Below are 56,201 nucleotides of genomic sequence, written 5' to 3'. Positions count from 1 at the left end.
GTTCCCGATCAGCGTGCTGCTCGTGTTCCTCGTGCTCGCCGCGCTGTATGAAAGCCTGACGCTGCCGCTCGCGGTGATCCTGATCGTGCCGATGAGCATTCTGTCGGCGCTGACGGGCGTGTGGCTCACGCAGGGCGACAACAACATCTTCACGCAGATCGGCTTGATGGTGCTGGTGGGGCTGTCGGCGAAGAACGCGATCCTGATCGTCGAATTCGCGCGCGAACTGGAGCATGACGGCAGGACGCCGCTCGAGGCCGCGATCGAGGCGAGCCGCCTGCGGCTGCGCCCGATCCTGATGACGTCGATCGCGTTCATCATGGGCGTCGTGCCGCTTGTCACGTCGACCGGCGCGGGCTCGGAGATGCGCCATGCAATGGGTGTCGCGGTGTTCTTCGGGATGCTCGGCGTGACACTGTTCGGGCTGATGCTGACGCCGGTGTTCTACGTCGTGCTGCGCACGCTGGCGGGCGGCAAGATCCACGTCGCCGGCAAGGACTCGGCCGGCTACGGCGTGTCGCCTTCGGGCGTACCGGCATCGGGCGTGCCGGCTTCGGATGCTTGAGGAAAACAAGATGGACAACATGCACAACTCGAATGGCCTGATGCGCTTCGCGAAGGTGGCGGCCGCGAGCACCCTGCTCGCGACGCTGCTCGCCGCGTGCGCGGTGGGGCCCGACTACAAGCGCCCGGACGTGTCGACGCCCGCGGCATTCAAGGAAGCGCCGACGCTCGCGGCCGGCGAACAGGCCGGCACGTGGAAGACCGCCGAGCCGGCGGACGGCGAGCATCGCGGCGAATGGTGGAAGGCGTTCGGCGATCCGGTGCTCGATTCGCTCGAGTCGCAGGCGCTGGCCGCGAACCAGAACCTGAAGGCCGCTGCGGCGCGCGTCGAGGAAGCGCGCGCGGCGACCCGCACCGCGCGCTCGCAGTGGTTCCCGCAGGTCGGCGCCGGGTTCGGGCCGACCCGCGAGGGGCTGTCGTCGGCGTCGCAGTTCCAGCCGCAGGGCACGGGCCCGACCACCGCGACACTGTGGCGCGCGCAGGGCACGGTGTCGTACGAGGCCGACCTGTTCGGCCGCGTGAGCCGCAACGTCGAGGCGTCGCGCGCCGACCAGGCGCAGAGCGAAGCGCTGTTCCGTTCGGTGCAGCTCGCGCTGCAGGCGGATGTCGCGCAGAACTACTTCGAACTGCGCCAGCTCGACTCGGACCAGGACCTGTACCGCCGCACGGTCGAACTGCGCGACCAGGCGCTGAGGCTCGTGCAGCGCCGCTTCAACGAAGGCGACATCAGCGAGCTCGACGTGTCGCGCGCGAAGAACGAACTGGCGACCGCGCAGGCCGATGCGGTCGGCGTCGCGCGCCGGCGCGCGGCGTCCGAGCATGCGCTCGCGATCCTGCTCGGCAAGGCGCCCGCGGACTTCGCGTTCAAGGAAACGCCGATCGTGCCGGTCGCGGTGAAGGTCCCGCCGGGCCTGCCGTCGGCGCTGCTCGAACGCCGCCCGGACGTGTCGGCGGCCGAGCGCGCGATGGCGGCCGCGAACGCGCGGATCGGCCTCGCGAAGTCGGCGTACTTCCCGAAGCTCGATATCACGGGTGCGTTCGGCTATGAGGCATCGACCCTCGGCAACCTGTTCATGTGGTCGAGCCGCACGTTCCTGCTCGGGCCGTTCGCCGGCACTGCGCTGACGCTGCCGCTGTTCGACGGCGGGCGGCGTGCGGCCGGCGTGCAGCAGGCGCGCGCGCAGTACGACGAGCAGGTCGCGAACTACCGGCAGCAGGTGCTCGTCGCGTTCCGCGAGGTCGAGGACAATCTCGCCGATCTGCGTTTGCTCGACGACCAGATTCGCGCGCAGGATGCGGCCGTCAACGCGTCGCGCCGTGCGGCGACGCTGTCGCGTACGCAGTATCAGGAAGGCGAAGTGGCCTATCTCGACGTGATCGACAGCGAGCGGTCGGTGCTGCAGTCGCAATTGCAGGCGAACCAGTTGACCGGTGCGCAGGCGGTGTCGACTGTGAATCTGATTCGTGCGTTGGGCGGCGGGTGGGGCGCGGCGCCGGCACCGGCTGCGGTCGGCGCTGCCGCGACCGCGAAGCAGGAAGTCGCCGTGCGTTGACGCACCGTCTCGCGACGGGTCGCCGTGACAGGCGGCGAGTCGAGGAACCCCGATCCGTGACGATGCGGATCGGGGTTTTTTATTAGCCTCTTGTCGGCTGTCCGTCATGCGCGTTGGTCGGGCTGCACGTCCGTGCGTTCCGCAATCACCACCGCATAGCGCTCGACGGCATCGGCAATGCGCTTTGCCAGTGCGGGGTCGCGCACCGCACGAGCGAGCGTGACGCTGCCCGACAGCAGTGCGAGGAACGCGATGGCGCGATCGTCGTCGGGCGTGTCGCCGAGTCCTGATGACACTTCGATGATCTGGCCCGGTGCGCGACAAGCTCCGCGGTTCAAGGGGGAAGGCAGAATAGTGCGCGCCATGGGCGACTTGACAGCGTGTTTTCACTGGCTGATACGATCGAATCATGCAACGCTTTCAAGCCTTCAAGTACGAACTGATGCCAACCGGCGAACAGCAGCGCCAGATGCGCCGCTGTTCGCCGGATCGTGCCGGTTCGTCTTCAACACCTGCCCAAGCTCGGCTGGCTGGGCTATCGCAACAGCCGGGAAGTGCTGGGCACGGTGAAGAACATTGCCTTGAGCCAGTCGTGCGGCAAGTGGTATGCGTCGATTCAGACCGAGCGCGAAGTCGAGCAGCCGATCCCGCAGGGCGACGCCGTGGGTATCGACATGGGCATAGCACGTTTCGCCACGCTCTCGGACGGCACGTTCTACGTGCTGCCGCGCGACCGGACCTTCGTGCACGGGCGCGCGGAACCCGCCGCGTTCGTCGAGCTGAAGCTGCCTGCCGTGGCGCTCGCGGCGCCCGACAAGCAGCGGCAATTCGTCGAACGGGCGACCGCGATCGTGCTGCATCGCGCAGGCGGGCGGCTGACGCCGGCGCAGATCCGGGTGAACGTCGTGCATGCGGTCGACGGCGGATGGGGCATTGCCGGGCGACGTTACGACAACGCGTCGCTGGTCGACTCGATCAAAGCGGCGGCAGCGACGCAGTAACCGCAACTAACGGTCGAGCCGTCACGCGTTGACCGACGGTGCGGCGAGAATTCGCCGCACCGGTCAGCTTTGGCGGTCTTCAGCCCGCAGTGCCCGCACCAGCTCGCTGGCCGCCTTGCCGAGCCCCGTATGTTTCGGCCGGCGCAGGTACACGGGCAGCGGCAGCCCGTTGCGGATGTTCGCGAACACGAGCGGTGCGAGTTCGCCGTCGGCGACATACCGGCCGATCAGCGATTCGGGCAGGTTGGCCCAGCCGTGCCCGGCCTTCACGAGCGCGATCGCGGTCGCCATGTCGGTCACCTTCCACGTGCGATTGCCGATCACGGGGCGCACGTCGGTGAGCGGCCGCTCCGGATCGGCGATCACGATCTGCCGGAACCCCGACAGCCGCTCGATCGCCTCGGGATGCGCGGCTTCGGCGATCGACGGATGACCGGGTGCCGCGACGGCAATCAGCGTCTCGGTCCACAGCGCGTGGATCTGCTCCTGCGGATGAAGATCGAGCCCGCCGTACGCGACGCAGAGATCGACGGCGCCGCGATGCAGCGCGTCGACGATCGCGTCCTGCGGCGCGGTGACGATGCCGATCGCAAGCGCCGGATACTTCGCGGCGACGGCGGTCAGTGCGCGCGCAATTGGCGCGCCGTCGAGCTCCGCCGCGAGGCCGAGCCGCAGCGTGTCCTCGACGCCTTCCGACAGATGCTGTGCATGTGCGCGCAGCGCCTGCAGCCGTTCGGCGATCGACCGCGCATCGGGCAGCAGCGCGGCCATCGCGGCGGTCGGCGTCGGCTCGCGCGTGCCGCGGTCGAACAGCACGAGGTCCAGTTCGGCCTCGAGGTTCGCGATCGCCATGCTGACCGCCGACGGCGTACGGCCGAGCGCACGCGCGGCTGCCGAGAACGAGCCTTTGTCGATGACGGTCAGCAGCATGTCGATGTGGTCGCTGGTCAGCATCCGTGGCTTCCTGTCAGAAAAATTGAAAGGACCTGACTTTTGCGGGCGAACGGCCCGCTGTAGTCTCGCCACCTTGTTCGATACGAAGGTGGTGGGTCATGCAAGGGTGGAAGAGACGCATAGTCTACGTCGTGATGTTCGAGGTGCTCGGCATCCTCGTCGCGTCGTCGGTGCTCGGCATGCTGAGCGGCGCGAGCGCGACGGCGAGCGGCCTGCTCGGCGTGATGATCTCGACGACGGGCGTCATCGTCAATTTTCTGTACAACCTCGGGTTCGAGGCGTGGGAGCGGCGGCGGGCGGAAACGACGCGCACCGTCGGGCTGCGCGTCGTGCATGCGATCGGGTTCCAGGTCGCGCTCGTGACGTTCCTGATTCCGCTGATCGCGTGGTGGCTCGACGTGTCGCTGTTGCAGGCGTTCCTGTACGACGCAGTGCTGATCGTGTTCTTCCCGATCTTCACGTTCGCGTACAACTGGTCGTTCGACAGCGTGTTCGGGTTGCCGGATGCGGTGACGCGCAAGCCCGAACCGATCATGTAACGCGGAGGCAGGCGAAGCGAGGCGGGCAGTCCGTATCGCTTCGAAACGAGAAGGGGAATGGCGGGCGGAACGAACGCCGCCCGCGCGCGTTACGCGGCGACGAACTCGTGCACGTAACGGTTGAACACCGCGGGGCTCGCCGCGTTCATTCCGTGCGACGCACCGGCGACGGTCTGCCGTTGTGCATCGCCGATCCACTGCGACAGCGTATCGACGTTGTTGCGGAACATCTTCGGGCTGCGCTGGCCGTCGATCAGCAGCGTGCGGCACGCGATATCCGACGCGGCGTGCTGCGAATACGCGGGCAGCGGATCCTGCAGTTGCTTCGGCAGCGTGCTCGCGTTGTCGATCGCCATCGTGCGAAAGCGCGACGTGCTCTTCTTCCATGCGCCGGGCAGGCTCACCGAGTCGACGAACATCTCGAGCCCGGCTTCCACTTCGCCTTCCCCGATCAGGTTCACCGCCTTCGTGCGCAGCGCGATCGCGGCGGCCGGCAGCGCGGCTTCGCGCACGCCCGGCTGTTGCAGCGGGCCGCCCGGATCGGCGAGCGTCAGGGTGTCGACGAGTTGCGGATGCTGGCGGGCGACGTTGAACGCGACGCTGCCGCCACGCGAATGGCCGACGAGATGCACGGGGCCGAGATCGAGCGCGTCGATGAATTCGGCGAGCTCGTCGACGTGGTTCTGCCAGCTGAACTCGTCCTGGATGCCCGCTTCGACGGCCGGCCAGTAGTGGCTCAGGCTCGGCGCGATGCAGCGGTAGTGAGCCGACAGCGAGGCGAGTTGCGGATCCCAGTAACGGTAGTCGCACAACGATCCGTGCACGAACACCATCGGCGCGCCGCTGCCCCGCTCGACATACGGCAGGCTGATGCCTGACGAAAGCGTCGCAAATTGCAGGTCGGGGTTCGCGAGCACGGACGGCTCGATTCGCATGTTCATGACTGAAAGACTCAAAGGTGCGTCAACACGACGCAACTATGCATCACGGCGACCTGCAAGGAAAACGCATAATTTTCATCGCGACGATCAATTTTATTGATGGCTCGGCTGAAAACCCTTGTCGCAGCGTGGGGATGTGTCAAAGCTTTCAATCATCTGACGATTGATTGCGCGACTGAAAGCGCGCGCGAATGCCTGCGCACGCGCGCATCGGAGCCGGGGGAAAGCGGGGAAAAGCGGAAGAAAGGGCCGCCGAACGCGGCCCGCGCGTCACCGCACCGCCAGCGCGGGCGCGGTCTGAAGCTCGACGGGAAGGTCGTTGTCGGCGGCGAACTGCATTGCGAAGTCGAACGCGTCGGCGCATACGTCGCGCAATTCGTCCGACACGAACAGGCACTTGGCGCCGCCGTCGACGACCGGCATCGCGAGCCGCGACAGCGCGCACGGATAGCCGGGCCGCCGCTCGCCGACGAACAGCGTGATGACGCCCGCGAGCCGCTCGGGCCAGTCGCTCGGACGGAAGGTTTTCTGCGCGCGCGTGACGCCGCGGATCAGGTGGCCGCCGATACGGCCGCGTTCGGTGATGTCGATGCGATCCATGATGGGGTGCGTATCCTTGTTCGCGTCATTCGCCGCCGTCGGCCGCGGCGTCGCCGCGCGCGGGAATCCGCAGGTTGCGCAGCTTGTGATAAAGCGTCTTCTTCGGCATCCCGAGCGCAACGCTCGCGTCCGCCACGTTGCCGTTGTGACGCCGCAGCATGTCCTCGATCAGCATCCGTTCGAAATACGCCATCTGCTCGGCAAGCGTGCCGCCGGCCGCCGGTTCGCCGCCGGACGACAGCAGGCTGTCGCCGGTCAGGCCGAGCACGAAGCGGTCGGCCACGTTCTGCAGTTCGCGCACGTTGCCGGGCCACGCGTGCGTCATCAGTTCGGATACCTGCGCAGCGGTGACGACCGGCGCCGGCTGTCCGAAGCGCCGGGCGGCCGCGAGCACGAAATGCTCGAACAGCAGCGGCACGTCCTCGCGCCGTTCGCGCAGCGGCGGCAGCTCGATCTGCGCGACGTTGAGCCGATACAGCAAGTCCGCACGGAAGCGCCCGTCGGCCGCGAGCTCGGCGAGATCGGCCTTCGACGCGGCGACGACGCGGCAGTCGACCGGAATCAGCTCGTTCGCGCCGAGCCGCTCGACCACGCGCTCCTGCAGCACGCGCAGCATCTTGATCTGCAGCGGAATCGGCATCGTCTCGATCTCGTCGAGGAACAGCGTGCCGCCGTGCGCCCATTCGATCTTGCCGATGCGCTTCTTGATCGCGCCGGTGAACGCGCCGGCCTCATGGCCGAACAGCTCGCTCTCGAACACCTGCTCGGGCAGGCCGCCGCAATTCAGCGCGACGAAATGCGCGTCGCGCCGGCCGCCGAAGTCGTGCAGGCTGCGCGCGATCAGTTCCTTGCCGGTGCCCGTCTCGCCGGTGATCAGCACCGACACCGACGTATCGGCGAGACGCAGGATCTTCTTGCGCACGTCGGCCATCGCGGGCGACTTGCCGAGCACGAACGCCTCGATCCCCTGCCAGTTGCCGAGCGCCGCGCGCAGCCCTTGCACCTCGAGCGTGAGCCGACGCTTCTCGACCGCGCGCGCGACGCGCCCGGCGATCACGTCCGACGAAAACGGCTTCTCGATGAAGTCGTACGCGCCGTCCTGCATCGCGCCGACGGCCGTCGAAATGTCGGCGTGGCCGCTGATCAGCACGACCGGGATCTGCGCATCGACGGCCATCACGCGTTCGAGCAGCTGCAGCCCGTCGATGCCCGGCATCCGCACGTCCGACACGATCACGACGGGGGCGCCGGGCGCGACATGCGCGAGCGCGTCGGCGGCCGACGCGAATGCGTCGACCGGGAACCCGGCGAGCGCGACGGCCTGCTCGACGCCGATCCGGACGTTTTCATCGTCCTCGACGACCAGCACGCGAATCTCATCTTCCATGCTCTGTCCTTTGTTGCGGCGTCACCGCCGCGAATTCGATGGTGAACTGCGCGCCGCCAGCGTCGCGGTTCGTCGCGGCGATCTTCGCGCCGAACGCCTCGACGATGCGCGACGTGATCGCGAGGCCGAGCCCGAGGCCCTGGCCGCGCGGCTTGGTGGTGACGAACGGCTCGAACAGGTGCGGCAGCACCTCGGGCGCGATGCCGGCGCCGCTGTCGGCGACGGTGAAGCGCACGCGGCCGCCTTCGTCCGCATCGTCCGCATCGTCGACTGTGGCGGCTTCGATGACGATGCGCCGCACGGGCGCGTCGTGCACCGCGTCGAGCGCGTTGCCGAGCAGGTTCACGATCACCTGCTGCAACTGGCTCGATTCGGCGGACACCGTCGTGCCGGGCGCGATGTTCACGTCGAGCTGCACGCCTTCGTCGCGGATCCGCGCATCGTAGATGAGCCGCGCGTGCGCGACGGCCTCGTTCAGCGACACGGCGACGCGCTCGACGTCGGGCTTGCGCGCGAAAGTCTTCAGCTCGCCGGTGAGCACGGCCATGCTGTCGACCAGCTTGCCGATCCGTTCGAGATTGGCGTAGGCCGGCGCCGGCTGGCCGCGCTCGAAGAACGTGCGCGCGTTGTCGCACAGCGTGCGGATCGCGACGAGCGGCTGGTTCAGCTCGTGCGTGAGGCCGGCGGCCATCTGCCCGAGCACCGCGAGCTTGCCCGCGTGCACGACTTCCTGCTGCGAATCGCGCAGCCGCTGCTCGGTGCGCTCGCGTTCGACAATCTCGCGCTGCATCCGCTCGTTCGCGGCCGTCAGCGCGGCGGTGCGCTGCGCGACGGTCAGCTCGAGCCGGTCGTTCGCGCGGCGCAGCGCGTCCTGCGCGTTCAGCCGTGCGACGATCGCCCGGCGGCGCTGGATCGCGTAGCCGACCAGCAGCGCGGCGATCAGGAACGCGCCGGTGACGAATACGAACGCGGTCTGCTGCTGGCGCCGCGCGCCGGCGATGTCGAGCAGCACCATCAGCGAATCGCCGGCCTGCGGCGCGGGGCGCGACATCACGAGATAGCGCGTGCTGCGGCCCGCGTGACGCGGGTCGGGGAACGTGCCGAACCATGCGGCGGCGCTGCGGTCGCCGATGTGGCGGTACGGCAGCACGTCGACCGTGCGGCCCGCGTATTGCCGTGACGCCTGGATGTCGCGCTGCTGCTGCGCGGTGATCGGGCGCAGCGCGGTGAATTTCCACGCCGGCTCGGTCGAGATCACGACCACGCCGTTGCCGTCGACCACCATCGCGGCGACGCCCGGCGCGCGCCATGCGGATTCGAGCGGGTCGACGCTGATCTTCACGGCCGCCGCGCCGATCGGCACGCCGTCGTCGCGCACCGCGCTCGCGAAGTAGACGCCCGGCACGCCGGTGTTGGTGCCGATCCCGAAGAAGCGGCCGCTGCCGTGTGCGAGGGCATCCTTGAAGTACGGCCGGTACGACACGTTGGTGCCGACGAAGCTGATCGTCTCGTTCCAGTTGCTGGCGGCGATCACTTCGCCCCGCAGGTCGATCACGTCGACGGCGCCGCTGCCCGCGTCGCGGTTCACGGCTTCGAGATACGTGTTCGCCGTGTGCGTGAGCGCGGGCCGGTCTTGCGGCGCGGCTTTCAGCAGCGCGCGCACGCCGTCCTGGCGGGCGACCAGGCCGGGCAGGATCTCGAAGCGGCCGAGTTCGCTCTTCAGGCTCGACGCATACAGGTCGAGCCGGTGCGCGCCGGTTTCCTCGAGCGCGTCGATCGCGCGTTCCCATGCGAAATCGACGGCCGCGCCCGCCACGCCGACATACAGCACGGCGGCCGATACCCAGCCCCACCACGGGATTCCCTTGAAGCTCTTCTGCACGTTCGCCCTCATCGATGCCCGCAACCGGTCGTCCGCCACCGGTCGTCCGCAACCGTCCTGCCACAACGACGCGCGCCGCACGCCGGCAGGGCCGGCGGCGGCGCGTGCGAAGCAGCCTGCGCGACGGTGCGCGCGGCCGCGCATTATCCGAAGTGCGCGACCAGGATCAGCGTCACCGTGACGACGATCGCGCCGCCGATGCGCGTCGCGATCTGCGCGAACGGCATCAGCTGCATCCGGTTCGCGGCGGTCAGGATCGCGACGTCGCCGGTGCCGCCTTGCCCGCTGTGGCAGGCGTTCACGATTGCGGTGTCGATAGGGTACATCTTCAGCAGGCGGCCGACCACGAAACCGGTGCCCATCAGCGTCGCGACGGTCGACACGATCGTGACGACGTTGACGATCGTGAAGGCGGCGGTCAGCTTGTCCCACGGCGTCATCGCGACGCCGATCGCGAACAGCAGCGGATACGTGACGGCGGTCGAGAAGAACTTGTAGACGACGAACGCGCCTTCCTGCAGCGGCGGCGACACCGCGCGCGCGAGCTTCACCAGCACCGCGAGGAACAGCATCGCGACCGGCGCGGGCAGGCCGAACAGCTTGTGCGCCATCAGGCCGACGAGGTACAGCGTGATCGCCGTGATGCCGGCGCCCGCGATGTGCGTGACGTCGACGTGGCCGCGGATTTCCTCGCTTTCCGGCGTCATGTCGCCGCTTTCGCCGACTTGCAGCCGGCCATTGCCGGTCAGGTGCGGCAGGCGCTTGCCGAGCATGTCGAGCGCGCCCGACAGGATGATCGCGGTCAGGCTGCCGAGCATCACCGGCGGCAGCACCATCGCGAACATCTCGCCCTGCGGCAGGTGCATCAGTTCCGAATAGCCGATCGACAGCGGAATCGCACCTTCGCCGACGCCGCCCGCCATGATCGGCACGACGATGTACAGCAGCGTGTGGCGCGCGCCGAGGCCGAGCGCGGTGCCGACCGCCGTGCCGACGATCGCGGCCGCGACCGAACCGGCGGCGAGCGGAATGAAGATCTTCACGAAGCCCTGGATCAGCACGCGCCGGTCCATGCTCAGGATGCTGCCGACGATGATCGACGCGATGAACAGGTACAGGAAGTTGGTCGACTTCGTGAACTCGACCGTCAGGTTCAGCACCGGCTTCGGCAGCACGTGGTAGTAGGTGAGCGCCGACGGCACGAAGGTCGCGAAGATCGCGGCCGCGCCGATGTTGCGCAGGAGCGGCAGGCGCTTGCCGAGTTCGGCGCAGGTGAAGCCGAAGAACGCGAGCACGGCGATCGCCATCGAAATCTCGCCGGGCACCTTGCCCGTCACCGCGAAACCGACGATCAGCCCGAACAGGATCACGTAGACCGGCAGCGGGATGATGCCGACGCGGATTTCCATCAGCTTCCACCAGCCTTCCGGCCAGAAACGTTCGCGCGTGGCGGGACCGGCTTCGGCAATGGCCTCCGGACGGGATTGGGTATGGATAGAGGTCTGCAAGACGTGTCTCCTGATGTTGGAATGCCTGCATGGCTTCGCGGCATCGTGTGCCGTCTATTACGCAACCCCCGTGCCAGGAATCCTGGCCTGGCGGAATATTTTCAATGCATTGATTTTCAAGGGATTTGTTTCGTCTGCGGAAAGGGTTGCCGCGGCAGGCTGGCCGAGATTTCGGAATCCGCCCGGCGGCCAGGCCGAGATTTCGGCCGGATGGCCGGCCGCGCACCCGCCCGCGCATCGGATCGCGCGCCATATCGCCGCACGCGATTTTCTTCGCACAATCGCTTCGTAGACCGCCTTCCTGCCGCTCTCTATCATCGGCTGATCCTTTTCCGATGCGACGACGACTGTCCGGAGAACGCCCGCGCGTTCGCCGCGGCGTCGCTCATCCGTCGATACCGTCTTTGGACAGGAGAGTGGTTCTCATGCTGCATGCCGTTTTTTCCGCCCGCTTTTCCGCCGGCCGCGCGGCCCGCCTGCTGGCCGCCGCGCTGCTCGGCGTCGTGATGCTGAACGGCGCCCGCGCCGACACCGCGCCGCTGAAGGTCGGCCTCTCGACGAGTCCGCAGATCGATGCGCTGAAGGTTGCCGCGAAGGAGGCGAAGGCGCAGGGCCTCGACGTGCGGATCGTCGAGTTCACCGACTGGAATACGCCGAACGCGGCGCTCGCGAACAAGGACATCGACGTCAACTACTTCCAGCACATCCCGTTTCTCGAGAACGCGAAGAAGCAGGGCGGCTACAACTTCGTATCGATCGCGCCGGGCACGATCATGAAGATCGGCCTCTACTCGAAGAAGGTGAAAAGCTTTGCCGAGCTGAAGGACGGCGCGCGCGTCGCGATCGCGAACGATCCGGTGAACGGCGGGCGCGGGCTGCTGCTGCTGCAGCGCGCGGGCCTCATCACGTTGAAGCCGGGCACCGACTACCGCGCGACGACGCACGACATCGTGTCCAACCCGAAGCACCTGAAGATCATCCCGCTCGAGGCGTCGCAGCTCGCGCGCTCGCTCGACGACGTCGACCTCGCGCAGGGCTACCCGAGCTTCATCAAGCTGGCCGGCACGACCGACCCGAACAGCGCGCTGCTGTTCGATGGCACCGAGAACAAGAACTTCGCGATCCAGTGGGTCGTGCGCCCCGAAAGCGTGAACGATCCGCGCATCCGCAAGTTCATCGCGATCTACCAGCACTCGCCGGCGGTGCGCCGTGCGCTCGACAACGCGTTCGGTTCGCTGTACGCGATCGCGTGGTGACGGAGGCGACATGACGACGGCGAACCGCAAGAAGATCCTCCTCAACGCGTTCAACATGAACTGCGTCGGGCATATCAACCACGGGCTGTGGACGCATCCGCGCGACCGCTCCGCGCACTACACCGATCTCGACTACTGGGCCGATCTCGCGAGGACGCTCGAACGCGGCAAGTTCGACGGGATCTTTCTCGCGGACATCGTCGGCGTGTACGACGTGTTCGGCGGCGGCCCGGACGCCGCGCTGCGCGAATCGGTGCAGGTGCCGGTGAACGATCCGCTGCTGCTGGTGCCCGCGATGGCGCAGGTCACGCAACATCTCGGCTTCGGCGTGACCGCGAACCTGACCTACGAACCGCCTTACCTGTTCGCGCGCCGGATGTCGACGCTCGACCACCTGACGAAGGGGCGCGTCGGCTGGAACATCGTGACCGGCTATCTCGACAGCGCCGCGCGCGGGATGGGCCTCGCGCAGCAGATCGGCCACGACGACCGCTACGAACGCGCGGACGACTACATGGACGTCGTCTACAAGCTGTGGGAACAGAGCTGGGACGACGACGCGGTGATCCGCGACGCACGGGCGCGCGTGTTCGCGCAGCCCGGCAAGGTGCGGCGCGTGAAGCACGACGGGCCGTTCTATTCGGTCGACGCGATCCATCTGAGCGAGCCGTCGCTGCAGCGTACGCCGGTGCTGTACCAGGCCGGTTCGTCCGCGCGGGGTGTCGAGTTCGCGGGACGGCATGCGGAGTGCGTGTTCGTGAACGGGCAGAGCAAGGCCGCCGCGCGCGCGGCGGCGCTCGATATCCGCGCGGCCGCCGCACGGCAGGGGCGCGACCCGGCATCGATCAGGATTTTCGCGGGCGTGAGCGTCGTGACCGCCGAGACCGAACGGCTCGCACGCGAGAAGTTCGACGAATACCGCCGCTACGCGAGCCCGGAAGCCGGCCTCGCGCATTTCGCGAGCTCGACCGGCATCGACTTCGCGCAGTACGGCCTCGACGAGCCGATCTCGTACGTGAAGACCGACTCGATCCAGTCGGCCGTCGACGCGATCTCGCGCAAGAGCACGACCGGTACGTGGACCGTGCGCCGGATGCTCGAACAGATGTCGCTCGGCGGCCGCTATGCGCCGATCGTCGGTTCGCCGTCGCAGGTCGCGGACGAACTACAGGCGTGGATCGACGAGACGGGCATCGACGGTTTCAACCTGACGCGCACCGTGATGCCCGAGTCGTTCGAGGATTTCGTCGACTGGGTCGTGCCCGAGCTGCAGAACCGCGGCATCTACAAGGAAGACTACGATCCCGCGCCGACGCTGCGCGGGAAGCTGTTCGGCGCCGGTGCGCGGCTGCCGGCCTGGCACACGGGCGCGCGGCACCGGCCGGCCGCCGCGCCGGCGCCGGAACCCGCGCATCCCGCGCATGCCTGAACGCGACGGAGCGAAGCGATGACGCAATTGTTCGATACGCTGGGTTTCATCGAGACGTCCGCCGTGCGGGCTGGCGCCGGTGTTGGCGCAGAGGCGCGCGAGGTGCATGAGGCGCATGAGGCGCATGAGGCGCATGACGAAGCGGCCGTGCGCGCCGCCGGCGCCGCCGTATCGCTCGCGCACGTCGGCAAGGTGTTCGCGACGCCGCGCGGCCAGGCCGCCGCGCTGCGCGACGTGACGCTCGACGTGCGGCGCGGCGAGGTGTTCGGGATCATCGGCCGCAGTGGTGCCGGCAAGTCGACGCTGCTGCGGCTCGTCAACGGCCTCGAACGCCCGAGTTCGGGCAGCGTGCGCGTGCAGGGCGTCGACGTCGGCGCGCTCGACGAGGACGGGCTCGTCGCACTGCGGCGTCGCACCGGCATGGTGTTCCAGCATTTCAACCTGCTGTCGGCGAAGACGGTGTTCGAGAACGTCGCGCTGCCGCTGAAGATCGCCGGCGTGCCGAAGGCCGAGCGCACGCGCAAGGCCGAGGCGTTGCTCGACCTCGTCGGGCTTGCCGCGAAACGCGACGCGTATCCGGCGAGCCTGTCGGGCGGCCAGAAGCAGCGTGTCGGCATCGCGCGGGCGCTGGTGCACGATCCGGAGGTGCTGCTGTGCGACGAGGCGACGTCGGCGCTCGATCCCGAGACGACGCAATCGATCCTCGCGCTGCTCGCCGATATCAACCGCCGCCTCGGGCTGACGATCGTGCTGATCACGCACGAGATGGAAGTGATCCGCGCGGTGTGCGACACGGTCGCGGTGATCGAACAGGGCGAGGTCGTCGAAACGGGCCCGGTGTGGCGTGTGTTCGGCGATCCGCGCCACGGGGCGACGCGCGCGCTGCTCAGCACGCTCGTGCACGACCTGCCGGCCGAACTGGCCGCACGCGTGCAGCCGTTGCCCGAGCAGGCCGCGCTGCCCGACGGCGCGCAGGTCGTGCTGGACGTCCGTTATACGGGCGAAAGCGCCGGCGAGCCGGACGTCGGCGCGCTCGCGGCGGCGCTCGGCGGCTCGGTGCGCTTTCTGCACGGCGGGATCGAGCGGATCCAGGGGCATGCGCAGGGGCGTCTCGTGATCGCGGCATCGCCGCGCGCGGACGACGCCGGCCACGCGCCGGCACGCGGCGGCGCGGTCGCCGCGTTGCTCGAACGCGCGCGCCGCCATGCGAACCACGCGGAGGTGCTCGGCTATGTTTGAACTCTGGTGGCCCGAACTGCTCGACGCGATCCGCGACACGCTGTCGATGGTCGCCGCGTCGGCCGCGATCGCCGCGCTGATCGGCATTCCGCTCGCGGTGATCCTCGTGACGACCGCGCCCGGCGGCATCTACGCGCGGCGCGGCGTGAACGCGGTGCTCGGCGCGCTCGTCAACGTGTTCCGCTCGACGCCGTTCATCATCCTGCTCGTCGCGTTGCTGCCGTTCACGCGCGTGCTGATCGGCACGACCATCGGCGTGTGGGCGGCCGTCGTGCCGCTGTCGATCGCCGCGATTCCGTTCTTTGCGCGGATTGCCGAAGTGAGCCTGCGCGAAGTCGATCGCGGGCTGATCGAGGCCGCGCTCGCGATGGGGGCGAAACGCCGCCACATCGTGTGGCACGTGCTGCTGCCGGAGGCGTTGCCCGGCATGCTCGGCGGCTTCACGATCACCGTCGTCGCGCTGATCGGCTCGACCGCGATGGCGGGCGCCGTCGGCGCGGGCGGGCTCGGCGATCTCGCGATCCGCTATGGCTATCAGCGTTTCGACACCACCGTCATGGTGACCGTGATCGTGATCCTGATCGCACTCGTTTCGGCCGTGCAAATCACGGGCGACCGCCTGGTCCGACGCGTGACCCGGCGTACCTGAGCGGCGCCACGAGCGCCGGCTCCTTTCATTCAAGACCCTGAGAGAACGATACCCATGACCTTGCCCACCGGCGCGCCGCGCGAATGGAACGGACAATTCGAGGAAGCGCTGTTTCTGGAGGTCGCGCGACGCCATCGTCCCGGCTTTCCGGACAAACTGGCGACACCGCCGCGCGAGCCGCACTGCGAAGACGAGTTCGCCGCCGTCGCCGACTACTACACGAAGATGGCGTCGCACGACCTGTTCATCGTGCAGGTTGTCGCGAAGGCGATCGACACGCTGTTCCGCGACGATCCGCATTTCCAGCTGATCCTGTCGCGCCAGCTCGGCGACGACGGCGCGCACGCCGTGATCGGTCGCGAACGCGTGACCGAACTGACGGGCCGCGATCCGCTGCCGGAAGTCGAGCGGCTCGTCGCCGCGCACTGGGAACGCATCGGCGATATCGCTGTGCGCGACGTCGCGGGCTTCCTCGCGTTCGAATGGCATTACGAGCTGCACATCCTCGCGAAGCTGTGGATCCAGCGCAAGACCGGCCGCATCGCCGATGGCGCGATGCGCGAGCACGGCGAGAACCGGATCCGCCCGGATGAGGAGTGGCATCGCGTGCAGATCGTCCAGTGGTGGTTCGACACGTTGAAGGCGCTGCCGGCCGCGGAGCGCGACGCGCTGATCGACCGCGTGATCGCGGCCGACGAGGAAACGCAGGCGCGGCTCGACGGCTATCTGCATGACGAATACGCGCACACCGCGCACGTGTTCGGTGCGGATATCGCCGAATATCGCGCGATCTACGACGACTGGCGGCGCGAGATCCTGTCGCGGCTGACCGGCCGCCGGCTCGGCGCGCTGGCGCCGTTGTCCGATGAAGTCGTTGCGCACGAAACCCTTCCACAGGAAGCCGTCGCATGAACGATCCCCGCGGCCCGGCGACGTTGGCGCCGGAAACCGATGCACGCGCGATCGACGCCGATGCGCTCGCACGTGCGATCGACGCGCTGCGTGCGACGGCTGCCGCGCGCGATCGCGCGGGCGGTCATGCGGCCGACGAGAAGCAGCGGCTCGCCGACGCGGGCCTGCTGACGCTCGCGGTGCCGCGCGAATTCGGCGGGCAGGAAGCCGCGTGGCCGGCGATCTACGACACGATCCGGCGGATCGCGCGCGTCGACAGCGCGCTCGCGCATCTGGTCGGATTCCAGATCCTGCAGGTGGTGAGCGTCGACGTGTGGGGCAACGCGGCACAGCGCGAACGCTATCTGCGCGGCACCGTCGAGCATCGCTGGTGGTGGGGCAATGCGGTCAACCCGCTCGATACGCGGCTGGTGGCGACCGCGACGCCGGACGGCGGCTACCGGCTCGACGGGGTGAAGGGCTTCTGCTCGGGCACGCGCGGCTCGCAGCGGATGACCGTGTCCGCGCACGATCCGGAAACGGGCCGTGCCGTGTTCGGCGTGGTGCCGACCGATCGTGACGGGATCACGGTCGATGAGGATTGGGATCCGATCGGGCAGCGCCAGACCGACAGCGGCAGCGTGCGCTTCGACGGCGTGACGCTCGCGCCGGACGACGTGCTGCACCGGTCCGAGACGCCGCCGACGCCGCGCGCGACGCTGCGCACGCTGGTGTCGCAGTTGGTGCTGACGAACCTGTTCGTCGGGCTCGCGGAAGGCGCGCTGGCCGAGGCGCGCGACTACGTGCTGAAGCACGGCCGGCCGTGGATTGCCTCCGGCGTCGCGCAGGCGAGCGACGATCCCTATACGCTGCAGCGCTTCGGCGACATGCGCGTGCAGGCGGTGGCGGCGGCATCGCTGGCCGACCGCGCGGCCGTCGCGTTGCAGCGCGCATGGACACGGCGCGACGCGCTGACGGCCGACGAACGGGCCGACGTGGCGCTCGTCGTGTCGGACGCGAAGATCGTCGCGCAGCGCGCGGCGCTCGAGAACGGCGAGGCGCTGTTCGATGCGTGCGGCGCCCGCGCGACGGCCGCGTCGCTCGGCCTCGACCGCTTCTGGCGCAACGCGCGCACGCATACGCTGCACGATCCGCTCGACTATCGGCTGCGCGATGTCGGCCGGTACGCGCTGACGGGGGAGTTGCCGCAGGCGTCGCTTTATACGTGACGACATGACGACCGGGCCGCCGTGCGGCGGCCCGGTCGCCCGAGCGACGATGCTGGACGCCCGGAATGATATGTTATATCGTATCGATACAATATATCATCACATCACCAACGTCCCGCATCCGGAATCGCCTGATGAACACCGCACCCCCGCCGTCCACGCGGCTTCCCGTGACCGTCCTGTCCGGCTTCCTCGGCGCGGGCAAGACGACGCTGCTCAACCACATCCTCAACAATCGCGAAGGCCGGCGTGTCGCGGTGATCGTCAACGACATGTCCGAGGTCAACATCGACGCCGCGCTCGTCCGCGATGGCGGCGCGGGGCTGTCGCGCACCGACGAGAAGCTGGTCGAGATGAGCAACGGCTGCATCTGCTGCACGCTGCGCGAGGACCTGCTGATCGAGGTCGACCGGCTCGCGCGCGAAGGGCGCTTCGACCAGCTCGTGATCGAATCGACCGGCATCTCGGAGCCGCTGCCGGTGGCCGAGACCTTCACGTTCGAGGCCGAGGACGGCCGCAGCCTCGGCGAAGTCGCGCGGCTCGACACGATGGTGACGGTGGTCGATGCGTTCAATTTCCTGCGCGACTACGCGTCGCGCGACAGCCTGCAGGCGCGCGGCGAATCGATGGGCGACGAGGATGTGCGCACGGTCGTCGATCTGCTGATCGACCAGATCGAGTTCTGCGACGTGATCGTGATCAACAAGATCGACCTGATCGACGCGCCCGCGCGCGAGCGGCTGATCGCGCTGCTGCGCGGCCTGAATCCGCGTGCGCGGATCGAGATCGCCGAGTTCGGCAAGGTGCCGCTCGAGCGCGTGCTCGACACCGGTCTGTTCGATTTCGACGCCGCGTCGCGCGCACCGGGCTGGCTGCAGGAGATGCGCGGCACGCATACGCCGGAGACCGACGAATACGGGATCCGCAGCTTCGTCTACCGCGCGCGGCGGCCGTTCCATCCGCGGCGCTTCTTCGCGCTCGTCGACAGCGAGTGGCCGGGCGTGGTTCGCTCGAAGGGCTTCTTCTGGCTGGCGACCCACCCGACCATCGCCGGCTCGTGGTCGCAGGCCGGCGCGGTCGCGCGGCACGGGCCGGCCGGTCACTGGTGGGCGGCCGTGCCGCCCGAGCGCTGGCCGCAGGACCCGGAGGCCGTCGCGCAAATTCGTTCGCGGTGGGACGAGCACGTCGGCGATGCGCGGCAGGAGCTGGTCCTGATCGGCATGGACATGGACGAGGCCGCGCTGCGTGCGCGTTTCGATGCGTGTTTGCTGACCGACGCCGAGATGGCCGCCGGCCCCGACCACTGGAGCACGTGGGACAACCCGTTTCACGACTGGACCTGACCCGCACGCGCTTCCTGCATCGAACCGGATGGAGAAGGCGCCCCACCGGATTCCGAGCATGAATGCACCGCTACCCGATATCTCCGTGACCGACGCCGCAGCGCGCCACCGCCCGCTCGAATGGGTCGGGATGCAGGGCATCGATCTGCCCGTCGTGGTGGACGAGCCCGGCTGCCGGCGCGACGTGCATGCGCGCGCCGACGCGCAGGTCGACCTGCCCGCGCCGGATGTGAAAGGCATTCACATGTCGCGGCTCTACCGGCTGCTCGACGGGCTCGGCGACGGCGAAGCGCTGTCGGCGGCCGGCTTGCGGCGCTTGCTGCACGCGATGGTCGACAGCCATCGCGACTGCGACACGCGCAGCGCGCGGCTGCGGCTGCGCTTCGACCTGCTGGCGCGCCGCCGGGCGCTGGTGACGGAAGGGCTGGCCGGCTGGAAGTCCTATCCGGTGCGTGTCGATGCGACGCTGACGGGCGACGTGTTCGCGCTGCACGCGCAGGTCACGATCGTCTATGCGTCGACGTGCCCGTGCTCGGCCGCGCTGTCGCGGCACTGGGTCGAACAGGCGTTTCTGGCCACGTTCGGTCGTGAGGCACGCGTGGCGCCGGCCGCGGTGGCCGCCTGGCTGCAGCGCCATGCGACGGCGGCGACGCCGCACAGCCAGCGCAGCGAAGCCGTGGTCGGCGTCGCGTTGCCCGCCGGCGATGCGCCGCTTGGGTTGCTCGATCTGATCGATCGCGTCGAGCACGCACTCGGCACGCCGGTGCAGACCGCCGTCAAGCGCACGGACGAGCAGGCGTTCGCGGTGCTGAACGGCGAGAACCTGATGTTCGTCGAGGATGCCGCGCGGCGCGTGCAGGCCGTGCTGGACGGTGCCTATGCGAATCCGCGCGTGCACGTGCGCCATCTGGAAAGCCTGCATCCGCACGATGCGGTCGCGTGGGCCGCATGATGCGCCGGTCTCTCCGATCCGCCGCGGGGAGTCGCGCATGCTGATCCGCAAACTCTTCCGGTTCGAGAACGCCCACATCGTGCGCGGCTGCAGCACACGGCGCTGTTCGCATTCGATCCACGGCCATTCCTACCGGGTCGAACTGCTGCTCGAAGCGCATGCGCTCGACAACGGGCAGATGGTGTACGACTTCGGGTTGCTCAAGGGCGACGTGCGCGACCTGGTCGACGCGTTCGATCATGCGGTGACGCTGTGGTCCGGCGACGATCCCGGTTACGTCGACGATATGCGTCGGCATTCGGAGCGCTGGGTGCTGCTGCCTGTGTCGCCGAGCGCCGAGCAGTTCTCGCGCGTGCTGTTTCGTCTCGTCGATGCGGTGCTGGCCGGCACCGCGATGTCGAACGGCGAGGCCGGCGTGCGCCTGCATTCGGTCATCGTGCACGAGACCGAGACCGGCTATGCGCAATGCTTTCGCGACGACGCGTTCAATCCGCGCATGGGCCGTATCGACCTCGACGCGATCGTGTTTTCGCCGGCCGTTGCCGCGCAGTGGCGCGATCCCGGATTGTTCGATCGGCTCGTACGCGACGGCGTCGATTCAACCAAGGAATCCTGATGATCAGAAAGAACCCGCGCGGCGACCTCCCGCACATCCACCCGAGCGCGTTCGTCGATCCGACCGCCATTCTGTGCGGACGCGTGATCGTCGAGGAGAACGTGTTCATCGGCCCGTATGCGGTGATCCGCGCGGACGAAACCGATGCCGACGGCCGGATCGAACCGATCGTGATCGGCGCGCATTCGAACATCCAGGACGGCGTGGTGATCCATTCGAAGTCGGGCGCGAGCGTGACGATCGGCCGGCACACGTCGATCGCGCATCGCGCGATCGTGCACGGGCCGTGCAAGGTCGGCAACGGCGTGTTCGTCGGCTTCAACAGCGTGCTGTTCAACTGCACGATCGACGACGGTTGTGTCGTGCGCTACAACGCGGTGGTCGACGGCTGTCACCTGCCGGCGGGCTTCCACGTGCGCTCGACCGAACGCATCGGGCCGGAAACCGATCTCACCGCGTTGCCGCAGGTGACGGCCGATGCGAGCGATTTCTCCGAGGACGTCGTGCGCACGAACAATGCGCTGGTGCTCGGCTACAAGAATATCCAGAACGCGTTCTGAACGATGACGGACCGCATGCGACCGCGAGCCGATCACGGTGACGATGACGAACCCGGCGCGGTGGCACGGCGTCACGCAGGCCTGCTCGTACACGGCGGCACGGTGATGACACCCAACGGTGCCGAACGCATCGACGTGGCATGCGCGGGCGGCCGTGTGGTGGCGCTCGGCACGTTGCACGGCAGCTGGAGCGCCGACGTGCTGCTGGATGCCGGCGGACTGCACGTGCTGCCGGGTGTCGTCGACAGCCAGGTGCATTTCCGCGAACCGGGCCTGACGCACAAGGAGACTTTCGAGGCCGGTACGCGCGGCGCGGTGCTCGGCGGTGTCACGACGATCTTCGAGATGCCCAATACGCAACCGCTGACGCTGGACGAACAGGACCTGCGCGCGAAGCTGGCGCTCGCGCGCGGCCGCGCGTGGTGCGATTACGCGTTCTATATCGGCGGCTCGGCCGTGAATGCGGAACGGTTGCCGTCGCTCGAGAACCTGCCCGGCTGCGCGGGCGTCAAGGTGTTCATGGGCAGTTCGTTCGGCGACCTGCTGGCCGACGACGACACCGTGCTGCGCCGCATCCTGCGACACGGCCGCCGCCGCATGGCCGTGCACGCCGAGGACGAAGCGCGGCTGCGCGCACGCAAGGCGATTGCGGAGGCGAGCGGCGACGTGCGCGACCATCCGCGCTGGCGCGACGCGCAGAGCGCGCTGCTCGCGACTCGGCGCATCGTCGGGCTGGCCGCCGAGACCGGCCGCCGGCTGCATGTGCTGCACGTGTCCACTGCGCAGGAAATGGCATTTCTCGCGCGCCACCGGCGGCGCGTGACGGTCGAGGTCACGCCGCATCACCTGAGCCTGCATGCGCCCGATTGCTACGAGCGATTGCGCACGTTCGCGCAGATGAATCCGCCGGTGCGCGAACGGCATCACCAGCACGCGCTGTGGCAGGCGATCCGTGACGGCCTGGTCGACGTGATCGGCAGCGATCACGCGCCGCATACGCGCGAAGAAAAGGCGCGGCCCTATCCGCAGTCGCCGAGCGGGATGACCGGCGTGCAGACGCTGCTGCCGCTGATGCTCGACCACGTGCATGCCGGCCGCCTGAGCCTCGCGCGGCTCGTCGACCTGACGAGCGCCGGGCCGGCGCGGATCTTCGGCATCGCGGGCAAGGGGCGGATCGCGCTCGGCTACGACGCCGATTTCAGCATCGTCGACCTGCGCGCGCGCAGGATCATCCGCGACGACTGGATCGCGAGCGTCAGCGGCTGGACGCCCTACGACGGTTGCGCGGTCACCGGCTGGCCCGTGCACACGGTCGTGCGCGGGCGGGTCGCCGTGCGCGACGGTGCAATCGACGGACAGCCTGCGGGGCGAGCCGTCACGTTCGTGGATGCGGCACCGCCGGACGCGGCAGCGGCGGGGTAAGCGTCGTACCGACGACGCCGAAGCGCCATCGGCGCGGTTGCGCCGATGGCTTGCGTACCCGCGTCAGCCAAAGGTCCGCCGACGCTACGCGGCAGGACGCCGATTACCAGCGATAGCCGACGCCCGCGCCCGCACCGAACGACCCATGGCCCGACACCGCCGTCGTGATCGAGCCCTTGACGAGCCACTTCGTCGTTGCGACGGACAGGCCGACCGCCATGGCGCTTTGACCGCCGTACGTGCCGCCGCCGAGCGCGACGACCTTCTCGCCGGGCAGCACGGCTTGCGGCAGGTTCGCCATTGCGATCGCGCTCGCCGTGCCCGCATCCGCGTCCTTGCGGTACTTCGACATTTCCGCGCGAACCGAGTTGATCGCGCCGTTCAACTGGCGGACGTTGACGCCGTCCGTCGGCGCCGTGCCGTCGGCCACGTTGGTCAATTGACGCTCGGCGCCCGGCGCGCCGATCGAGACCGTGTTGTCGCGATCCGCGACCGAGTTCGCGCCGAGCGCCACCGAGTTGCTGGCGCTCGCGCGGCTGTTCGTGCCGATCGCGGTGGAGTCCGTGCCGGACACGTTCGAGCCGGTGCCGATCGCCGTTCCGTTTGCCGCGGTGACTTTCGAATTCGTGCCGATCGCCGTCCCGTTCGCGGCGGTGACGGTCGAATTGACGCCGACTGCCGTACCGTTGTCGCCCGAGACATTGGCGCCGTTGCCGACCGCGGTCCCGTTGGGGACGCTGACCGACGTGTTCGTGCCGATCGCGGTATCCGTCCCGTCCGTCACCGTGCCGCTCGGGACGCTCGACGAGATCTTGCCGACGGTCGTCGTCAGCGATGCGAGGTCCGTCGTCAATGTGGAGACCTGGCTTGCGATCGAGAACAGCTGCGAGCCGTTGACGGCGTCCGTGCTGGTCGCGCTGATCGCCCCGGCCGCGACGTTCACGATCTGCCGCTCGGCGCCGGCGCTGCCTACGCTGACCACGCCGACCGGCGTGCCCGCGAAGCCGCTGTAGCTGACGCCGTTGAGCGTCACGCCGCTCACGGTCGTGAACGCACGCGTGGTCGCGTTCGAACCCAATGCGACGGAGTTCGCGTCGGCGGCGTTCGCGCCTTCGCCGATGGCGACCGCGTTCACGGCGGAGGCCGTCGCACGGGCGATGGCGACGCTGCCGGTTGCGGATGCCGAGCTGTCGATGCCGAGCGCGACCGCATCGCCGGCGCCGGCGTTGGCCTGGAAGCCGAGTGCCGTACCGCCGGCTGCCACGCTGCCCTTGCCGACGGCCGTCGAGAAGGTCGCGGTGGCGCTCGCGCCTTGCCCGACCGCCGTCGACTGGTCGACCGCCGATGCGCCCTGACCGAAGGCCGACGCGGTCGTTCCGTTCGCGATTGCGCCGTCGCCGACTGCCGTCGCCAGGGTACCGGTTGCGCGGGTCAGCGCGCCGAGCGCCGTCGCGTGATCTCCGGTGGCGGCGGAATCGCCGCCGACCGCGGTCGCCTGCGTGCCGGTCGCGCCGGCCAGGCGGCCGATCGCGACGGTTTCGCTATACGCGCCGGTCGACGAACCGGAGTTCGCCACCGCCGCGGTACCGATCGCGACGTTGTCGCAACCCGTTGCGCTCGCGGGATACGTGCTGCTCCCCGAGATCGCGATGTTGCCGACACAGCTCCCCGACGTTTCGGTCGACGTGCCGTTCTGCACATAATCGGCCCGCGCGGGCGCGGAGGCCGCGAATGCGACCATGGCTGCGCTGACCGCGACCGCGAGTGCGGCTTTCGACTTCCTCGGTGCGCGTTGTGCCGAAATGCCCAACCCTCGTTGATTCTCGTTCATCTTGTTTTCCCAGGCTCAATAAAAAAGTCGTGTTGCGGCTTGCGTGGCTCCGCGCGCAATTTCCCGATCGCATCGATGCTTTCGTGTCTCTTTCATGACGGACGTCGATCTCCCGATTGACGAAATGAAAGGTGTACTAATGAAACTGAGCATTCGCCGGTCTTGAGTCGACGGGAAGCGAGCGCGGATCGCAGCTACGGGTTGCTGTCACGACCCCATGCGAACTCCGGGGATCCGAAGCTCGAGTCGTGACGACGCATTTTGATTGGCCTCGGCCGCGCACATGTTTGCCGCGGCGTCTGAACGCTATGATTCGGAGGAAATGGGTTGGGTGATGTGCGGGAGGACATGGCGGGCGATCGCGAGCACCGTTGCAGGGGTGTCGCCCGATAACGGGACGCGCGACCGGGGAGCGTGACCGTCGAGTTGCACCCGGCTTCGTGCGGAAAGGAGAGGCGGCAGCGCCGCCCCTGACCTTTTTGCGTGCCTAGATCGGCAGGCGCACCGTCTGCTTGATGCGCTTCAGCGGAATCTCGGTTTCGACGTTGCGTACGCCTTCGATCTGCGTGAGCGTTTCCATCTGAAAGCGCTGATAGTCGTCGAGATCCTTCGCGATGACGCGCAGCAGATAGTCGTAGCTGCCGGCCATCAGATGGCATTCGAGCACTTCGGGCGCCTGCTCCATCTCGCGCGCGAAGCGTTCGACGGTGGTCTTGTCCTGACGCTCCAGCGTGACGCGCACGAAGGCCGTGAACCGCAGTTCGACGGCCGCCGGGTTCAGCAGGGCGACGTAGGCGTCGATGACGCCCTGTTCCTCCAGCAAATGAACGCGGCGCAGGCAGGGTGTGGGCGAGAGGCCGGCCTGCTGCGCGAGTTCGGCATTCGTCTGGTTCGAGTTCCGTTGCAGCGCGCGCAAAATGCGTCGATCGATCGCGTCCAGTTTGATTGGCATGTTTGACTACCGATGAGGTCGATGTTGGAGAATAACGCCAAATCTGCCCTCGAAACTAGCCGACTTCGCAGCCATTCTCCACGCCAGGTTGCCGATAATCGGATGACTGCCTGGCCCCGGGGGCGCGTGCGATTCCCGCCCGTCCTTCCCGGCGCCGCCTTCCGGAGAGTCCCGATGCCGCACGTCGCCTGGTTGCCGTTCATGGCCACCTCCCTTCTGATCATTCTGACCCCGGGCCAGGACATGGTGCTCGTGATGTCGCGCACGCTATCCGGCGGCACACGGGCGGGCCTCGTGACCGCGGCGGGCGTCAGCGTCGGGCTGCTCGTGCATACGATGCTCGCGACGCTCGGGCTGGGTGCGCTTCTGCAGGCATCCGAATGGTTGTTCACTGCATTGAAGCTGATCGGCGCGCTGTACCTGCTGTACCTCGGCATCACGCTGCTGCGTTCGTCGGGCGAGCTGACGCTCGCGAGCAACCGCGACGTGCCGGCATCGCGGCTGCGCACGTTCGCGCAAGGCGCGCTGTCCAACGTGTCGAATCCGAAGGTCGCGCTGTTCTATCTCGCGTTTCTGCCGCAGTTCGTCCCCGCGGGCGCCGCGCATCCGATGCTGTCGCTGTTCGTGCTCGGCACGACGTTTGCCGGCCTGACGTTTCTCGTCAAGGGGCCGGTCGCGCTGTTCGCCGGCCTGCTGTCGACGTCGATCCGGCGCAATCCGCGCATCCTGACCCGCATGCATCGGGTGAGTGGCGCGGTCCTGCTCGCGCTGGGCGTGAAGCTGGCGCTCGAGCGCCGGTGACGATGCTCACTGCGCTGGCAGCGCGTCCGCCAACGCGCGCATCGCGTCCACCGTCTCCGGATTCGCGGGGAAAAACGCCTCGATCGCGAGCTCCGACAGCGTGACGTCGACCGGCGTGCCGAACACCGTCGTCGTGCTGAAGAACGTCAGCTCGCCCGCTGCCGTGCGCAGCCGCAGCGGCACGGCGATATCGGCGTAGTCGGCGCGGGCATGCGTGTCGTCGGGCTGCCCGGCCGGCGCCGGATACGCGGCGAGTTCGTCACGCAATGCATGCAGCGTACGGTCGCCGCTCGCGTCGATCTGCCGTTGCAGCCGGTGCAGGATATGCGCGCGCCATTCGTGCCAGTTGACGATCTGCGCCGCGAGGCCGTCGGGATGCAGGCTCAGGCGCAACACGTTGACGGGCGCTTGCAAGAGCGCCGGATCGGCCTGCGTGACCAGCGCGCCGAGCATCCGGTTCGCGGCGAGCAGCGTCCAGTGGCGATCCACCGCCAGTGCCGGGTAGGGCTCGTGGCCGCGCAGCACGGCTTCGACCGCGTGGCGCGCCGCGTCGAGTTGCGGATCGGAGAACGGCCGCTCGCGAAACAACGGCGCATAGCCGGCCGCGACGAGCAGCGCATTGCGCTCGCGCAGCGGCACGTCGAGGCGCTCCGCGAGATGCAGCACCATGTCGCGGCTCGGCTGCGCGCGTCCCGATTCGACGAAGCTCAGGTGCCGGGCGGACACCTCCGCCTCGAGCGCGAGCGCCATCTGGCTCAGGCGCCGGCGTTGACGCCAGGTACGCAGCAGCGGGCCGATGCCGGACGCGCGGCCGGCGGACGGTGGGAGCGAATGGCGGGCGGCGGTCGAGTTCATGGTCACGATGATAGGCAATCCCGCGTGCGCCGGGCATTACCTGCGAGGTAAGCATTCCGGATCGGCGCGCGTTGCCGATTCCGCCGGTTGCCACCCGAGGCCCCCCGCGGCCCTTTTCACCCCCCCGCATTCCATTCCCTGACGCGCTCCGACGCTGCGTTACCATAGCCTCCGTGCCAACTGAGAGGCGGCGCCGGACCCACGACCACAACGCCCGGGCCGGTCGCCGCGTATGTTTACGACAAGGCATTCCAGGGGAATCCAACAATGAAAAGACTCGCCGTCCGCGTCGCCTGCGTGGCGATGCTCGCGCTCGCCGCGACCAGCGGCCACGCGCAAACCGAAGCCGCGCAGGTCGAAATGAGGGCTGCCGCCGCGGCCGCCAACAAGGCCGTCGTGAACGGGCCCGCCGATATCGACGTCAAGCACGAAGCCGTGCTGAAGCTGAAGGAAGGCGAATCGTTCGTGCCGGCCGCCGAAGCCGGCCGCTACCTGCGCTCGATGGGCAACTCGATCGACGAATCGAAACTGGTCGGCCTCGTGCTGCCCGAGGATCCGGGCGCCGACTGGATCTCGGTCGTGTCGTTCGAGCCGAGCGGCTACATCCGCGACGACGACGCGAAGGACTGGAAACCCGACGAATTGCTGAAGAGCCTGCAGGCCGGTACCGAGGAAAGCAACCCGGCGCGCAAGGAGCGCGGCCTGCCCGAAACCGAGGTGGTCGGCTGGGCGCAGGCGCCCGCGTACGACGCCGCCACGCACCGGCTCGTGTGGTCCGCGATCATCCGCGACAAGGGCGCGGCGGCCAACGCCGCGAACGACGGCGTGAACTACCGGACGCTCGTGCTCGGCCGCGACGGCTACCTGTCGCTGACGATGGCATCGACGCTCGCCGATCTGCCGAAGTACAAGGCCTCGGCCGACGACCTGCTCGCGAACATCCGCTTCAACGACGGCAAGCGCTACGCCGATTTCAACCAGTCGACCGACCACGTCGCCGAATACGGTCTCGCGGCGCTGATCGTCGGCGTCGGCGCGAAGAAGCTCGGGCTGCTCGCGCTGATCGGCGCGTTCGCCGTGAAGTTCTTCAAGATCGGCGCGATCGCGCTGCTGGCGGGCGGGGCGGCGCTGAAGCGCTTCTTCGGACGCAAGCCGAAGCCGGCGGCCGTGCCGGTCGTCGCCGAGGCAACCGACGCAGCCGACGCAGCCGACGCAGCCGCCGTGCCCGGCGCGGAGCGCAAGGAATGACGAAGCTGCTGCTGTTGATCTTCGGCGGCCTGAAGCTCGGCAAGGTGCTCATGTCGGCGGGCACCATGCTGGCGTCGATCGCGGTCTACGCGCTGTTCTACGGGTGGCGCTTCGCGGCCGGTTTCGTCGTGCTGCTGCTGGTCCACGAAGCCGGCCACTACGTGGCCGCGCAGCGGCGCGGGCTCGACGTCGGGCTGCCGACGTTCATCCCGTTCGTCGGCGCGTGGATCCAGCTGAAGGAGATGCCGCACGACGCCGAGACCGAGGCATACGTCGGGCTGGCCGGGCCGTTCGTCGGCACGCTCGGCGCGCTGGCCTGCTACGCGGCCGCGCGGCACTACGACAGCAACCTGTTGCTCGCGCTGTCCTATACGGGCTTCTTCCTGAACCTGTTCAACATGATCCCGCTGTCGCCGTTCGACGGCGGGCGCATCACGGCGGTGCTGTCGCCGCGGATCTGGTTCGCGGGCGTGCCCGTGCTGATCGCGCTGTTCGCGTACCGGCCGAGCCCGCTCCTGATCGTGATGGCGATCCTTGCGCTGCCGCAGCTGAAGCGCGCATGGCGCTACGATCCCGACGCGCCGGAAAACCGCGCGTACTACGCGACGTCGGTCGAGACGAAGACCACCTACGCGCTCTGCTACGTCGGCCTGCTCGCGTTTCTCGCGCTGATGACGTCCGGCGTGCACGACATGCTGCGCGTCGCGCATTCGGCCGCCTGATCGATGTGAAAAACGGCGGCCGCTCATGCGCGGCCGCCGTCGTTTTTTCCTTCCCGCCGCAGCTCAGGCGTCGCGATGACGCAGCTCGACGCGCTTGATGTCCTTCACGATCACCAGATAGCTGAGGACCGTGACGAGCGCGTTCAGCCCGACGAACACGAGCGCGCCGTTGAACGAGCCGCTCGCGCCGACCAGGTAGCCGATCGCGATCGGCGCGACGATGCCGGCCGTGTTGCCGAACATGTTGAACAGGCTGCCCGACAGGCCGATCGCCTCCTTCGGCGCGGTGTCCGCGACGACGGCCCAGCCGAGCGAGCCGATCCCCTTGCCGAAGAACGACACGGCCATCAGCACGATCACCAGCGCTTCGCTGTCGACGTAATTGCAGCCGATGATGACCATCGACAGCAGCATCCCGCCGACGATCGGGATCTTGCGCGCGCGCGTCAGCGACACGCCGCGACGGATCAGCATGTCCGACAGCATCCCGCCGAGCACGCCGCCGAGGAACCCGCAGATCGCCGGCAGCGACGTCATGAAGCCGGCCTTCAGCAGCGACATTCCGCGCGCCTGCACGAGGTAGATCGGGAACCAGGTGAGGAAGAAATACGTGAGCACGTTCACGCAGTACTGGCCGAGATAGACGCCGAGCAGCATCCGGTTCGACAGCAGCTGGCGCACGTAGTACCAGCCCGCGACGCGGCTGCTTTCAGCCCCGGCGCCGTTGCCGCGCGTCCCGGTCGGCCGGCCCGTCGTGCGTACGAGGCCGCCGCCTTGCTCGATATGCTCGAGTTCCGCGCGGTTCACCGCCGGATGGTCGACCGGATCCTTCATCACGCGCAGCCACAGGAACGCGAGCGCGATGCCGGCGAGCCCGAGCCACAGGTACACGTGGTGCCAGCCGTACGCATGCGTGAGCCACGCCATCAGCGGCGAGAACACCACCGCCGCGAAATACTGCGCGGCGTTGAAGATCGCCGACGCCGTGCCGCGCTCGGCGGTCGGGAACCAGCTCGCGACGACCTTCGCGTTCGCGGGAAACGCGGGCGCCTCGGCGATGCCGACCGCGAAGCGCATCGCGAACAGCGCGGCCACCGCGAACGCGGCGCTGCCGCCGAGGCCGATCGTGCTTTGCAGCAGCGTGAACGCCGACCACAGGAAGATGCTCGCCGCATACACGCGGCGCGCGCCGAAGCGGTCGAGCAGCCAGCCGCTCGGCAACTGCGCGAGCACGTATGCCCAGCTGAACGCCGAGAAGATGTAGCCCATCGTCACCGGATCGATGCCGAACGCCTTGCGGATCGGCGTGCCGGTGATCGACAGCGTCGCTCGGTCCGCATAGTTGAGCGTCGTGACGACGAACAGCATCGCCAGGATCCAGTAGCGCACGGCGGTGCGGCGCGCGCAGCCGGCGAGTTCGATCGGAAGATCGCGAGGGGTGGTCTGATTGGGCACTTTAATGTACGTCGTCGTATAACATGGGCGAAAGTTTATGAGTAATGGTGGCGTGCAGAAACCTCGGGTTTTCCCTCTGGATGCCGACGCGAAAGGGTAAGAATGTCGTGCTTTGGCCGAATGGATAAGGGTTTGCGGCCTGCGGTCACGCAACGGGACGGCGACGGGAATATTGCCATGTTGTCGGCAGACATCGTATCTGTTGAGCTACAATGAGCGAACCATTCCCGAACCACGGAGCACACCTCATGCAACTGACTGGAGAGATGCTGATCGGCGCCGAAGCGGTGGCCGGCTCGGCCGGTACCTTGCACGCGTTCGACCCGACGAAGGGCGCACCGATCGACGCGCCGGCCTTCGGCGTCGCGACGCAGGCCGACGTCGAGCGCGCGTGCGAACTCGCGCGCGACGCCTTCGACGCGTACCGCGCGCAGCCGCTCGCGGCCCGTGCGGCGTTTCTCGAAGCGATCGCCGACGAAATCGTCGCGCTCGGCGACGCGCTGATCGAACGCGCACACGCCGAAACGGGCTTACCCGTCGCGCGGCTGCAGGGCGAGCGTGGCCGCACGGTCGGCCAGCTCCGGCTGTTCGCACGCGTCGTGCGCGACGGGCGCTTCCTCGCCGCGTCGATCGATCCCGCGCAGCCCGCGCGCACGCCGTTGCCGCGCTCGGACCTGCGGCTGCAGAAGGTCGGGCTCGGGCCCGTCGTCGTGTTCGGCGCGAGCAACTTCCCGCTCGCGTTCTCGGTGGCCGGCGGCGATACCGCGTCGGCACTCGCGGCCGGCTGCCCGGTGATCGTGAAGGCCCATGAGGCGCACCTCGGCACGTCCGAGCTGGTCGGCCGCGCGATCCGCGCGGCGGTGGCGAAATGCGGGATGCCGGCCGGCGTGTTCTCGCTGCTGATCGGCCCCGGCCGCGTGATCGGTGCGGCGCTCGTCAGCCATCCGGCGATCCAGGCCGTCGGCTTCACCGGGTCGCGGCAGGGCGGCATGGCGCTCGTGCAGCGCGCGAACGCGCGTCCGCAGCCGATTCCCGTCTATGCGGAAATGAGCAGCATCAACCCGGTCGTGCTGTTCCCGGCGGCACTGGCCGCGCGCGGCGACGCGATCGCGACCGGCTTCGTCGATTCGCTGACGCTCGGCACCGGCCAGTTCTGCACGAACCCGGGCCTCGTGCTGGCGGTCGGCGGTCCCGATCTCGACCGCTTCGAGTCCGTCGCCGCGCAGGCGCTCGCGAGGAAGCCGGCCGGCGTGATGCTGACGCGCGGCATCGCCGACGCGTATCGCCACGGCCGCGGCCAGCTGGCCGAACTGCCGGGCGTGCGTGAAATCGGTGCGGGCGAGGCTGCGCAGACCGAATGCCAGGCCGGCGGCGCGCTGTACGAAGTCGCCGCGCAGGCGTTCCTGGCCGAGCCGGCGTTCAGCCACGAAGTGTTCGGGCCGGCATCGCTGATCGTGCGCTGCCGCGATCTCGACGAAGTCGCGCGTGTGCTCGACGCGCTCGAGGGCCAGCTGACGGCCACGCTGCAGATGGACGCCGACGACAAGCCGCTCGCGCGCCGCCTGCTGCCGATCCTCGAACGCAAGGCCGGGCGCCTGCTCGTCAACGGCTACCCGACCGGCGTCGAGGTGTGCGATGCGATGGTGCACGGCGGGCCGTTCCCGGCTACGTCGAACCCGGCCGTCACGTCGGTCGGCGCGACGGCGATCGAGCGTTTCCTGCGGCCCGTGTGCTACCAGGACTTCCCGGACGACCTGCTGCCCGAAGGGCTGCAGGCGCGCAATCCGCTCGACATTCCGCGGCTGCGGGACGGAACGGCGGAGTGAGGGTGCGGCGGCTCGGGGTGCAAGCCCGGGCCGCTTGCCGAAGGAATGAAGGCGGAGGCGGCCGGCTGGCTGTCTCCGCTTTTTTCATGGTGGCTTCCGCGTCGCCGGAATTTCTCCTACAGTAGCGAGGCCTCGGGCCGCCCGGCCCGCAGGCGAGCCTGAGAGACTCGCAAAAGACCAAGAGGGAACCATCCGATGAACATCAGCAAGCGCGGCGACCACCTGTTCGCCGCCGGATTGTGGAAGGCGATCGGCGACGTCGCGCATTCCGTGCGCAGCCGGATCGGCCAGTACAGCGAAGGGCGCGTGCTCGCGAACGCGCTGCTGGAATTCCAGCGCGACCTGGGCGGCAGCGAATTCGACGTGACCATCAACCAGGGGCGGACCGTGACCGGCTCCGACGCGCATTCGCTCGTGTTCGGCCTCGCCGTGCGCCGTTTCAGGCAGGACATGGAAGCGCTCGTGTTCGCGCTCGAGCATCGCCGCGGCATCGACGAACGCGACCAGGACCAGCGCACCGAAGCGCTGATGCAGGCCAACAGCGCGCTCCTGACCGCGAAGCAGTCGGCAACCATCACGGTCGGCCGGTTCTTCGATGCGGTCGTCGACCGCGACGTGCTGGGACAGATTCTCGGCGGCGAATCGAACGCACGCGTGCGTACGGGCGCGCAGGGGCAGATCGAGGCGACCCGGATCAAGCTCGGCAACGTGCGTCACCGGATCATCGGCGTCATCGCGCAGATGTAGATGCGACTGCGCGCATCGCGGCGGGATGCGTGGCATGGCTGGCGCTGCACATGCCGCTGCAAACGACCGCGGCCGGCAAGCGCCGGCCGCGATGCAACACACTCGACACAAGCCGGCCGCGGTGCCGCTGAAGGCGCCGCGCCGGCGATACCCGCTTACTGCGGGCCCATCTTCTTGATCAGCACGTCCAGTTCGGCCATTTCGGCGTCGGTGAGATCGACGAGCGGCGCGCGCACCGGGCCCGCGTCGTGGCCGACGAGCTTCGCGCCCGCCTTCACGATGCTGACCGCGTAGCCCGCGCGGCGGTTGCGGATCTTCAGGTACGGCAGGAAGAACTCGTCGATCAGGCGGCCGACCGTTGCGTGGTCGTCCTTGGCGATCGCTTCGTAGAATGCCATCGCCGTCTTCGGGATGAAGTTGAACACGGCCGACGAGTACACCGGCACGCCGAGCGCCTTGTACGCGGCTGCGTAGACTTCGGCCGTCGGCAGGCCGCCGAGGTATGCGAAGCGGTCCCCGAGGCGGCGGCGGATCGTGACCATGCTCTCGATTTCACCGACGCCGTCCTTGAAGCCGATCAGGTTCGGGCAACGATCGGCGAGGCGCTCGAGCATGTCGGCGTTCAGCTTCGAATTCGCGCGGTTGTACACCACGACGCCGATCTTCAGTGCGCGGCACACCTGCTCGACGTGCTCGGCGATGCCTTCCTGGCTGGCTTCGGTCAGATAGTGCGGCATCAGCAGCACGCCGCTCGCGCCGAGGCGCTCGGCTTCCTGGGCATATTCGATCGCGACGCGCGTCGCGCCGCCGGCGCCGGCCAGGATCGGCACCTTGCCCTTGCAGGTTTCCGTCGCGACGCGGATCACGTCCGAATATTCGCGTTGCGTGAGCGAGAAGAATTCACCGGTGCCGCCGGCCGCGAACAGCGCCGTCGCGCCATACGGCGCCAGCCACTCCAGACGCTCGGCATAGGTGGTCGGGCGGAAGCTGCCGTCCGCGTCGAAATCCGTCAGCGGAAACGACAGCAGGCCGTGGGAGATGATCTGTTTGAGTTCTTGCGGTGAAGTCATGATTGGGTCGTCCGTCTAGCGCGAGTGCTGGGTTCGTCGGGTACGGCATCCGGGCCATATTGGCGATGTCGTTGTATGTCATCGTACAACGCGAGCATGAGCGGCGCAAGCGGTTTGCTGGCCGGTGAAGGTTAGGGTCTTTCCGGATAAGGGTTTACGCAGCATCGCAGGTTTGCGGTGAATGTCGTATGATGACTAACGATTTGACCGGTAGCCTCCCAGGAATTCCGATGACTGCTTCCCCGCTCTACATCCGCGTGCATCCGGACGACAACGTCGCGATCGTCGTCAACGACGGCGGCCTGCCCGAGGGCGCGACGTTCGCCGACGGCCTGACGCTGCGCGAAGGCGTGCCGCAAGGGCACAAGGTCGCGCTGGTCGACCTCGCGGCCGGCGACCCGATCGTCCGCTACAACGTCGTGATCGGCTACGCGCTCACGGAACTGCGCCGCGGCAGCTGGGTCAACGAGCGCACGATGCGCATGCCCGAGCCGCCGGGGCTCGACGACCTGCCGCTCGCCACGCGCGCCGCGCCGCCGCTGGCGCCGCTCGAAGGCTATACGTTCGAGGGTTTCCGCAATCCCGACGGCTCGGTCGGCACGCGCAACATCCTCGCGATCACGACGACCGTGCAGTGCGTGTCGGGCGTCGTCGAGCATGCGGTGAAGCGGATCAAGGACGAACTGCTGCCGCGCTACCCGAACGTCGACGACGTGGTCGGGCTCGAGCACACGTACGGCTGCGGCGTCGCGATCGACGCGCCCGATGCCGACATCCCGATCCGCACGCTGCGCAACATCAGCCTGAACCCGAACTTCGGCGGCGAGGTGATGACGGTGAGCCTCGGCTGCGAGAAGCTGCAGCCCGAGCGCCTGCTGCCGCCCGGCACGATTCCGGTGGCGGCCGACGGCGCGACGGACAACGGCGGCGTCGTGTGCCTGCAGGACGCCGCGCACGTCGGCTTCAACTCGATGATCGACTCGATCATGAAGATGGCCGAATCGCATCTCGAGCGGCTCAACCGCCGTCGTCGCGAAACCTGTCCGGCGTCGGATCTCGTCGTCGGCGTGCAGTGCGGCGGCAGCGACGCGTTCTCGGGGCTCACCGCGAACCCGGCGGTCGGCTTCGCGGCCGACCTGCTCGTGCGTGCGGGCGCGACGATCATGTTCTCGGAAGTGACCGAAGTGCGCGACGGCGTCGCGCAGCTCACGTCGCGCGCGGCGAACGAGGACGTCGCCCGCGAGATCATCCGCGAGATGGACTGGTACGACCGCTACCTGCAGCGCGGCCGCGTCGATCGCAGCGCGAACACGACGCCCGGCAACAAGAAGGGCGGCCTGTCGAACATCGTCGAGAAGGCGATGGGTTCGATCGTGAAGTCGGGCAGCGCGCCGATCGCCGGCGTCGTGCGTCCCGGCGACCGGGCGCGGCAGAAGGGGCTGCTGTACGCGGCGACGCCCGCGAGCGACTTCATCTGCGGCACGCTGCAGCTCGCGGCGGGGATGAACCTGCACATTTTCACGACGGGGCGCGGCACGCCTTACGGCCTCGCGCAGGTGCCGGTGATCAAGGTCGCGACGCGCAGCGATCTCGCGCGCCGCTGGCACGACCTGATGGATCTCGACGCGGGGCAGATCGCGACCGGCGCGGCCTCGATCGAGGACGTGGGCTGGGCGCTGTTCCGGCTGATGCTCGACGTCGCGAGCGGCAAGCGCCGCACGTGGGCCGAGCAATGGAAGCTCGCGAATGCGCTGACGCTGTTCAACCCGGCGCCGGTGACCTGAAGCGCGGTTGCGACGGCGGACGCAGCGGGCGCCTTCCGGCGCCCGTTTTTCATCGCGGCGGCGCGATTTCCTTACCTCGAACGTAATCGACCGCCCGTGCGAGGCCGGCGACGATAGCGGCACGCGAACCCGAAACGTTCGCGGCGCTGTCCTCCCATCATCCACCGGAGCCTCGCATGAACACCGCCCAAACCGCCCAGTCCGCTCACGCCGACCTGATCGACCGCTATTTCGATGCCTGGAACGAGTCCGACGTCGCTCGCCGGCGCGCGCTGATCGATGCGACCTACGCGAGCGACGCGGCCTATCGCGATCCGCTGATGGCCGGCGACGGCCACGCGGGCATCGACACGATGATCGCCGCGGTGCAGGAACGCTTCCCCGCGTATCGCTTTCGCCGCACGACCGAGGTCGACGGGTTCGGCCAGCACCTGCGCTTTTCGTGGGCGCTCGTGTCGCCCGACGGCGCGGCGATCGTGAAGGGTTCGGATTTCGGCACCGTCGATGCGTCGGGCCGGCTGAAGTCGGTCACGGGTTTCATCGACGAAATGCCGGCCGCGGCGGCGTGACGCGAGCCGCGCATGCCCGGCGGCGTCCGGGATCGGGTAACGTTATGCGATTCGTTCCTGATCCCGGAGACTTTCCCCCATGCTGAAGAATCTCGATCCGCTGCTGCACGCCGACATCCTGCACGCGCTGCGCGCGATGGGCCACGGAGATGAAGTGGCGATCTGCGACGCGAATTTCCCGGCGGAATCCGTCGCCGAGCACACGGTGGTCGGCCGCGCGCTGCGCATCGACGGTGCCGACTCGGCGCGCGTCGCGCGCGCGGTGCTGTCCGTGCTGCCGCTCGACACCTTCGTCGACACGCCCGCGTGGCGGATGGAAGTGGTCGGCGAGCCGGCCGCGGTGCCGCCCGTGCAGCGCGAAGTGCAGGCCGAGATCGATCGCGCGGAAGGGCGCGCGGTGCCGCTCGCGGGCATCGACCGTTTCGCGTTCTACGAGCGCGCGCAGCAGGCGTATGCGGTGATCGTCACCGGCGAGCTGCGCGGCTACGGCTGTTTCCTGTTCAAGAAAGGCGTGCTGTTGAGCGACGCCGGTTAGGGCCTGTTCCCGTTATTCGCGGCAACGGCCGAGCGCCGTTTTTCATGGCGCCGTCACGCCGGCGCCGCCGCCGCAGTGTAAAGATTTGCTACAACCTTTTTCTTGGACACCGCGGAAAGACCCTCTATGCTGGCCCATTTGCCGCGGGCCCAGCAGGGCCGCGCGGTCCCGAACCGCACGGGCACGCCCCGTGCGGACGGCCGAATTGCATACGAGGAGAGAGGCATGACGCGTTCCGTCGATTCCGGCGTCATTTTTTTCGCACGCCTGGCGCTGGCGGCGTTGTTCTTGTGGGGCGGCGTGATGAAGCTGCTCGGCTACAGCGATTTCATCGGCTATCTGCATGGGCTGAACGTGCCCTATCCGCAGGTGATGGGGCCGGTCGTCGTCACGATCGAGGCGCTCGGCGGCCTGCTGCTGATCGTCGGCTACAAGGTGCGGCCGCTCGCGTTGCTGATGGCGTTCTATACGATCGCCACCGCGATGGTCGGGCACAATTTCTGGGACGCGACGGACGCCGCGGTCCAGCACGACATGGTGATCCACTTCTGGAAGAACGTCGCGATCGCCGGCGGTTTCCTGCTGCTGTTCGTGACCGGCGCCGGCGGCGCGAGCATCGACGCGCTGCGCCGGCCGAGTTCGTCGTACGGCGCGCTGCGCTGAACTGAATCGAACCGAGCGACGCAACGCACGCCGTCGCACTCGAGCTGGCCAGACAAAAGGGCCGAATCCCGCACGTCGCGGGATTCGGCCCTTTGTTCATCCGGCCGGCGCGTGCGCGCCGACGTTCAGCGTGCGTCCTTCAGGTCCTTCGCATCCTTCGAGAACTGCACGGCGATCGCGCCGAGCACGCAGATCGCCGCGACGTATACGACCGGCGCGAGCGGATTCGACTTCATCATCAGCGACACGATCACCGGCGTGAGGCCGCCGAAGATCGCATACGCGACGTTGTACGAGAACGAGATGCCCGAGAAGCGCACGACCGCCGGGAAGCTCCTGACCATCACGAACGGCACCGCGCCGATCGTGCCGACCATGAAGCCGGCGATCCCGTAGTACAGCGGCAGCGTCGACGCGTCGGCCGCGACCTGGGCGAACAGCAGGTAGTAGCACGCGGCCAGCACGATCCCGCCGATGCCGAGCACGCGTTTCGCGCCGATCCAGCCCGCGAGCGAACCGGCGGTGATGCAGCCGGCCGTCAGGCACAGCGTCGCGACGCTGTTCGCGAACAGCGTCGTCGCGGGCGTCAGGTGAAACTGCTTCTGCAGCAGCGCGGGCGTCATCAGGATCACGACGACGATGGCCGCCGACAGCATCCACGTGAGCAGCATCGACACGATCACCGCGCGGCCGTGGTCGCGCAGCACGGCCTTCAGCGGAATCTCGGCCGCGAGCGCCTTCTTCGCCTTCATCTCGGCGAACACCGGCGTCTCGTGCAGCCAGCGGCGCAGGTACACGGAGAACAGGCCGAACACGCCGCCGAGCAGGAACGGAATGCGCCATGCGAACGCGGTGACTTCGGCGCCCGAGTAACGGCTGTTGATGCCGGCGGCGACCAGCGAGCCGAGCAGGATGCCGGCCGTCAGGCCCGCGGTCAGCGTGCCGCACGCATAGCCGATGTGGCGCGACGGCACGTGCTCCGACACGAACACCCATGCGCCCGGCACTTCGCCGCCGACCGCCGCGCCCTGCAGCACGCGGAACAGCAGCAGCAACACCGGCGCGAGGATGCCGATCGAGTCGTAGGTCGGCAGCAGGCCCATCAGCAGCGTCGGCACCGACATCATCAGCACGCTCAGCGTGAACATCCGCTTGCGGCCGAACAGGTCACCGAAGTGCGCCATGATCACGCCGCCGAGCGGGCGCGCGAGATAGCCGGCCGCGAAGATGCCGAAGGTCTGCAGTTGACGCAGCCAGTCGGGAATGTCGTGCGGGAAGAACAGCTGCCCGATCGCGGGCGCGAAGAACACGAAGATGATGAAGTCGTAGAACTCGAGGGCGCCGCCGAGTGCGGCAAGGCCAAGGGTCTTGTAGTCGCTGCGCGTGAGCGCGCGTTCGGCGGCGCGAGGCGCGCCGCTCAATTCGGAAGCTTGCATGGTCAGGACGATCGGTTTTCGAATGTTGTTGTCGGTGCTGCGTCTCCAGAGCCCGCTATCGGCATGGACTGGCAAGGCGCGGCTTGCGTCGTCGAGCGTGTGCCGGGCGCCGGATAGGGCACGTGACACGCACCGTCGCACCGGGATGGGGCGCGACGCGGACGAAGCGTCAAAGCGGGTGGGAGGATTCTACAGGAGCGCGAAATGCGCGCGCGCGGGGCCGCGCCGAGGAAGGCTTCGGACTTCACGGCGCCGAAACGCACGCGGCGCGGCAGGCGGGTGAACCGCTTGCCGCGCCGCGCGGGACAGGGTCGGTGCGATCAGTTGCCGGCGATCGTGTCGACCGGCTTGAACGCGCCGTGCTCGACCTTGTAGATCGTCACCGGCGCATCCTTCAGGTCGCCCTTCGGGTCGTACGCGATGCTCGGGGCCGACACGCCCTTGATCGACACCTTGCCGAGATACGGCGTGTAGACCTTCGGGTCGGTCGAGTTCGCGTCCTTCATCGCGGTGAGCAGCGCGATCGTGCCGTCGTACGAGTAGGGCGAGTAGGTGATCACGTCTTCATTGAAGCGTGCCTTGTAGCGCGATGCGTAGCCGGCGAAGCCCGGCATCTTTTCCTTCGGCAGCCCGCCCATGTAGACGATCGCCCCTTCGGCCGCGTCGCCGCCGACCTTCAGGAACGTCGGCGAGCGCGACATCTCGCCGGTCACGAAGGCCGACTTCATCCCGAGCTGGCGCATCTTGCGGATCATCGGCGACGACTGCGCATCGCCGCCGCCGTAGAAGATCGCGTCGGGGTTGATGCCCTTCAGGTTGGTCAGGATCGCGGAGAAGTCGAGCGCCTTGTCGTTCGTGAAGTCGCGCTTGACGATCGTGCCGCCCGCGGCCTGCACGGACTTCGCGAATTCGTCGGCGATGCCCTGGCCGTAGGCCGTGCGGTCGTCGATGATCGCGATGCGCTTGAAGTGCAGCGTCTTCACCGCATACGTGCCGACGATGCGGCCGGCCTGCGCGTCGCTCGTCAGCAGCCGGTAGGTCGTCTTGTAGCCGCGCGCCGTGTACTGCGGTGACGTCGCCATCGAAATCTGCGGCAGCCCCGCGCGATCGTACAGGTCGGACGCCGGAATGCTCGTGCCCGAGTTGAAGTGGCCGATGACCCCGCGGACGTTGTCGTCGATCAGACGCTGTGCGACCGTCGTGCCGGTGCGCGGGTCGGCCTGGTCGTCCTGCGAGTCGAGCTGGAACGTGACCGGCTTGCCGCCGATCGTCGGATGCGTCGCGTTGAAATCGGCGATCGCGAGCTGCACGCCCTTCTGCATGTCCGAGCCGTAGTTCGACTGCGGCCCCGTCAGCGGTGCGGCGAAACCGATCTTGACGACGTCGGCGGCGATGGCGTGTGCGCCCGACAGTGCGCAGGCAGCAGCCAGCGCGACGTGCGATACCTTCAGCTTCACTTTCACTTCCCCTTGATGGCATGGTTGGGTCGCCGCCGGCCAGCGGGCCGGTGCGGTAAGCCGGGCGAGACGTATCGGTTTGCCGGTCTTTCCGAAAGCCGTGCGGGCGTGCCGTGCGCTGCGAGGGTTGTGCCGGAATCGGCGTGCGCGGCGGCGGCGGGATGTCGTCTCGTAACCGTTGATCGAAGTCTAGGTAGCGAAAATGCGCGCGTCTTGCGCGTTCGGTGCGTGGCCGGCGACGATTTCGGCATATCGTCGATAACCCTGATATATGCCGAAATCGTCATTTGGAATGCGCAAACGCGCCAAGACGCGGCACGCCGGCATTTTTAGGATGGCGGGTTCGGGCGCGCGTTGTCTCGGCGCCGGCGGGGTGAGCCGATCAGGTCGGCACCGCCGACCGAGGCGCGGCGCCAGGCAACGGGCCGATGCGAAATCGTGTTTGCCGGACATTCGTGCGGTGCAGTGGTTGCGCGCACAACTGCACAGCGCATGACGTGCTTGCCGACGTATGCGATCGCACGATCAGCGCCGACCGGCGGCGCGTTGCGCGGGCCACCGTTCGGCGAGCCGCCCGAGCGCCGGCCCGCGATTGCCGCGACGCGTTCGAGACGGCACTCCTATAATCGACGCCATCAGCCACCCCCTTCGCAGATGCCGGGATGACGACCTTCCTTGCCGCACCGCCCATGAGCCTGTCCGATACGTTGCGCTACCAGCCCGACAACGCCGATCTCGGCGCGATGCTCGCGCACTTCCGCCTGCTCGAGCCGGTGTTCGATGCGCTGCCGGACGTCGCGTTCTTCGTGAAGGACGCGAACGGCCGCTACGCGCTCGTCAACCGCACGCTGGCGATGCGCTGCGGCTACAAGGACAAGCGCGACCTGCTCGGCAAGACGACCGACGAAGTGTTTCCGCGCCGCTTCGGCCGGACCTATTTCGAGCAGGACATGGCGACGATCACCGCCGGCCAGCAACTGATGGACCAGCTCGAGCTGCATCTGTATCCGGGTCGCCAGCCGGGCTGGTGCCTGACCTGCAAGGAGCCGCTGCGCGACGCGGCCGGCAAGGTGGTAGGTCTCGCGGGCATCTCGCGCGACCTGAAGGCGCACGAGGGTTCGCATCCGGCCTACAGCAAGCTCGCCGACGTGGTGCAGCACATCCAGGATCACTACGTGCAGCCGCTGAACCTGAAGCAGCTCGCTCAGATGGCCGGGATGTCGGTCGCGCAACTCGAACGCTACTTCCACAAGGTGTTTCACCTGACGCCGCGCCAGGTGCTGCTGAAGACGCGGCTCGACGCGGCCACGGCGCTGCTCGTCACGCATGACAAGGTGACGGACGTCGCGGCGCTATGCGGTTATACGGATCACAGCGCGTTCACGCGCCAGTTCAAGGCGACGGTCGGCGTGACGCCGACGGAATACCGGCTGATGCTGCAGGATCGGGCAGGGTGACGTGACGCGCCGGCCGGGCCGGCGGATCGGAAGGATCGGGCGGGAACGGGAAAGCGGCGGCTCAGCGGTAGCCGAGCCCTTTCAGGACGGCCGTGCCGTCTTCGGTCAGCCGGAAGCTCGGTGCCGTGTCGGCGTCGAGCTTGACCATCTCGACGAGGCCGGCTTCCTGCAGTGCGGGCAATTCGGGTTTGGCATTCGCGCCGATCGGTGCGTGCAGCAGCACGAGCAGCGTTGCGATTTCATGATGGCTGAGCAAGCGGCGCAGCATCGTCTTCTTTACAGGGGGGGCGGCCGGGCGGCCCGCGGGTGCATCTACGGCGCTCATCGCTGTCCTCCTTTTCGGGATATCCATGGGGTACTGGTTGCGGATGGTGCCGTCGAAGACTTAAGCGATTCTTAAAACCGCGGGGGCCGCGCGGATGCTGCAGTGCGGTGTGCGTTACCGGATGTAACCCCCGCCGGGCGGCCGTTTCCGGCCACCGGCGGTCAGCCTTGCCGGGCGGGGCGCCGCGGCGATATTCACCACGCTGGTGCGTTCGTGCGGCACCCGTCGCGAGGGCGGCACGGCTTTCTCATCCGATTCGACCCCGAAACGGAATTCCGTTGCTTCCTTATTTTCTGCGCTGGGCCTGCGCGGCGAGCCGCACGGCCGCGTTGGCCGCACCGTAGCCGTCGTAGCCGCCGCGCCGCTCGACGATTTCGAGCGAGAAGCGGTTGTCGACCAGCTCTGTATACGCATGCAGGAATTCGCCGCCGTGTTCGTCGCGGTCGTACAGCAGGTGGTGGGCGCTCAGCGTGTCGATCAGTTCGTCAGGCAGAGCGTAGCGCGCGGCGAGGTCGTCGTAGTAGTTCGGCGGGATCCGCAGGAACGGCACGCCGTCGGCCGCGAATGCGGCGACCGTCTTCACGATGTCGTCGGTCCGGAACGCGACGTGGTTCAGCCCCGTGCCGTGATAGCGGTCGAGCGATTCGGCGACGGCCGTATGGCGGTCGACCGACGCATTCAACGCGATCCGCACCGAGCCGTCCGCGCTGCGCACCGCGCGGCTGCGCATCAGGCCGTACGGATCGGGCACGAGCCAGCTGCGCTCGGCCTCGAAGCCGAAGGCGGTCTTGAAGAACAGGATCCATGTATCGAGCGCGTCGGCCGGCAGCGCGAGGCAGACGTGATCGATACCCGTCAGCGGGCCGACCTCGCTCGGGCCGTCGATGTCGGTCAGCACGAAATCCGATTCATACAGCGTCGGCGCGTTCGGCGTCTCGTCGACGAAGTATTCGAGGCTGCCGTCCGGCGCCTGCACGCTCGGCAGCACGCGCTCGTTCGGGCCGACGCGCCCGGAGAACGGCGCGTAGCCGAAGCCGGCCGCGCGATCGAATGCCACTTGCGCGTCGTCGACGCGGAACGCCGACGCACACAGCGACAACCCGTGCCGCTGGAAGAACGCGTCGGCGAACGAATCGCGCTCGGCGTTCAGCACGATCGACGCGGCGCCGTGCTGGAACAGCGTCACGTCCTTCGACCGATGGCGGCCCGCGAGCCGGAACCGCATCCGGCCGAGCCATTCGCCGACGGTGGCTGCCGCCTGCGCGTCGACCGCGAATTCGATGAACTGGAACCCGACGTGCGCGGGCGGCGCCGGCGGCGCGAACAGCGGCTGGCCGGCGGCCGGCGCACGGCCGTCCTGCGCGAGCCGCGCGCGCGTCAGTTCTTCCAGATAGAGCAGCGAGCGGTGGCCGTCGGCGGCCGTGATCGCGGTCGGCGCGGCGCGGAAGCCGTCGTTGAAGATCTCGAGCGACAGCGGCCCCGTATAACCGGACTCGATCACGCGGGCCGTGAAGCGCGCGAGGTCGAAGTCGCCCTGGCCGGGGAACGAGCGGTAGTGGCGGCTCCATTCGAGTACGTCCATCGCGAGCTTCGGCGCATCGGCGATCTGCACGAATGCGATCCGGTCGCCCGGGATGTTCGCGATCGCGTCCGGCGAATCGTCGAGCGACAGCGTATGGAAGCTGTCGAGCGCGAGGCCGAGGTGCGGGCTGTTCACCGCGTTCACGAGCTGCCACGCATGGCTGTACCGGTTCACGACGCGGCCCCACGCGAGCGCCTCGTACGCGGCGACCACGCCGGCCTGACGCGCGGCTTCGGCGAGCGCGCCAAGCTGGTCGACCAGCAGCGCGTCGTCCGCGATCGTGTCGGGCGACACGTTGCTGCACACCAGGATGCGGTCGGTCCCGAGCGCGTGCATCACGTCGAACTTGCGGCGGATGCGGTCGAGATTGCGGGCGAGCTGGGCCGGGCTCACGCCCTCGAAGTCGCGAAACGGCTGGAACAGCACGATGTCGAGGCCGAGATCGGCGGCCATGCGCCGCACGTCGGCGGGCGATCCGTCGAAGTAGACGAGGTCGTTCTCGAAGATTTCGACACCGTCGAAGCCGGCGGCCTGGATGGCGGCGAGCTTCTCGGCGAGCGTGCCGGACAGTGACACGGTGGCGATCGAGCGCTGCATGGGCGAATCCTGCGGATGAGCGGGGTGTGGCGTCGGCCGAATCGGGCCGGAATGAACCAGTCGTTGAATCCTCGGCGAACGCCATATCCCGAATTTACTAGGGGAGTGAGTGGAATTATACAAACTAACTAGGTGGTACAAATTAGCGAAAACCCGAAAAGACATTGCGCTTGCGCAAGCGCACACTAGCGCCAAATCTTGACGTCAGGGGGCGAAGTCGGTTAGCGATTCGCCCCTGTTTTAGGAGCAGAAATCATCATGAGCAAGCACAAGGTGCTGGTGCTGAACGGCCCGAACCTGAATCTGCTGGGGACCCGCGAGCCCCATATCTACGGCGCGGAAACCCTCGCCGACGTCGAGCAGCGTTGCCGCACGGCGGCCGACGGGCTCGGGCTGGAGATCGACTTCCGCCAGTCGAACGCCGAGCACGAGCTGATCGACTGGCTGCATGCCGCGCGTCACGACACGCACGGCATCGTGATCAACCCGGCCGCCTATACCCACACGTCGGTCGCGCTGGCCGACGCGCTGTCCGCGATCGCTAAACCCGTGATCGAAGTGCATATCTCCAACGTGCATCGCCGCGAGGCATTCCGTCACCACTCGTACGTGTCGGCGGTGGCCGAAGCCGTGATCTGCGGCTGCGGCACCGAAGGCTACGTCTTCGCGCTGCAGCGCCTGTCGACCCTTTTCGCGCAAGGAGCCGCACGATGAGCCGCCCGTCTTTTCTGATCGGCCTGATCGGCCAGGGCATCGGCGGTTCGCTGTCGCCCGCGATGCATGAGGAAGAAGGTTTCCGCCAGGGATTCGGCTACGTGTACCGGCGCATCGATCTCGACGTGCTCGGCGTGACCGCCGACGCGCTGCCGGAACTGCTCGATGCCGCGCAGCGGATGGGCTACAACGGGCTCAACATCACGCATCCGTGCAAGCAGCGCGTGATCGAGCACCTCGACGCGCTGTCGGACGACGCGCGCGCGCTCGGCGCGGTGAACACCGTGCTGTTCAAGGACGGCAAGCGGATCGGCCACAACACCGACTGGTCGGGTTTCGCGAAGTCGTTCCGCCGCGGGCTGCCCGACGCGTCGCTCGAGCGTGTCGTGCAGCTCGGCGCGGGCGGCGCGGGCGCGGCCGTCGCGCATGCGGCGCTGCAGATGGGCGCCGCCGAACTGACGATTTTCGACGTCGACGGCACGCGGGCCGCCGCGCTCGCGGGCGAACTGCAGCAGCGCTTCCCGGCCGCGCGGGTCACGCCGGGCGGCGATCTCGCCGCCGCGATGCATGCCGCGACGGGCCTGATCCACGCCACGCCGACCGGCATGGCCAAGCACCCGGGCCTGCCGCTGCCGGCCGAGCTGCTCCATGCGGGGATGTGGGTCGCCGACATCGTGTATTTCCCGCTTGAAACCGAACTGATCCGCGCGGCGCGCGCGGCCGGCTGCGCGACGCTGCCGGGCGGCGGGATGGCCGTGTACCAGGCCGTCGATGCGTTCGAGATCTTCACCGGACGTACGCCGGACGACGAGCGGATGTTCGAACACTTTCAGTCGCTCGTCGCGCGCTGACCCTTCTACCGACTAGCTGAAAAGAGAGACCAGGAGACGACCATGCAGCACACCACCCACACGAACGCCGCGCCCGCGCAGGCGGCCGGCACGGTCCGGCGGACCTCGGCGCGCTACAAGATCCTTGCGCTGCTCGCGATCGGCACGATGATCAACTATCTCGACCGTACCGTGCTGGGGGTGGCTGCGCCGCAGCTCACCAAGGAGCTCGGCATCAACGCGGCGGTGATGGGCATCATGTTCTCCGCGTTCTCGTGGACGTACGTCGCGATGCAGGTGCCCGGCGGCCTGTTCCTCGACCGCTTCGGCAGCAAGATCACCTATTACTGGTCGATGACGCTGTGGTCGCTGTGCACGTTGCTGCAGGGTTTCGTGCCGGGCGTCGCGACGCTGTTCGCCTGCCGGCTCGGTCTGGGTGTGACGGAAGCGCCATGCTTCCCGACCAACAGCCGCGTCGTCGCGACGTGGTTCCCGCAGAACGAACGGGCGATGGCGACCGGCACGTACACCGTCGGCGAGTACATCGGCCTCGCGTTCTTCAGCCCCGTGCTGTTCGCGCTGATGGGCGCGTTCGGCTGGCGTTCGCTGTTCTGGGTGGTCGGCGCGGTCGGCATCGTGTTCGGTTTCGTGTGGTGGAAGTTCTATCACGAGCCGCGCAACCATCCGGCCGCCAACTCCGAAGAGCTTGCCTATATCGAGGCGGGCGGCGGTCTCGTGCACGGCGCGCGCAAGGACGGCGACAAAGCCGGCAAGGGCGAGCAGAAGAAGTTCAGCTGGTCGATGGCCGGCCAACTGCTGAAGAAGCGCCAGCTCGCGGGTATCTGCCTCGGCCAGTTCGCCGGCAACTCGACGCTCGTGTTCTTCCTGACCTGGTTCCCGACCTATCTCGCGACCGAGCGCCACATGGGCTGGCTGAAGATCGGCTTCTTCGCGATCATGCCGTTCATCGCCGCGTCGGTCGGCGTGATGTTCGGCGGGATCTTCTCCGACTGGCTGCTGCGCCGCGGCAAGTCCGCGAACCTCGCACGCAAGCTGCCGATCATCGCGGGCCTGCTGCTCGCGTCGACGATCATTCTCGCGAACTACGTGCAGAGCAACGAAGCCGTGATCGCGATCATGTCGGTGGCGTTCTTCGCGCAGGGGATGGCGGCGCTCGGCTGGACGCTCGTGTCCGACATCGCGCCGGACGGCCTGCTCGGCGTGACGGGCGGCATCTTCAACTTCGCGGCGAACCTCGCGGGGATCGTCACGCCGCTGGTCGTCGGCTTCATCGTCGCATCGACCGGGTCGTTCGTCGGGGCGCTCGTGTTCATCGGCGTGATCGCGCTGATCGGTGCGCTGTCGTACATCTTCGTCGTCGGCGACATCAAGCGGATCGAACTGTAAGTACCGGCTCCACGCACACTCGGTGCGTTCGCCCGGCGGCCTGTGGGTCGCCGGGCGTTTTTGTTTCTGCCCCCGATTGCGGGGCAGGTCATGTGCCGGCGCTCACGCGCGCTGCACGGCGATCCCGAGCGATTCGACCGCCTGTGCGATCGCCGCGACCGCGCGCCGGATGTCGCCGGCGTCGATCGCGCCGATGCAGCCGACGCGAAACGTCTCGAGTTGCGTCAGCTTGCCGGGATACAGGATGAAGCCCGCGTCGCGCACCGCGTCGTAGAAGCGGCGGAAATCGTAGGCCGGGTGGTCGGGGGCATGGAACGTGACGATCACGGGCGCCTGCACGCTGGCGTCGAGGAACGGCGCGAAGCCGAGCGCGCGCATCGATTCGACCAGCGTCCGGCAGTTCTCCGCATAGCGCGCACCGCGCGCGGGCTGTCCGCCTTCGGCCAGGTACTGGTCGAGCGCGGCGCGCAGCGCGGCGATCACGTGGGTCGGCGGCGTGAAGCGCCACTGGCCCGTCTTGCGCAGGTACGCGTACTGATCGTGGAGATCGAGCGCGAGCGACGGCGAGTTGCCTTCGCACGCATCGAGCGCAGCGCGCCGCACGATCGCGAACCCCATCCCCGGCACGCCTTCCAGGCATTTGCCGCTCGCCGAGATCAGCGCGTCGATCCCGCTGTCCGCCAGCGTAATCGGCAGCGCGCCGAACGAACTCATCGCGTCGACGATCAGCCGCTTGCCGTGTCGCCGGCACACGGCCGAGATCGCGTCGAGCGGATTCAGGATCCCGGCGCTCGTTTCCAGGTGCACCAGCGCGACATGCGTGATGCGCGGCTCGCGCGCGAACGCGGCTTCGACCGCCGCCGGGTCGACCGCTGCGTCCTCGCCGAACGGCAGCGCGATCGCGTCGATGCCCAGCCGGCCCAGGATCTTGAGGATGCGTGCGCAATACGCGCCGTTGTCCGGCACCAGCACGACGCCGTCGCGCGGCACCAGCGTGCCGAGCGCGGCCTCGACCGAAAACGTGCCGCTGCCTTGCATCGGCACGCACACGTATTCGTCGCCGCCGCGCGCGATCGCGACGAGATCCGCGCAGACACTGGCCGTCAATTGATTGAAAGCGGCGTCCCACGAGCCCCAGTCGTGTTGCATTGCGTGGCGTGTTGTGGCGGACGTGGTGAGCGGGCCGGGCGTGAGAAGAATCGGGTCGGACATGTTTTTTCTCCAGCAAAGATCGGACGAAACGCCGGGGCGGCATTTCTGAATGACTTGCATGATATTGGCAAAATGTGTCATTTTTTGGAAATTGTGGCACTCGTCACGGCGTTGTCATCGAACGCTGTGATCCTTCGATTGCCGCGCGAAACCACCTGCAGCGCGGCAGCGAGGCAGGCCGGTTGTCGGTCTGTCCGACTGAAAGGAGCCGGATCGTGCCCCGGCCGTTTGGTGTTCCGCCTACGGAGAAGTGAGATGACACTGCAGAATTCCTCGCGCGCCGCTGCCGGCGTGTTCCGCAAGCTCGCGCTGGCCGCCTGCGCCGCCGGTTTGCTGCAAGGCGTGGCGATGCCCGCGCATGCGGCGAACGCGGTCGTGCTGTATACGGCGGACGGTCTCGAGAACCTCTATCGCGATGTGCTGCCGGCGTTCGAGAAGAAGGAAGGCGTGAAGGTCAACATCGTGACGGCGGGCAGCGGCGAGGTCGTCAACCGCGCGAACATCGAGAAGAATTCGCCGAAGGCGGACGTGATCGTCACGCTGCCGCCGTTCATCCAGCAAGCGGGCCAGATGGGCCTGCTGCAGCCGTACCAGAGCGTGAACTACAAGAACGTGCCGGCGATCGCGAAGGCGGAAGACGGCACGTGGGCGACGTTCGTGAACAACTACTTCTCGTTCGCGATCAACCCGGACGTCGTGAAGAACCAGCCGAAGACGTTCGCCGACCTGCTGTCGCCGGCCTACGCGGGCAAGGTCGCGTACTCGAACCCGGCCACGGCCGGCGACGGGATGGCCGTGCTGATCCTGACGACGTCGCTGATGGGCGAGGACAAGGCGTTCGACTACCTCGCGAAGCTGTCGCAAAGCGTGAAGTTCCACACGAAGGGCACGGGCTATCTGAACGTGTTGCTGTCGCGTAACGAGATCAGCGTCGCGAACGGTGATCTGCAGATGGACCTCGACGACGCCGAGCACGGCGCGCTGTCCGTCAAGCCGATCTTCCTGGCCGCGAAGGACGGCGACCAGCCGACCACGTTCCAGCTGCCGTACGGCATTGGCCTGATCAAGAGCGGCCCGAACCAGGACGCCGGCAAGAAGCTGATCGACTACCTGATGTCGACGGACGTGCAGTCGAAGGTGCCGGACATGTACGGCATCCCGGGCCGCACGGACGTGCCGCTGGCCGGCAAGAACGGCGAAGCGGTCAAGAAGGCGATCGCGGGCGTGAAGCTGATCCCGGTCGACTGGGCCCAGGTGATGGCGAAGAAGCCGGTGTGGATCGAGCGCTGGAAGAAGGACGTGATCGGCAGCTCGGGCAAGCAGCTCGACGTCGTCAAGCCGAAGTGATCGGCGCACGCCGCCTGTATTAGTGAGCAAGAGGATGAACCCGGTGGAAACCACCCTGACCCATCCCGGCGCATTCGGCGCCGCCGAACCGCACGCCACGCTGCGGTCCGGCGCGCCGGGCGGCGTGCAGATCGAGCACCTGAGCGTGCGCTACGGCGCACGCACGGTGCTGGAGGATCTGTCGCTGTCGATCGGCGCCGGTGAATTTCTGACCGTGCTCGGCAAGAGCGGCTGCGGCAAGACCACGCTGCTGCGCTTCATCGCCGGGTTCGTGAAGGCCGACGGCCTGACCGGCACGCTGACCGTGGCCGGACGCGACCTGACCTATGCGCCGCCGCACAAGCGCAATCTCGGTCTGCTGTTCCAGAATTACGCGCTGTTCCCGCACCTGTCGGTGTTCGAGAACGTCGCATTCGGGCTGCGCGCACGCGGCATGGCGTCGTCGGAAGTGACGCGCCGCGTCGCCGACGCGCTGAAGCTCGTGCAGCTCGGCGATGCCGGCCATCACCTGCCGGCGCAGCTGTCGGGCGGGATGCAGCAGCGCGTCGCGCTGGCCCGCGCGCTCGTGATCGAGCCGGACGTGCTGCTGCTCGACGAGCCGCTGTCGGCGCTCGACGCCAACCTGCGCGCATCGGTGCGCAGCGAACTGAAGGCGCTGCACGAGCGCCTGCCGAACCTGACCGTCGTCTGCGTGACGCACGACCGCGACGACGCGCTCGTGCTGTCCGACCGCGCGCTGCTGATGCGCGACGGCCACATCGCGCAGCTCGGCACGCCGCAACAGCTGTACGACGCGCCGCAGGACGGCTACGTCGCGCGCTATCTCGGCCCGGCCAACCTGCTGCCGCCGCACGTGATCTTTCCGCTCGGCGACCCGCGTCACGACGTGCGCGGCAAGGTCGCGTGCGTGCGCCCCGAGCGCCTGACCGTGATGCCGCTCGCGGCCGGCGGCCTGCACGGCACGGTGTCGTCGGTCGAATGGCAGGGCGCGGACCTGTCGATCGCGGTCGTGATCGACGCGGCGCCCGACGAACCCGTTCGCGTCACGATGCAACGCGGCCGCGGCGCGGCTCCCGAGCGCGGTGCGCGCGTTTCCCTGCATTGCGAGGCAGACGATGTCGTCCTTATCGAGCCCTGAAGCCGGCCTGCCGCCGCATGTGCTCGCGTCGGCCGCCGCGCATGCCGCCGCCGCGCGGCGCCGCAAGCGCAGGGGCGACCTGCACCTCGCCGCGCTTGCGATCGTCGTGCTGGGCCCGCTCGTCGTCTATCCGCTGGTGCGGCTCGTGCTGCTGAGCGTGTCCGGCGATCACGGGCTGAGCTTCGCCGCGTACCGGACCTTCTTCGGCAACCCCGATACGCGCAACGTGCTGCTGACGACGCTCGGCGTGCTGTTCGCGAGCGCCGGCACCGCATCGGTGCTCGGCGTGCTGCTGGCCGCGCTGCTGTTCTTCAAGCCGTTCCCGGGCGCGTCGCTCGTCACGCGCTTCCTGGAGCTGTACGTCGCGTTCCCGTCGTTCCTCGTCGCGTTCACGCTGATCTTCCTGTACGGCTCGCAAGGCTCGATCAGCATCGCGCTGCAGCACCTGTTCCATCTCGAGAACCCGCCGCTCGACTTTCTGTTCGGCATCGGCGGCGTGATCCTCGCGCAGACCGTGTTCTATACGCCGTTCGTCGTGCGGCCGACGCTCGCGTCGTTCGCGACGCTCGACCTGCGCCTGATCGAAGCGGCGCGCAGCCTCGGCGCGTCCGGCTGGATGCTCGCGCGCCGCGTCGTGCTGCCGATCGCGTGGCCGGGCATCGCCGCCGGCACCGTGCTGTGCTTCCTGCTGACGCTGAACGAGTTCGGCATCCTGCTCGTGCTCGGCAGCGCGCGGCTCGTGACGCTGCCGGTCGCGATCTACAGCAGCGCGACCGTCGACCTCGACCTGCCGACCGCATCGGCCGGCGCGGTCGTGATGCTCGCGCTGTCGCTGGCGCTTTATGCGGTTTATCGCCGGGTGAACCGGCGTGCGACGGGAGGGAACGATGTCCGCTGAATTCCGTATCGGGCAAGCCGTGCCGCGTCACCGGATCGGCTGGAGCGACACGCTGCTCAAGCATGCGTCGCGCGCGGCGCTCGCGCTGGCCGCGTTCGCCTGCTTCTGGCTGTTCGTGCTGCCGGTGATCGTCGTCGCGCTGTCGAGCGTGTCGACGCAGTGGTCGGGCACGATCCTGCCGGCCGGTTACAGCCTGCGCTGGTTCGAACGGCTCGGGTCGCCGGAATACGACGCGCTGCTGACGAGCCTCGAAATCGGCTTCGGTGTATCGGCGATCGGCACGATCCTCGGGCTGTGGCTTGCCCTCGCGCTCGAAGGGCGCGACCGGCGCGGTCTCGGCGCGGTGGTCGACGCGCTCGTGATGGTGCCGAACGGCGTGCCGAGCGTCGTGCTCGGGCTCGCGGTGCTGATCGCGTATCACCAGAAGCCGCTCGACCTGTCGAGCTCCGCCGCGATCGTCGTGCTCGTGCAGCTCGCGCTGATTCTGCCGTTCTGCTATCGCTGCGCGGCCGCGGCGCTGCGCCCGGAGCTGACCGTGCTGCGCGAAGCCGCGGCGAGCCTCGGCGCGCCGCCCGCGATGGTGCTGCGCCGCGTGCTGTTGCCGCAGCTCGTGCCGGCGCTGCGCGCGAGCCTCGCGCTCGGCTTCGCGTTGTCGCTCGGCGAACTCGGCGCGACGCTGACCGTCTACCCGCCGGGTTTCGCGACCGTGCCGATCGTCGTGATCGGCCAGGTGGAGCGCGGTTACTACCTGCCCGCATCGGCGCTGTCGCTGCTGATGCTCGGCGCGTCGCTCGCGGCGCTGCTGCTGATCGCCGCGCGGGTGCCGCGCGGCAAGCGGGCCGCATCATGAACGCCGCGTTCGCGTTGCGGCAGCCCGGCGAGCAAACGGCCGCGGGCAAGGGGTCGACGAATCTCGCGGGACGTTCGGTCGACGTGAACGGCCGACTCTACCGGCTGCCGGTAGAACCGACCGTCGTCATCTGCGTCGACGGCTGCGAGTACGACTATCTCGAGCGTGCGGTGGAAGCGGGCGTCGCGCCGTTCATCGGCCGGATGATCGCGGAAGGCACCGCGTGGCGCGCCGACTGCGTCGTGCCGACCTTCACCAACCCGAACAACCTGTCGATCGTCTGCGGGGTGCCGCCGTCGGTCCACGGGATCTGCGGCAACTACTTCTGGGATCCGGCCGCCGACGGCGGTCGCGGCGCCGAAGTGATGATGAACGATCCGGCCTACCTGCGGGCCGGCACGCTGCTCGCGGCGGCGTCCGACGCCGGCGCGCGGGTCGCCGTCGTCACGGCGAAGGACAAGCTGCGCCGGTTGCTCGGCTGGCAGATGAACGGCGTCTGTTTTTCCGCCGAGAAGGCCGCGCAGGCGAATCTCGCGGAAAACGGGATCGTCGACGTGCTCGACTGGGTCGGCCTGCCGTCGCCCGACGTGTACAGCGCGGCGCTGTCCGAATTCGTGTTCGCGGCCGGCGTGCGGCTCGCGCAGACGCGCCAGGTTGACCTGATGTACCTGTCGACCACCGACTACGTGCAGCACAAGTGCGAGCCGGGCAGTGCCGGCGCGAACGCGTTCTACGCAATGATGGACGGCTATCTCGCGCAGCTCGACGCGCTCGGCTGGGCGATCGGGCTCACGGCCGACCACGGGATGAACGCGAAGCACGATCCGGCAACGGGCCGCCCGAACGTGATCTATCTGCAGGATGCGTTCGACGGCTGGTTCGGTGCGCATGCCGCGCGCGTGATCCTGCCGATCACCGATCCGTACGTCGTGCACCACGGCGCGCTCGGCTCGTTCGCGACCGTCTACCTGGCGCCCGGCGTCGACCGGACCGAAGCGATGTGGCGCGTCGGCGGGCTCGACGGCGTCGAGCTCGTGCTCGACAACGCGGAAGCGGCCGCCCGCTTCGAGCTGCCGGCCGACCGGATCGGCGATCTCGTCGTGATCGGCCGGCGCGACATGACGCTCGGCACGCGCGAGCGCGAACACGACCTGTCCGGCCTGACCGTGCCGCTGCGTTCGCACGGCGGCGTGTCCGAGCAGGAAGTGCCGTTGCTGTTCAACCGTCGGATCGAGCGGGACGATCCTGCGCGTCGTCCGCGCAACTTCGACGTTTTCGATTTCGTGCTGAACCGGGTCGCGACATGATGGCTCATCCCCGACAGGATCATCCCGCGTTTCGCGCCGAGGCGCTGCGCTGGTGCGGCACGCGCGCGACGCGCGATCGTGTTTTCGACGTCACCGATCCGTACACCGGCACGCGTGTCGGTACGGCGCCGCTGGCGAGCGTCGACGACGTGCGCGCCGCGTTCGACTACGCGATGGCGTACCGGCCCGCGCTCACGCGTTACGAGCGTTCGCAGATCCTCGAGCGCGCGGCCGCGCTGCTGCGCGAGCGTGCCGAGGAGGCGTCCGACCTGATCACGCTCGAATCGGGATTGTCGAAGCAGGATTCCCGCTATGAGATCGGCCGCGTCGCCGACGTGCTGAAGTTCGCGTCGGTCGAGGCGCTGCGCGACGACGCGCAGAGCTTCTCGTGCGACCTGACGCCCCACGGCAAGGCGCGCCGCGTGTTCTCGCAGCGCCAGCCGCTCGACGGCGTGATCGTCGCGATCACGCCGTTCAATCATCCGATGAACCAGGTCGCGCACAAGATCGCGCCGGCGATCGCGACCAACAACCGCGTGATCGTGAAGCCGTCGGAGAAGGTGCCGCTGTCGGCGTTCTATCTGGCGGATCTGCTCTACGAGGCCGGTTTGCCCGAGCCGATGCTGCAGGTGCTGACCGGCGACCCGCGCGAAATCGCGGACGAACTCGTCACGCATCCGCATGCGTCGCTGATTACCTTTACCGGCGGTGTGTCGATCGGCAAGGCGATCGCCGCGCGGGCCGGCTACCGGCGCATCGTGCTGGAGCTGGGCGGCAACGATCCGCTGATCGTCCTCGACGATGCCGATCTGGAGCGAGCGGCATCGCTGGCCGTGCTCGGCTCGTACCGGAATTCGGGGCAGCGCTGCACGGCCGTCAAGCGGATCCTGGTGCAGCGCTCGATCGCGCCGGCGTTCACCGAGTTGCTCGTCGAGAAGACGCGCGCATGGAAGTACGGCGATCCGTTCGATCCCGCGAACGAGATGGGGACGGTGATCGACGACGCGGCGGCGCGGCTGTTCGAGGCGCGGGTCGGCGAAGCGGTCGCGCAGGGCGCGCGCCTGCTGACCGGCAACGTGCGGCGCGGTGCGCTCTATTCGCCGACCGTGCTCGACAACGTCGATCCGTCGATGACGATCGTGCGCGAGGAGACCTTCGGCCCCATCTCGCCCGTCATCGCGTTCGACACGATCGACGACGCGATCCGGATCAGCAACGGCACGGCATTCGGGCTGTCGTCGGGCATCTGTACGGACAGTACGGCCGCCGTCGTGCGGTTCGTGAACGAGCTGAACGTCGGGACGGTGAATGTCTGGGAGGTACCCGGATACCGGATCGAGCTGTCGCCGTTCGGCGGAATCAAGGATTCGGGGCTCGGCTATAAGGAAGGCGTTCAGGAAGCGATGAAGAGCTTCACGAACCTGAAGACGTTTTCGCTGCCTTGGGAGTGAGCGGATGGCACTGACGGTAGACGAGATTCACGGGCTGTATCGCGAGCACGGCCATGTCGCGTATAGCGGCGAACCGGTCACGCAGCTGGAGCATGCGTTGCAGAGCGGCTTGCTGGCGGAGGAGGCGGGCGCCGCCGACGCGCTGGTCGCGGCGGCGTTCCTGCACGACCTCGGGCATTTGCTGAATCGGCAGGGCGAGACGCCGAGCGCGCGCGGGATCGACGATCTGCATCAGTATTACGTGCTGCCGTTCCTGCGGCCGCTGTTCGACGACGCGGTGCTGGAGCCGATCCGGCTGCACGTCGACGCGAAGCGTTGCCTGTGCCGGACTGACGCCGGTTACTTCGAGAGCCTGTCGCCGGATTCGGTGCGCAGCCTCGCGCTGCAGGGCGGCATCTTCAGTGAAGACGAGACGGCGGCGTTCCTGCGGCGCCCGTTCGCGGAGGACGCGCTGCGTCTGCGCCGCTGGGACGATACGGCCAAGGAAGAAGGCAAGGTGACGCCGGACCTCGATCACTATATGGAGATCGTCGCGCGCCAGGTGCGCGCGGCCTGACGGTTCCGCCGCATCCATATAAGGCCCCGCACGCGGCAGCGTGCGGGGCCTTATATTTTTCACG

Annotated in this window: 52 protein-coding genes and 2 pseudogenes (1 of these 54 running past the window's edge); 36 read left to right on the top strand and 18 right to left on the bottom strand. The window is 68.2% G+C overall.

The features are described 5' to 3' along the window. Positions 1-565, top strand: partial view of a multidrug efflux RND transporter permease subunit CeoB gene (ceoB, locus tag U5771_RS25990; RefSeq protein ID WP_322026624.1) — the 3' portion only. 2,651 nt of this gene lie to the left of the window's left edge; only the last 565 of its 3,216 coding nucleotides appear in the window; the start codon falls outside the window, past its left edge; its stop codon occupies positions 563-565. A gap of 10 nt (positions 566-575) precedes the next feature. Then, entirely contained in the window at positions 576-2,117 is a 1,542-nt protein-coding gene (gene opcM / locus U5771_RS25985) for a multidrug efflux transporter outer membrane subunit OpcM (protein WP_322026623.1), read from the top strand. Between the two features lie 104 nt (positions 2,118-2,221). On the opposite strand, the gene U5771_RS25980 is transcribed toward opcM, so the two are convergent. Next, complete coding sequence (locus tag U5771_RS25980) at positions 2,222-2,482, bottom strand: hypothetical protein (protein ID WP_322026622.1); 261 nt, start codon at positions 2,480-2,482, stop codon at positions 2,222-2,224. 44 nt (positions 2,483-2,526) lie between these two features. Here U5771_RS25980 and U5771_RS35630 point away from each other — a divergent pair. Both U5771_RS35630 and U5771_RS25975 read left to right on the top strand, forming a co-directional pair. Continuing rightward, positions 2,527-2,571, top strand: a pseudogene (locus U5771_RS35630) (hypothetical protein); the annotation flags it as partial. Positions 2,572-2,629: 58 nt separating this feature from the next. Next, positions 2,630-2,833 (top strand): annotated as a pseudogene (locus tag U5771_RS25975) (cytosine methyltransferase); the annotation flags it as partial. A 348-nt stretch (positions 2,834-3,181) separates the two neighbouring features. On the opposite strand, the gene U5771_RS25970 reads toward U5771_RS25975, so the two are convergent. Further along, entirely contained in the window at positions 3,182-4,072 is an 891-nt protein-coding gene (locus U5771_RS25970; protein WP_322026621.1) for a LysR family transcriptional regulator, read from the bottom strand. A gap of 98 nt (positions 4,073-4,170) precedes the next feature. Here U5771_RS25970 and U5771_RS25965 point away from each other — a divergent pair, with 98 nt between their 5' ends. After that, positions 4,171-4,611 (top strand): PACE efflux transporter, encoded by a 441-nt coding sequence (locus tag U5771_RS25965; RefSeq protein WP_322026620.1) that lies wholly within the window; start codon positions 4,171-4,173, stop codon positions 4,609-4,611. A gap of 89 nt (positions 4,612-4,700) precedes the next feature. On the opposite strand, the gene U5771_RS25960 is transcribed toward U5771_RS25965, so the two are convergent. The 6 genes from U5771_RS25960 to U5771_RS25935 all read right to left on the bottom strand — a co-directional run bounded on the left by U5771_RS25960 (position 4,701) and on the right by U5771_RS25935 (position 11,247). After that, positions 4,701-5,552 carry an alpha/beta hydrolase gene (locus U5771_RS25960; protein WP_322026619.1) on the bottom strand — a complete coding sequence of 284 codons (852 nt, stop codon included), beginning with the start codon at positions 5,550-5,552 and terminating at the stop codon, positions 4,701-4,703. Between the two features lie 270 nt (positions 5,553-5,822). Beyond that, a complete protein-coding gene (locus U5771_RS25955; protein ID WP_322026618.1) occupies positions 5,823-6,152 on the bottom strand; it encodes a DUF3579 domain-containing protein in 330 nt (109 codons plus the stop codon). Between the two features lie 25 nt (positions 6,153-6,177). Then, positions 6,178-7,539, bottom strand: coding sequence for a sigma-54 dependent transcriptional regulator (locus tag U5771_RS25950; RefSeq protein WP_322026617.1), 1,362 nt, complete (start codon positions 7,537-7,539; stop codon positions 6,178-6,180). Continuing rightward, positions 7,529-9,433 carry a sensor histidine kinase gene (locus tag U5771_RS25945; RefSeq protein ID WP_322026616.1) on the bottom strand — a complete coding sequence of 635 codons (1,905 nt, stop codon included), beginning with the start codon at positions 9,431-9,433 and terminating at the stop codon, positions 7,529-7,531. The genes U5771_RS25950 and U5771_RS25945 overlap by 11 nt, the downstream gene beginning before the upstream one ends. 131 nt (positions 9,434-9,564) lie before the next feature. Then, the gene (locus U5771_RS25940; RefSeq protein WP_322026615.1) at positions 9,565-10,929 is read right to left on the bottom strand and encodes a 2-hydroxycarboxylate transporter family protein; all 1,365 of its coding nucleotides are present in this window, start codon (positions 10,927-10,929) and stop codon (positions 9,565-9,567) included. Positions 10,930-10,986: 57 nt separating this feature from the next. Continuing rightward, positions 10,987-11,247, bottom strand: coding sequence for a hypothetical protein (locus U5771_RS25935; protein WP_322026614.1), 261 nt, complete (start codon positions 11,245-11,247; stop codon positions 10,987-10,989). 107 nt (positions 11,248-11,354) lie between these two features. Between U5771_RS25935 and U5771_RS25930 the strand changes: the two genes are divergently transcribed. The 11 genes from U5771_RS25930 (at position 11,355) to U5771_RS25880 (ending at position 22,515) form a co-directional block, all read left to right on the top strand. Beyond that, on the top strand, positions 11,355-12,185 hold the full coding sequence (locus U5771_RS25930) for a MetQ/NlpA family ABC transporter substrate-binding protein (RefSeq protein WP_322026613.1): 831 nt from the start codon (positions 11,355-11,357) through the stop codon (positions 12,183-12,185). 10 nt (positions 12,186-12,195) lie between these two features. After that, positions 12,196-13,614: an LLM class flavin-dependent oxidoreductase gene (locus U5771_RS25925; protein ID WP_322026612.1), complete on the top strand. Its 1,419-nt coding sequence runs from the start codon at positions 12,196-12,198 to the stop codon at positions 13,612-13,614. 18 nt (positions 13,615-13,632) lie between these two features. Continuing rightward, the gene (locus U5771_RS25920) at positions 13,633-14,853 is read left to right on the top strand and encodes a methionine ABC transporter ATP-binding protein (protein ID WP_322026611.1); all 1,221 of its coding nucleotides are present in this window, start codon (positions 13,633-13,635) and stop codon (positions 14,851-14,853) included. After that, positions 14,846-15,502: a methionine ABC transporter permease gene (locus U5771_RS25915; protein ID WP_047902352.1), complete on the top strand. Its 657-nt coding sequence runs from the start codon at positions 14,846-14,848 to the stop codon at positions 15,500-15,502. The genes U5771_RS25920 and U5771_RS25915 overlap by 8 nt, the downstream gene beginning before the upstream one ends. A 54-nt stretch (positions 15,503-15,556) precedes the next feature. Continuing rightward, the gene (locus U5771_RS25910; RefSeq protein ID WP_322026610.1) at positions 15,557-16,414 is read left to right on the top strand and encodes a hypothetical protein; all 858 of its coding nucleotides are present in this window, start codon (positions 15,557-15,559) and stop codon (positions 16,412-16,414) included. Beyond that, positions 16,411-17,622, top strand: a complete 1,212-nt coding sequence (locus tag U5771_RS25905; RefSeq protein ID WP_322026609.1) for an acyl-CoA dehydrogenase family protein — start codon at positions 16,411-16,413, stop codon at positions 17,620-17,622. The genes U5771_RS25910 and U5771_RS25905 overlap by 4 nt, the downstream gene beginning before the upstream one ends. 134 nt (positions 17,623-17,756) lie before the next feature. Further along, on the top strand, positions 17,757-18,965 hold the full coding sequence (gene zigA, locus U5771_RS25900) for a zinc metallochaperone GTPase ZigA (RefSeq protein ID WP_322026608.1): 1,209 nt from the start codon (positions 17,757-17,759) through the stop codon (positions 18,963-18,965). A gap of 58 nt (positions 18,966-19,023) precedes the next feature. Next, positions 19,024-19,917 (top strand): GTP cyclohydrolase FolE2, encoded by an 894-nt coding sequence (folE2, locus tag U5771_RS25895; RefSeq protein ID WP_322026607.1) that lies wholly within the window; start codon positions 19,024-19,026, stop codon positions 19,915-19,917. Between the two features lie 37 nt (positions 19,918-19,954). Next, a complete protein-coding gene (locus U5771_RS25890) occupies positions 19,955-20,533 on the top strand; it encodes a 6-carboxytetrahydropterin synthase (protein ID WP_322026606.1) in 579 nt (192 codons plus the stop codon). Beyond that, the gene (locus U5771_RS25885; protein ID WP_322026605.1) at positions 20,533-21,093 is read left to right on the top strand and encodes a carbonate dehydratase; all 561 of its coding nucleotides are present in this window, start codon (positions 20,533-20,535) and stop codon (positions 21,091-21,093) included. Before U5771_RS25890 ends, U5771_RS25885 begins: the two co-directional genes overlap by 1 nt. A 15-nt stretch (positions 21,094-21,108) precedes the next feature. Next, on the top strand, positions 21,109-22,515 hold the full coding sequence (locus U5771_RS25880) for a dihydroorotase (RefSeq protein WP_322026604.1): 1,407 nt from the start codon (positions 21,109-21,111) through the stop codon (positions 22,513-22,515). 103 nt (positions 22,516-22,618) lie between these two features. Here the strand turns inward: U5771_RS25880 and U5771_RS25875 are convergent, their stop codons facing one another. Together U5771_RS25875 and U5771_RS25870 are read right to left on the bottom strand one after the other, a co-directional pair. Then, entirely contained in the window at positions 22,619-24,346 is a 1,728-nt protein-coding gene (locus tag U5771_RS25875; protein ID WP_322026603.1) for a YadA family autotransporter adhesin, read from the bottom strand. A gap of 487 nt (positions 24,347-24,833) precedes the next feature. Beyond that, positions 24,834-25,298: an Lrp/AsnC family transcriptional regulator gene (locus U5771_RS25870; protein WP_044845745.1), complete on the bottom strand. Its 465-nt coding sequence runs from the start codon at positions 25,296-25,298 to the stop codon at positions 24,834-24,836. A 174-nt stretch (positions 25,299-25,472) separates the two neighbouring features. Here U5771_RS25870 and U5771_RS25865 point away from each other — a divergent pair, with 174 nt between their 5' ends. Continuing rightward, complete coding sequence (locus tag U5771_RS25865; RefSeq protein WP_322026602.1) at positions 25,473-26,099, top strand: LysE family translocator; 627 nt, start codon at positions 25,473-25,475, stop codon at positions 26,097-26,099. Between the two features lie 6 nt (positions 26,100-26,105). On the opposite strand, the gene U5771_RS25860 is transcribed toward U5771_RS25865, so the two are convergent. Next, positions 26,106-26,954, bottom strand: coding sequence for a helix-turn-helix transcriptional regulator (locus U5771_RS25860; RefSeq protein WP_322026601.1), 849 nt, complete (start codon positions 26,952-26,954; stop codon positions 26,106-26,108). Between the two features lie 267 nt (positions 26,955-27,221). On the opposite strand from U5771_RS25860, the gene U5771_RS25855 reads away from it, so the two are divergent. After that, complete coding sequence (locus U5771_RS25855; RefSeq protein ID WP_322026600.1) at positions 27,222-28,202, top strand: DUF2167 domain-containing protein; 981 nt, start codon at positions 27,222-27,224, stop codon at positions 28,200-28,202. Further along, positions 28,199-28,924, top strand: a complete 726-nt coding sequence (locus U5771_RS25850) for a site-2 protease family protein (RefSeq protein WP_322026599.1) — start codon at positions 28,199-28,201, stop codon at positions 28,922-28,924. The genes U5771_RS25855 and U5771_RS25850 overlap by 4 nt, the downstream gene beginning before the upstream one ends. Before the next feature lie 63 nt (positions 28,925-28,987). On the opposite strand, the gene U5771_RS25845 is transcribed toward U5771_RS25850, so the two are convergent. Beyond that, entirely contained in the window at positions 28,988-30,379 is a 1,392-nt protein-coding gene (locus U5771_RS25845) for an MFS transporter (protein ID WP_322026598.1), read from the bottom strand. A gap of 248 nt (positions 30,380-30,627) precedes the next feature. Here U5771_RS25845 and U5771_RS25840 point away from each other — a divergent pair, with 248 nt between their 5' ends. Both U5771_RS25840 and U5771_RS25835 read left to right on the top strand, forming a co-directional pair. Then, complete coding sequence (locus U5771_RS25840) at positions 30,628-32,205, top strand: aldehyde dehydrogenase (NADP(+)) (protein WP_322026597.1); 1,578 nt, start codon at positions 30,628-30,630, stop codon at positions 32,203-32,205. 195 nt (positions 32,206-32,400) lie between these two features. Then, positions 32,401-32,952 (top strand): hypothetical protein, encoded by a 552-nt coding sequence (locus U5771_RS25835; RefSeq protein WP_322026596.1) that lies wholly within the window; start codon positions 32,401-32,403, stop codon positions 32,950-32,952. 155 nt (positions 32,953-33,107) lie between these two features. Here the strand turns inward: U5771_RS25835 and kdgD are convergent, their stop codons facing one another. After that, positions 33,108-34,022, bottom strand: a complete 915-nt coding sequence (gene kdgD, locus U5771_RS25830; protein ID WP_322026595.1) for a 5-dehydro-4-deoxyglucarate dehydratase — start codon at positions 34,020-34,022, stop codon at positions 33,108-33,110. 230 nt (positions 34,023-34,252) lie between these two features. Here kdgD and garD point away from each other — a divergent pair, with 230 nt between their 5' ends. The 4 genes from garD (at position 34,253) to U5771_RS25810 (ending at position 37,573) form a co-directional block, all read left to right on the top strand. After that, positions 34,253-35,806, top strand: a complete 1,554-nt coding sequence (garD, locus tag U5771_RS25825; RefSeq protein ID WP_322026594.1) for a galactarate dehydratase — start codon at positions 34,253-34,255, stop codon at positions 35,804-35,806. Between the two features lie 176 nt (positions 35,807-35,982). Beyond that, positions 35,983-36,375 (top strand): nuclear transport factor 2 family protein, encoded by a 393-nt coding sequence (locus tag U5771_RS25820; protein WP_322026593.1) that lies wholly within the window; start codon positions 35,983-35,985, stop codon positions 36,373-36,375. Positions 36,376-36,454: 79 nt separating this feature from the next. After that, positions 36,455-36,910, top strand: coding sequence for an RbsD/FucU family protein (locus tag U5771_RS25815; protein ID WP_322026592.1), 456 nt, complete (start codon positions 36,455-36,457; stop codon positions 36,908-36,910). A 225-nt stretch (positions 36,911-37,135) separates the two neighbouring features. Further along, positions 37,136-37,573 (top strand): DoxX family protein, encoded by a 438-nt coding sequence (locus U5771_RS25810; protein ID WP_322026591.1) that lies wholly within the window; start codon positions 37,136-37,138, stop codon positions 37,571-37,573. Positions 37,574-37,698: 125 nt separating this feature from the next. Here the strand turns inward: U5771_RS25810 and U5771_RS25805 are convergent, their stop codons facing one another. Both U5771_RS25805 and U5771_RS25800 read right to left on the bottom strand, forming a co-directional pair. After that, the gene (locus U5771_RS25805; RefSeq protein ID WP_322026590.1) at positions 37,699-39,009 is read right to left on the bottom strand and encodes an MFS transporter; all 1,311 of its coding nucleotides are present in this window, start codon (positions 39,007-39,009) and stop codon (positions 37,699-37,701) included. 320 nt (positions 39,010-39,329) lie between these two features. Then, a complete protein-coding gene (locus tag U5771_RS25800) occupies positions 39,330-40,466 on the bottom strand; it encodes a branched-chain amino acid ABC transporter substrate-binding protein (RefSeq protein WP_322026589.1) in 1,137 nt (378 codons plus the stop codon). A gap of 662 nt (positions 40,467-41,128) precedes the next feature. On the opposite strand from U5771_RS25800, the gene U5771_RS25795 reads away from it, so the two are divergent. After that, positions 41,129-41,923: an AraC family transcriptional regulator gene (locus U5771_RS25795; protein ID WP_124611535.1), complete on the top strand. Its 795-nt coding sequence runs from the start codon at positions 41,129-41,131 to the stop codon at positions 41,921-41,923. A gap of 61 nt (positions 41,924-41,984) precedes the next feature. On the opposite strand, the gene U5771_RS25790 is transcribed toward U5771_RS25795, so the two are convergent. Next, the gene (locus tag U5771_RS25790; RefSeq protein ID WP_059467159.1) at positions 41,985-42,248 is read right to left on the bottom strand and encodes a hypothetical protein; all 264 of its coding nucleotides are present in this window, start codon (positions 42,246-42,248) and stop codon (positions 41,985-41,987) included. 286 nt (positions 42,249-42,534) lie between these two features. Further along, complete coding sequence (locus U5771_RS25785; RefSeq protein WP_322026588.1) at positions 42,535-44,427, bottom strand: bifunctional sugar phosphate isomerase/epimerase/4-hydroxyphenylpyruvate dioxygenase family protein; 1,893 nt, start codon at positions 44,425-44,427, stop codon at positions 42,535-42,537. A gap of 258 nt (positions 44,428-44,685) precedes the next feature. Here U5771_RS25785 and aroQ point away from each other — a divergent pair, with 258 nt between their 5' ends. From aroQ to U5771_RS25770, 3 genes are read left to right on the top strand one after another with little or no spacing between them, the layout of a single operon-like run. Next, a complete protein-coding gene (gene aroQ, locus U5771_RS25780) occupies positions 44,686-45,141 on the top strand; it encodes a type II 3-dehydroquinate dehydratase (protein ID WP_322026587.1) in 456 nt (151 codons plus the stop codon). Then, the gene (locus U5771_RS25775) at positions 45,138-45,992 is read left to right on the top strand and encodes a shikimate dehydrogenase (RefSeq protein ID WP_322026586.1); all 855 of its coding nucleotides are present in this window, start codon (positions 45,138-45,140) and stop codon (positions 45,990-45,992) included. The genes aroQ and U5771_RS25775 overlap by 4 nt, the downstream gene beginning before the upstream one ends. Positions 45,993-46,034: 42 nt before the next feature. Next, entirely contained in the window at positions 46,035-47,378 is a 1,344-nt protein-coding gene (locus U5771_RS25770) for an MFS transporter (RefSeq protein WP_322026585.1), read from the top strand. Between the two features lie 102 nt (positions 47,379-47,480). Here the strand turns inward: U5771_RS25770 and U5771_RS25765 are convergent, their stop codons facing one another. Then, entirely contained in the window at positions 47,481-48,590 is a 1,110-nt protein-coding gene (locus tag U5771_RS25765; RefSeq protein WP_322026584.1) for a 2-aminoethylphosphonate--pyruvate transaminase, read from the bottom strand. 255 nt (positions 48,591-48,845) lie between these two features. On the opposite strand from U5771_RS25765, the gene phnS reads away from it, so the two are divergent. The 7 genes from phnS to U5771_RS25730 are packed head-to-tail and all read left to right on the top strand — an operon-like array spanning position 48,846 to position 56,137. After that, on the top strand, positions 48,846-49,937 hold the full coding sequence (gene phnS / locus U5771_RS25760; RefSeq protein ID WP_322026583.1) for a 2-aminoethylphosphonate ABC transporter substrate-binding protein: 1,092 nt from the start codon (positions 48,846-48,848) through the stop codon (positions 49,935-49,937). A gap of 34 nt (positions 49,938-49,971) precedes the next feature. Beyond that, positions 49,972-51,075 (top strand): 2-aminoethylphosphonate ABC transport system ATP-binding subunit PhnT, encoded by a 1,104-nt coding sequence (phnT, locus tag U5771_RS25755; RefSeq protein ID WP_322026582.1) that lies wholly within the window; start codon positions 49,972-49,974, stop codon positions 51,073-51,075. Beyond that, a complete protein-coding gene (gene phnU / locus U5771_RS25750) occupies positions 51,053-51,973 on the top strand; it encodes a 2-aminoethylphosphonate ABC transporter permease subunit (RefSeq protein ID WP_322026581.1) in 921 nt (306 codons plus the stop codon). The genes phnT and phnU overlap by 23 nt, the downstream gene beginning before the upstream one ends. Next, positions 51,963-52,823 (top strand): 2-aminoethylphosphonate ABC transport system, membrane component PhnV, encoded by an 861-nt coding sequence (phnV, locus tag U5771_RS25745; protein WP_322026580.1) that lies wholly within the window; start codon positions 51,963-51,965, stop codon positions 52,821-52,823. Before phnU ends, phnV begins: the two co-directional genes overlap by 11 nt. Beyond that, a complete protein-coding gene (phnA, locus tag U5771_RS25740; RefSeq protein WP_322026579.1) occupies positions 52,820-54,130 on the top strand; it encodes a phosphonoacetate hydrolase in 1,311 nt (436 codons plus the stop codon). The genes phnV and phnA overlap by 4 nt, the downstream gene beginning before the upstream one ends. Continuing rightward, positions 54,127-55,581 (top strand): phosphonoacetaldehyde dehydrogenase, encoded by a 1,455-nt coding sequence (phnY, locus tag U5771_RS25735; protein WP_322026578.1) that lies wholly within the window; start codon positions 54,127-54,129, stop codon positions 55,579-55,581. The genes phnA and phnY overlap by 4 nt, the downstream gene beginning before the upstream one ends. Positions 55,582-55,585: 4 nt before the next feature. Next, entirely contained in the window at positions 55,586-56,137 is a 552-nt protein-coding gene (locus U5771_RS25730; protein ID WP_322026577.1) for a phosphonate degradation HD-domain oxygenase, read from the top strand. Positions 56,138-56,201 lie beyond the last annotated feature (64 nt).

The sequence above is a fragment of the Burkholderia sp. BCC1977 genome (genome assembly GCF_905339595.1).
In the GTDB taxonomy this organism is placed as follows: Bacteria; Pseudomonadota; Gammaproteobacteria; order Burkholderiales; family Burkholderiaceae; genus Burkholderia.
This window is presented reverse-complemented; position numbering and strand designations above follow the sequence as displayed.

Bases quoted from the DNA above. Each gene is read 5' to 3' on its own strand.
- opcM (WP_322026623.1), top strand. From the start codon at position 576: ATGGACAACATGCACAACTCGAATGGCCTGATGCGCTTCGCGAAGGTG.
- U5771_RS25980 (WP_322026622.1), bottom strand. From the start codon at position 2,482: ATGGCGCGCACTATTCTGCCTTCCCCCTTGAACCGCGGAGCTTGTCGC.
- U5771_RS25970 (WP_322026621.1), bottom strand. From the start codon at position 4,072: ATGCTGACCAGCGACCACATCGACATGCTGCTGACCGTCATCGACAAA.
- U5771_RS25965 (WP_322026620.1), top strand. From the start codon at position 4,171: ATGCAAGGGTGGAAGAGACGCATAGTCTACGTCGTGATGTTCGAGGTG.
- U5771_RS25960 (WP_322026619.1), bottom strand. From the start codon at position 5,552: ATGAACATGCGAATCGAGCCGTCCGTGCTCGCGAACCCCGACCTGCAA.
- U5771_RS25955 (WP_322026618.1), bottom strand. From the start codon at position 6,152: ATGGATCGCATCGACATCACCGAACGCGGCCGTATCGGCGGCCACCTG.
- U5771_RS25950 (WP_322026617.1), bottom strand. From the start codon at position 7,539: ATGGAAGATGAGATTCGCGTGCTGGTCGTCGAGGACGATGAAAACGTC.
- U5771_RS25945 (WP_322026616.1), bottom strand. From the start codon at position 9,433: ATGAGGGCGAACGTGCAGAAGAGCTTCAAGGGAATCCCGTGGTGGGGC.
- U5771_RS25935 (WP_322026614.1), bottom strand. From the start codon at position 11,247: ATGATAGAGAGCGGCAGGAAGGCGGTCTACGAAGCGATTGTGCGAAGA.
- U5771_RS25930 (WP_322026613.1), top strand. From the start codon at position 11,355: ATGCTGCATGCCGTTTTTTCCGCCCGCTTTTCCGCCGGCCGCGCGGCC.
- U5771_RS25925 (WP_322026612.1), top strand. From the start codon at position 12,196: ATGACGACGGCGAACCGCAAGAAGATCCTCCTCAACGCGTTCAACATG.
- U5771_RS25920 (WP_322026611.1), top strand. From the start codon at position 13,633: ATGACGCAATTGTTCGATACGCTGGGTTTCATCGAGACGTCCGCCGTG.
- U5771_RS25915 (WP_047902352.1), top strand. From the start codon at position 14,846: ATGTTTGAACTCTGGTGGCCCGAACTGCTCGACGCGATCCGCGACACG.
- U5771_RS25910 (WP_322026610.1), top strand. From the start codon at position 15,557: ATGACCTTGCCCACCGGCGCGCCGCGCGAATGGAACGGACAATTCGAG.
- U5771_RS25905 (WP_322026609.1), top strand. From the start codon at position 16,411: ATGAACGATCCCCGCGGCCCGGCGACGTTGGCGCCGGAAACCGATGCA.
- zigA (WP_322026608.1), top strand. From the start codon at position 17,757: ATGAACACCGCACCCCCGCCGTCCACGCGGCTTCCCGTGACCGTCCTG.
- folE2 (WP_322026607.1), top strand. From the start codon at position 19,024: ATGAATGCACCGCTACCCGATATCTCCGTGACCGACGCCGCAGCGCGC.
- U5771_RS25890 (WP_322026606.1), top strand. From the start codon at position 19,955: ATGCTGATCCGCAAACTCTTCCGGTTCGAGAACGCCCACATCGTGCGC.
- U5771_RS25885 (WP_322026605.1), top strand. From the start codon at position 20,533: ATGATCAGAAAGAACCCGCGCGGCGACCTCCCGCACATCCACCCGAGC.
- U5771_RS25880 (WP_322026604.1), top strand. From the start codon at position 21,109: ATGCGACCGCGAGCCGATCACGGTGACGATGACGAACCCGGCGCGGTG.
- U5771_RS25875 (WP_322026603.1), bottom strand. From the start codon at position 24,346: ATGAACGAGAATCAACGAGGGTTGGGCATTTCGGCACAACGCGCACCG.
- U5771_RS25870 (WP_044845745.1), bottom strand. From the start codon at position 25,298: ATGCCAATCAAACTGGACGCGATCGATCGACGCATTTTGCGCGCGCTG.
- U5771_RS25865 (WP_322026602.1), top strand. From the start codon at position 25,473: ATGCCGCACGTCGCCTGGTTGCCGTTCATGGCCACCTCCCTTCTGATC.
- U5771_RS25860 (WP_322026601.1), bottom strand. From the start codon at position 26,954: ATGAACTCGACCGCCGCCCGCCATTCGCTCCCACCGTCCGCCGGCCGC.
- U5771_RS25855 (WP_322026600.1), top strand. From the start codon at position 27,222: ATGAAAAGACTCGCCGTCCGCGTCGCCTGCGTGGCGATGCTCGCGCTC.
- U5771_RS25850 (WP_322026599.1), top strand. From the start codon at position 28,199: ATGACGAAGCTGCTGCTGTTGATCTTCGGCGGCCTGAAGCTCGGCAAG.
- U5771_RS25840 (WP_322026597.1), top strand. From the start codon at position 30,628: ATGCAACTGACTGGAGAGATGCTGATCGGCGCCGAAGCGGTGGCCGGC.
- U5771_RS25835 (WP_322026596.1), top strand. From the start codon at position 32,401: ATGAACATCAGCAAGCGCGGCGACCACCTGTTCGCCGCCGGATTGTGG.
- kdgD (WP_322026595.1), bottom strand. From the start codon at position 34,022: ATGACTTCACCGCAAGAACTCAAACAGATCATCTCCCACGGCCTGCTG.
- garD (WP_322026594.1), top strand. From the start codon at position 34,253: ATGACTGCTTCCCCGCTCTACATCCGCGTGCATCCGGACGACAACGTC.
- U5771_RS25820 (WP_322026593.1), top strand. From the start codon at position 35,983: ATGAACACCGCCCAAACCGCCCAGTCCGCTCACGCCGACCTGATCGAC.
- U5771_RS25815 (WP_322026592.1), top strand. From the start codon at position 36,455: ATGCTGAAGAATCTCGATCCGCTGCTGCACGCCGACATCCTGCACGCG.
- U5771_RS25810 (WP_322026591.1), top strand. From the start codon at position 37,136: ATGACGCGTTCCGTCGATTCCGGCGTCATTTTTTTCGCACGCCTGGCG.
- U5771_RS25805 (WP_322026590.1), bottom strand. From the start codon at position 39,009: ATGCAAGCTTCCGAATTGAGCGGCGCGCCTCGCGCCGCCGAACGCGCG.
- U5771_RS25795 (WP_124611535.1), top strand. From the start codon at position 41,129: ATGACGACCTTCCTTGCCGCACCGCCCATGAGCCTGTCCGATACGTTG.
- U5771_RS25790 (WP_059467159.1), bottom strand. From the start codon at position 42,248: ATGAGCGCCGTAGATGCACCCGCGGGCCGCCCGGCCGCCCCCCCTGTA.
- U5771_RS25785 (WP_322026588.1), bottom strand. From the start codon at position 44,427: ATGCAGCGCTCGATCGCCACCGTGTCACTGTCCGGCACGCTCGCCGAG.
- aroQ (WP_322026587.1), top strand. From the start codon at position 44,686: ATGAGCAAGCACAAGGTGCTGGTGCTGAACGGCCCGAACCTGAATCTG.
- U5771_RS25775 (WP_322026586.1), top strand. From the start codon at position 45,138: ATGAGCCGCCCGTCTTTTCTGATCGGCCTGATCGGCCAGGGCATCGGC.
- U5771_RS25770 (WP_322026585.1), top strand. From the start codon at position 46,035: ATGCAGCACACCACCCACACGAACGCCGCGCCCGCGCAGGCGGCCGGC.
- U5771_RS25765 (WP_322026584.1), bottom strand. From the start codon at position 48,590: ATGTCCGACCCGATTCTTCTCACGCCCGGCCCGCTCACCACGTCCGCC.
- phnS (WP_322026583.1), top strand. From the start codon at position 48,846: ATGACACTGCAGAATTCCTCGCGCGCCGCTGCCGGCGTGTTCCGCAAG.
- phnT (WP_322026582.1), top strand. From the start codon at position 49,972: ATGAACCCGGTGGAAACCACCCTGACCCATCCCGGCGCATTCGGCGCC.
- phnU (WP_322026581.1), top strand. From the start codon at position 51,053: ATGTCGTCCTTATCGAGCCCTGAAGCCGGCCTGCCGCCGCATGTGCTC.
- phnV (WP_322026580.1), top strand. From the start codon at position 51,963: ATGTCCGCTGAATTCCGTATCGGGCAAGCCGTGCCGCGTCACCGGATC.
- phnA (WP_322026579.1), top strand. From the start codon at position 52,820: ATGAACGCCGCGTTCGCGTTGCGGCAGCCCGGCGAGCAAACGGCCGCG.
- phnY (WP_322026578.1), top strand. From the start codon at position 54,127: ATGATGGCTCATCCCCGACAGGATCATCCCGCGTTTCGCGCCGAGGCG.
- U5771_RS25730 (WP_322026577.1), top strand. From the start codon at position 55,586: ATGGCACTGACGGTAGACGAGATTCACGGGCTGTATCGCGAGCACGGC.